General features: G+C 54.7%; 50 protein-coding genes and 3 tRNA genes (2 of these 53 running past the window's edge). 17 read left to right on the top strand and 36 right to left on the bottom strand.

From position 1 onward, the window contains the following. The 3 genes from serC to purU all read right to left on the bottom strand — a co-directional run. Positions 1-995 carry the 5' portion of a 3-phosphoserine/phosphohydroxythreonine transaminase gene (gene serC, locus DOQ08_RS14285; protein ID WP_114335664.1) on the bottom strand. The gene continues 88 nt to the left of window position 1, outside the view, so the window shows 995 of its 1,083 coding nt (coding positions 1-995); its start codon is at positions 993-995; its stop codon lies off the left edge, out of view. After that, the gene (gene gyrA, locus DOQ08_RS14290; RefSeq protein WP_114335665.1) at positions 992-3,613 is read right to left on the bottom strand and encodes a DNA gyrase subunit A; all 2,622 of its coding nucleotides are present in this window, start codon (positions 3,611-3,613) and stop codon (positions 992-994) included. The genes serC and gyrA overlap by 4 nt, the downstream gene beginning before the upstream one ends. A gap of 125 nt (positions 3,614-3,738) precedes the next feature. Further along, on the bottom strand, positions 3,739-4,593 hold the full coding sequence (gene purU / locus DOQ08_RS14295; RefSeq protein ID WP_114335666.1) for a formyltetrahydrofolate deformylase: 855 nt from the start codon (positions 4,591-4,593) through the stop codon (positions 3,739-3,741). A gap of 142 nt (positions 4,594-4,735) precedes the next feature. Between purU and ggt the strand changes: the two genes are divergently transcribed. After that, a complete protein-coding gene (gene ggt / locus DOQ08_RS14300; RefSeq protein WP_114335667.1) occupies positions 4,736-6,496 on the top strand; it encodes a gamma-glutamyltransferase in 1,761 nt (586 codons plus the stop codon). Positions 6,497-6,525: 29 nt separating this feature from the next. Here the strand turns inward: ggt and yghU are convergent, their stop codons facing one another. The 3 genes from yghU to DOQ08_RS14315 all read right to left on the bottom strand — a co-directional run bounded on the left by yghU (position 6,526) and on the right by DOQ08_RS14315 (position 8,328). Continuing rightward, on the bottom strand, positions 6,526-7,398 hold the full coding sequence (yghU, locus tag DOQ08_RS14305) for a glutathione-dependent disulfide-bond oxidoreductase (protein WP_114335668.1): 873 nt from the start codon (positions 7,396-7,398) through the stop codon (positions 6,526-6,528). Positions 7,399-7,468: 70 nt separating this feature from the next. Then, positions 7,469-7,921, bottom strand: coding sequence for a DUF302 domain-containing protein (locus DOQ08_RS14310; RefSeq protein WP_114335669.1), 453 nt, complete (start codon positions 7,919-7,921; stop codon positions 7,469-7,471). Positions 7,922-8,016: 95 nt separating this feature from the next. Further along, positions 8,017-8,328, bottom strand: a complete 312-nt coding sequence (locus tag DOQ08_RS14315) for a YkgJ family cysteine cluster protein (RefSeq protein ID WP_114335670.1) — start codon at positions 8,326-8,328, stop codon at positions 8,017-8,019. A gap of 147 nt (positions 8,329-8,475) precedes the next feature. Between DOQ08_RS14315 and DOQ08_RS14320 the strand changes: the two genes are divergently transcribed. Further along, positions 8,476-9,966 (top strand): helicase HerA-like domain-containing protein, encoded by a 1,491-nt coding sequence (locus DOQ08_RS14320; protein ID WP_114335671.1) that lies wholly within the window; start codon positions 8,476-8,478, stop codon positions 9,964-9,966. On the opposite strand, the gene DOQ08_RS14325 is transcribed toward DOQ08_RS14320, so the two are convergent. The 4 genes from DOQ08_RS14325 to DOQ08_RS14340 are packed head-to-tail and all read right to left on the bottom strand — an operon-like array spanning position 9,963 to position 12,521. After that, positions 9,963-10,295 carry an MliC family protein gene (locus DOQ08_RS14325; RefSeq protein ID WP_114335672.1) on the bottom strand — a complete coding sequence of 111 codons (333 nt, stop codon included), beginning with the start codon at positions 10,293-10,295 and terminating at the stop codon, positions 9,963-9,965. The two genes, DOQ08_RS14320 and DOQ08_RS14325, sit on opposite strands and share 4 nt — an antisense overlap. Before the next feature lie 46 nt (positions 10,296-10,341). Then, positions 10,342-11,340 (bottom strand): carbon-nitrogen hydrolase family protein, encoded by a 999-nt coding sequence (locus DOQ08_RS14330; RefSeq protein WP_114335673.1) that lies wholly within the window; start codon positions 11,338-11,340, stop codon positions 10,342-10,344. A gap of 40 nt (positions 11,341-11,380) precedes the next feature. Next, positions 11,381-11,635, bottom strand: coding sequence for a hypothetical protein (locus DOQ08_RS14335; RefSeq protein WP_114335674.1), 255 nt, complete (start codon positions 11,633-11,635; stop codon positions 11,381-11,383). Between the two features lie 16 nt (positions 11,636-11,651). Then, positions 11,652-12,521: a LysR family transcriptional regulator gene (locus tag DOQ08_RS14340; RefSeq protein WP_114335675.1), complete on the bottom strand. Its 870-nt coding sequence runs from the start codon at positions 12,519-12,521 to the stop codon at positions 11,652-11,654. 94 nt (positions 12,522-12,615) lie between these two features. Between DOQ08_RS14340 and DOQ08_RS14345 the strand changes: the two genes are divergently transcribed. Further along, positions 12,616-13,116 carry a lactoylglutathione lyase family protein gene (locus DOQ08_RS14345; RefSeq protein ID WP_114335676.1) on the top strand — a complete coding sequence of 167 codons (501 nt, stop codon included), beginning with the start codon at positions 12,616-12,618 and terminating at the stop codon, positions 13,114-13,116. Positions 13,117-13,205: 89 nt separating this feature from the next. Here the strand turns inward: DOQ08_RS14345 and DOQ08_RS14350 are convergent, their stop codons facing one another. The 4 genes from DOQ08_RS14350 to DOQ08_RS14365 all read right to left on the bottom strand — a co-directional run bounded on the left by DOQ08_RS14350 (position 13,206) and on the right by DOQ08_RS14365 (position 17,721). Continuing rightward, complete coding sequence (locus tag DOQ08_RS14350; protein WP_114335677.1) at positions 13,206-15,143, bottom strand: CocE/NonD family hydrolase; 1,938 nt, start codon at positions 15,141-15,143, stop codon at positions 13,206-13,208. Between the two features lie 107 nt (positions 15,144-15,250). Next, positions 15,251-15,592, bottom strand: a complete 342-nt coding sequence (locus DOQ08_RS14355; protein ID WP_114335678.1) for a 4a-hydroxytetrahydrobiopterin dehydratase — start codon at positions 15,590-15,592, stop codon at positions 15,251-15,253. A gap of 26 nt (positions 15,593-15,618) precedes the next feature. Then, positions 15,619-16,542, bottom strand: coding sequence for a M14 family metallopeptidase (locus tag DOQ08_RS14360; protein ID WP_114335679.1), 924 nt, complete (start codon positions 16,540-16,542; stop codon positions 15,619-15,621). Between the two features lie 39 nt (positions 16,543-16,581). Beyond that, the gene (locus DOQ08_RS14365) at positions 16,582-17,721 is read right to left on the bottom strand and encodes a PQQ-dependent sugar dehydrogenase (RefSeq protein WP_114335680.1); all 1,140 of its coding nucleotides are present in this window, start codon (positions 17,719-17,721) and stop codon (positions 16,582-16,584) included. A gap of 147 nt (positions 17,722-17,868) precedes the next feature. Here DOQ08_RS14365 and rlmF point away from each other — a divergent pair, with 147 nt between their 5' ends. Further along, positions 17,869-18,804 (top strand): 23S rRNA (adenine(1618)-N(6))-methyltransferase RlmF, encoded by a 936-nt coding sequence (rlmF, locus tag DOQ08_RS14370; RefSeq protein ID WP_206074874.1) that lies wholly within the window; start codon positions 17,869-17,871, stop codon positions 18,802-18,804. Between the two features lie 67 nt (positions 18,805-18,871). Here the strand turns inward: rlmF and DOQ08_RS14375 are convergent, their stop codons facing one another. Beyond that, positions 18,872-19,897 carry a lipid A deacylase LpxR family protein gene (locus DOQ08_RS14375; RefSeq protein ID WP_114335681.1) on the bottom strand — a complete coding sequence of 342 codons (1,026 nt, stop codon included), beginning with the start codon at positions 19,895-19,897 and terminating at the stop codon, positions 18,872-18,874. 316 nt (positions 19,898-20,213) lie between these two features. On the opposite strand from DOQ08_RS14375, the gene DOQ08_RS14380 reads away from it, so the two are divergent. The 4 genes from DOQ08_RS14380 to DOQ08_RS14395 all read left to right on the top strand — a co-directional run bounded on the left by DOQ08_RS14380 (position 20,214) and on the right by DOQ08_RS14395 (position 25,973). Beyond that, entirely contained in the window at positions 20,214-20,465 is a 252-nt protein-coding gene (locus tag DOQ08_RS14380; RefSeq protein WP_114335682.1) for a hypothetical protein, read from the top strand. Between the two features lie 279 nt (positions 20,466-20,744). Continuing rightward, positions 20,745-21,434 (top strand): translesion DNA synthesis-associated protein ImuA, encoded by a 690-nt coding sequence (gene imuA / locus DOQ08_RS14385; RefSeq protein ID WP_114335683.1) that lies wholly within the window; start codon positions 20,745-20,747, stop codon positions 21,432-21,434. A 4-nt stretch (positions 21,435-21,438) separates the two neighbouring features. Beyond that, a complete protein-coding gene (locus DOQ08_RS14390; protein WP_114335684.1) occupies positions 21,439-22,857 on the top strand; it encodes a Y-family DNA polymerase in 1,419 nt (472 codons plus the stop codon). After that, positions 22,830-25,973 carry an error-prone DNA polymerase gene (locus DOQ08_RS14395; protein WP_227537698.1) on the top strand — a complete coding sequence of 1,048 codons (3,144 nt, stop codon included), beginning with the start codon at positions 22,830-22,832 and terminating at the stop codon, positions 25,971-25,973. The genes DOQ08_RS14390 and DOQ08_RS14395 overlap by 28 nt, the downstream gene beginning before the upstream one ends. Positions 25,974-26,031: 58 nt before the next feature. On the opposite strand, the gene DOQ08_RS14400 is transcribed toward DOQ08_RS14395, so the two are convergent. The 4 genes from DOQ08_RS14400 to dbpA form a co-directional block, all read right to left on the bottom strand. Next, entirely contained in the window at positions 26,032-27,366 is a 1,335-nt protein-coding gene (locus DOQ08_RS14400; RefSeq protein ID WP_319921913.1) for a sodium ion-translocating decarboxylase subunit beta, read from the bottom strand. A gap of 14 nt (positions 27,367-27,380) precedes the next feature. Beyond that, positions 27,381-29,159, bottom strand: coding sequence for a sodium-extruding oxaloacetate decarboxylase subunit alpha (gene oadA / locus DOQ08_RS14405; RefSeq protein WP_114335686.1), 1,779 nt, complete (start codon positions 29,157-29,159; stop codon positions 27,381-27,383). A gap of 42 nt (positions 29,160-29,201) precedes the next feature. Then, positions 29,202-29,453 (bottom strand): OadG family protein, encoded by a 252-nt coding sequence (locus DOQ08_RS14410; RefSeq protein ID WP_114335687.1) that lies wholly within the window; start codon positions 29,451-29,453, stop codon positions 29,202-29,204. A gap of 216 nt (positions 29,454-29,669) precedes the next feature. After that, positions 29,670-31,043: an ATP-dependent RNA helicase DbpA gene (gene dbpA, locus DOQ08_RS14415; RefSeq protein WP_114335688.1), complete on the bottom strand. Its 1,374-nt coding sequence runs from the start codon at positions 31,041-31,043 to the stop codon at positions 29,670-29,672. A gap of 103 nt (positions 31,044-31,146) precedes the next feature. Here dbpA and DOQ08_RS14420 point away from each other — a divergent pair, with 103 nt between their 5' ends. Further along, positions 31,147-31,683, top strand: coding sequence for a DUF2058 domain-containing protein (locus DOQ08_RS14420; RefSeq protein ID WP_114335689.1), 537 nt, complete (start codon positions 31,147-31,149; stop codon positions 31,681-31,683). 125 nt (positions 31,684-31,808) lie between these two features. Here the strand turns inward: DOQ08_RS14420 and DOQ08_RS14425 are convergent. The 6 genes from DOQ08_RS14425 to alaS form a co-directional block, all read right to left on the bottom strand. Next, positions 31,809-31,885: transfer RNA gene (locus DOQ08_RS14425), tRNA-Arg, on the bottom strand. Positions 31,886-31,906: 21 nt separating this feature from the next. After that, positions 31,907-31,983: transfer RNA gene (locus DOQ08_RS14430), tRNA-Arg, on the bottom strand. A gap of 60 nt (positions 31,984-32,043) precedes the next feature. Beyond that, positions 32,044-32,133, bottom strand: a tRNA-Ser gene (locus tag DOQ08_RS14435). Between the two features lie 126 nt (positions 32,134-32,259). Further along, complete coding sequence (gene csrA, locus DOQ08_RS14440; RefSeq protein WP_114335690.1) at positions 32,260-32,457, bottom strand: carbon storage regulator CsrA; 198 nt, start codon at positions 32,455-32,457, stop codon at positions 32,260-32,262. Positions 32,458-32,627: 170 nt separating this feature from the next. Next, on the bottom strand, positions 32,628-33,866 hold the full coding sequence (locus DOQ08_RS14445) for an aspartate kinase (RefSeq protein ID WP_114335691.1): 1,239 nt from the start codon (positions 33,864-33,866) through the stop codon (positions 32,628-32,630). 105 nt (positions 33,867-33,971) lie between these two features. Continuing rightward, positions 33,972-36,602, bottom strand: coding sequence for an alanine--tRNA ligase (gene alaS / locus DOQ08_RS14450; protein ID WP_114335692.1), 2,631 nt, complete (start codon positions 36,600-36,602; stop codon positions 33,972-33,974). A gap of 141 nt (positions 36,603-36,743) precedes the next feature. Between alaS and DOQ08_RS14455 the strand changes: the two genes are divergently transcribed. Further along, the gene (locus DOQ08_RS14455; protein WP_114335693.1) at positions 36,744-37,280 is read left to right on the top strand and encodes an RDD family protein; all 537 of its coding nucleotides are present in this window, start codon (positions 36,744-36,746) and stop codon (positions 37,278-37,280) included. Between the two features lie 17 nt (positions 37,281-37,297). On the opposite strand, the gene lptG is transcribed toward DOQ08_RS14455, so the two are convergent. Both lptG and lptF read right to left on the bottom strand, forming a co-directional pair. After that, positions 37,298-38,359 carry an LPS export ABC transporter permease LptG gene (lptG, locus tag DOQ08_RS14460; protein ID WP_114335694.1) on the bottom strand — a complete coding sequence of 354 codons (1,062 nt, stop codon included), beginning with the start codon at positions 38,357-38,359 and terminating at the stop codon, positions 37,298-37,300. After that, positions 38,352-39,455: an LPS export ABC transporter permease LptF gene (gene lptF, locus DOQ08_RS14465; RefSeq protein WP_114335695.1), complete on the bottom strand. Its 1,104-nt coding sequence runs from the start codon at positions 39,453-39,455 to the stop codon at positions 38,352-38,354. Before lptF ends, lptG begins: the two co-directional genes overlap by 8 nt. A gap of 219 nt (positions 39,456-39,674) precedes the next feature. On the opposite strand from lptF, the gene DOQ08_RS14470 reads away from it, so the two are divergent. The 5 genes from DOQ08_RS14470 to DOQ08_RS14490 all read left to right on the top strand — a co-directional run bounded on the left by DOQ08_RS14470 (position 39,675) and on the right by DOQ08_RS14490 (position 46,339). Next, positions 39,675-41,165, top strand: a complete 1,491-nt coding sequence (locus DOQ08_RS14470) for a leucyl aminopeptidase (protein ID WP_114335696.1) — start codon at positions 39,675-39,677, stop codon at positions 41,163-41,165. Then, on the top strand, positions 41,155-41,667 hold the full coding sequence (locus DOQ08_RS14475; protein ID WP_114335697.1) for a DNA polymerase III subunit chi: 513 nt from the start codon (positions 41,155-41,157) through the stop codon (positions 41,665-41,667). Before DOQ08_RS14470 ends, DOQ08_RS14475 begins: the two co-directional genes overlap by 11 nt. 345 nt (positions 41,668-42,012) lie before the next feature. Then, entirely contained in the window at positions 42,013-44,865 is a 2,853-nt protein-coding gene (locus DOQ08_RS14480; RefSeq protein ID WP_114335698.1) for a valine--tRNA ligase, read from the top strand. 4 nt (positions 44,866-44,869) lie between these two features. Further along, a complete protein-coding gene (locus DOQ08_RS14485) occupies positions 44,870-45,763 on the top strand; it encodes a ketopantoate reductase family protein (RefSeq protein ID WP_114335699.1) in 894 nt (297 codons plus the stop codon). Between the two features lie 18 nt (positions 45,764-45,781). Then, positions 45,782-46,339 (top strand): cob(I)yrinic acid a,c-diamide adenosyltransferase, encoded by a 558-nt coding sequence (locus tag DOQ08_RS14490; RefSeq protein WP_114335700.1) that lies wholly within the window; start codon positions 45,782-45,784, stop codon positions 46,337-46,339. Between the two features lie 36 nt (positions 46,340-46,375). Here DOQ08_RS14490 and DOQ08_RS14495 read toward each other — a convergent pair whose 3' ends face one another. The 4 genes from DOQ08_RS14495 to DOQ08_RS14510 form a co-directional block, all read right to left on the bottom strand. Then, on the bottom strand, positions 46,376-48,400 hold the full coding sequence (locus DOQ08_RS14495) for a methyl-accepting chemotaxis protein (protein WP_114335763.1): 2,025 nt from the start codon (positions 48,398-48,400) through the stop codon (positions 46,376-46,378). Positions 48,401-48,499: 99 nt separating this feature from the next. Beyond that, positions 48,500-49,387: a histidine kinase gene (locus DOQ08_RS14500; RefSeq protein WP_114335701.1), complete on the bottom strand. Its 888-nt coding sequence runs from the start codon at positions 49,385-49,387 to the stop codon at positions 48,500-48,502. Positions 49,388-49,393: 6 nt separating this feature from the next. Then, on the bottom strand, positions 49,394-49,942 hold the full coding sequence (ampD, locus tag DOQ08_RS14505; protein ID WP_206074877.1) for a 1,6-anhydro-N-acetylmuramyl-L-alanine amidase AmpD: 549 nt from the start codon (positions 49,940-49,942) through the stop codon (positions 49,394-49,396). A 163-nt stretch (positions 49,943-50,105) separates the two neighbouring features. Beyond that, complete coding sequence (locus DOQ08_RS14510) at positions 50,106-52,394, bottom strand: DUF1631 domain-containing protein (RefSeq protein WP_114335702.1); 2,289 nt, start codon at positions 52,392-52,394, stop codon at positions 50,106-50,108. Between the two features lie 216 nt (positions 52,395-52,610). On the opposite strand from DOQ08_RS14510, the gene nadC reads away from it, so the two are divergent. Then, positions 52,611-53,450, top strand: coding sequence for a carboxylating nicotinate-nucleotide diphosphorylase (nadC, locus tag DOQ08_RS14515; protein WP_114335703.1), 840 nt, complete (start codon positions 52,611-52,613; stop codon positions 53,448-53,450). Between the two features lie 15 nt (positions 53,451-53,465). Here nadC and DOQ08_RS14520 read toward each other — a convergent pair whose 3' ends face one another. The 5 genes from DOQ08_RS14520 to DOQ08_RS14540 are packed head-to-tail and all read right to left on the bottom strand — an operon-like array spanning position 53,466 to position 57,173. Further along, positions 53,466-53,801, bottom strand: coding sequence for a YqcC family protein (locus DOQ08_RS14520; protein WP_114335765.1), 336 nt, complete (start codon positions 53,799-53,801; stop codon positions 53,466-53,468). A 14-nt stretch (positions 53,802-53,815) separates the two neighbouring features. Next, positions 53,816-54,613 carry a ParA family protein gene (locus tag DOQ08_RS14525; RefSeq protein WP_114335704.1) on the bottom strand — a complete coding sequence of 266 codons (798 nt, stop codon included), beginning with the start codon at positions 54,611-54,613 and terminating at the stop codon, positions 53,816-53,818. 50 nt (positions 54,614-54,663) lie between these two features. After that, a complete protein-coding gene (gene hda, locus DOQ08_RS14530) occupies positions 54,664-55,380 on the bottom strand; it encodes a DnaA regulatory inactivator Hda (RefSeq protein WP_165823674.1) in 717 nt (238 codons plus the stop codon). Beyond that, entirely contained in the window at positions 55,359-55,919 is a 561-nt protein-coding gene (locus DOQ08_RS14535) for a CDP-alcohol phosphatidyltransferase family protein (RefSeq protein WP_114335705.1), read from the bottom strand. Before DOQ08_RS14535 ends, hda begins: the two co-directional genes overlap by 22 nt. An 18-nt stretch (positions 55,920-55,937) precedes the next feature. Then, on the bottom strand, positions 55,938-57,173 hold the full coding sequence (locus DOQ08_RS14540) for a DUF2066 domain-containing protein (RefSeq protein WP_227537699.1): 1,236 nt from the start codon (positions 57,171-57,173) through the stop codon (positions 55,938-55,940). A gap of 248 nt (positions 57,174-57,421) precedes the next feature. Between DOQ08_RS14540 and purM the strand changes: the two genes are divergently transcribed. Beyond that, positions 57,422-57,671, top strand: partial view of a phosphoribosylformylglycinamidine cyclo-ligase gene (gene purM / locus DOQ08_RS14545; protein ID WP_114335707.1) — the beginning only. Its footprint extends 809 nt past the window's final position; 250 of the gene's 1,059 nt are visible here — the first part of the coding sequence; the start codon lies at positions 57,422-57,424; its stop codon lies beyond the right edge, outside the window.

A 57,671-nucleotide genomic window follows, 5' to 3' on the forward strand; every position in this document is an offset into this window, starting at 1 on the left:
ATGCCGCCGACAGAGCGATGGCCCGCCAGATTGAGCAATCCACGAGCATTTGCACCCTGCAGGAATTCACCATTGAGGGCATCATCGGCCAAGGTGAACGGTACGTTCATCCAAGAACGGAAACGCGGATCAATAGGGTTGGCGTAGAAATCGTTGTCATCAATGAAGCCATAGAGCTTGCTGGCTTTGCGAGCGTTCATCTCGCCCATCGCCTGCAGGCCGCCCTGCTCTTTCAACCACTTGAACACCAGGCCTGCCAGATACCATGAGTAAGTAGCAGGCGTGTTGTACATCGAGCCGTTATCCGCGATGACCTGATAATTCATCATCGTCGGCGTCTCTTTGCGGGCTTTGCCGAGCAGGTCCTTGCGAACGATCACGACAACCAGACCGGATGGACCGATGTTCTTTTGAGCACCCGCGTAAATCAGGCCGTACTTCGAAACATCCAACGGGCGGGACAGAATCGTTGATGACATATCCGCTACCAGCGGGACTGCCCCGCTCTCCGGCACGAAGTCGTACTCCAGGCCACCGATCGTTTCGTTCGGCGTGTAATGCAAGTAGGCCGCATCGGGGTTGGTTGCCCAGCTGGACTGATCCGGAATGGTGGTAAAGCCGCTGTCTTCCGAACTGGCCGCAACGTTCACATTGCCGAAACGCTTGGCTTCCGCAATGGCTTTCTTGGACCAGATACCCGTGCTCACATAATCGGCTTCAGCATTCTCGCCCAACAAGTTCAGCGGGATAGTGGCGAACTGACTGGACGCGCCACCCTGCATGAACAAGACGGCGTAATCATCTGAAATACCAGCCAGTTCCCGCAGATCTTTTTCTGCGGTTTCAGCGATAGAAACAAATTCGTCACTGCGGTGACTCATTTCCATCACCGACATACCGGTGCCGCGCCAATCTAACAGCTCTGTTTCTGCCTGTTTCAGCACGGCTTCCGGCAATGTAGCCGGGCCGGCACAGAAGTTAAACGCCCTACTCATTCTTCAGTTTCCTCGCCTGCGGCACCTTCATCAGCACCTGACTCTACATTCGCTTCAACGCCAGCGTCAGCGATCTCATCGTCGTCATCAGACTCTGCAATACGCTCCACACCGACCAGTCGTTCGTCTTCCTGAGCCAAACGAATCAGGCGCACGCCCTGGGTGTTACGGCTAAGAATGGAGACTTCATCTGTACGGGTGCGCACAAGCGTGCCCTTATCAGAGATCAGCATCATCTCGTCGCCTTCGAACAACTGAAGCGCCGTTACCAGGTTGCCGTTACGCTCAGAACACTGCATAGCGATAACACCTTGGCTGCCACGGCTGTACGCCGGGAACTCATCAATAGCGGTACGCTTACCGTAACCATGCTCACTGGCGGTCAACAGGACGCCGCCTTCCTGCGGAATAATCAGCGACACCACATGGTGCCCTTCCGGCATCTTGATACCGCGAACACCACGGGCGGTCCGGCTCATCGGGCGAACCTGCTCTTCTTTGAACCGCACTGCTTTACCAGCCGTTGAGAACAGCATCACTTCAGCATCGCCATTGGTGATGGCTGCGCCAATCAGGGTATCCCCTTCGTCCAGATTCAGTGCGATCAAGCCGCTGCTGCGCGGACGGGAGAAGTTCGGTAAAGGTGTCTTCTTGACAACACCTGCGGAGGTGGCCATCAACACGAACTGGTCTTCAGGGTAATCACGAACCGGCAGGAACGTGGTAATACGCTCATCTTCATCCAACGGCAAAATATTGACCATCGGACGGCCACGGGAGCCACGGCTACCACGGGGAATTTCAAACACACGCAGCCAATACACCTTGCCGCGGTTCGAGAAGCACAAAATGGTGTCGTGTGAGTTCGCCACCAACAGCTTCTCGATAAAGTCTTCGTCTTTCATCGCCGTCGCCGCTTTACCACGACCACCACGGCGCTGGGCCTGATAATCTTCAACGGCTTGAGTCTTGGCATAGCCGCTATGAGAAATGGTTACAACCAGATCTTCTTCGTCAATCAGATCGGCGATGGTCAGATCGCGCTGCGAACTGGTGATTTCGGTACGACGCTCGTCACCAAACTCGGAAACAACCGCTTCCAGCTCTTCACGGATAACCGACATCAGACGATCGGGATCGCCCAGAATGTCCAGCAGGTCTGCGATCTTTTCCAGAATCTCTTTGTACTCGTTCTGGAGCTTTTCAGTTTCCAGTCCGGTCAGACGGTGCAGGCGCATATCCAGAATCGCCTGAGTCTGCTCAGGAGACATGTAATACAGGCCGTCACGCAGACCGTAGATTTCTGGCAAATCATCCGGACGGCAAGCGTCTTCGCCGGCGCGCTCCAGCATGGCCAGAACATTACCGGGAGCCCAGCCACGGCTCATCAGCTTTTCTTTTGCCTCGACAGAGGTCGGAGAGGCCTTGATCAGCTCGATCATCTCGTCGATGTTGGCCAGAGCAACGGTCAAACCTTCCAAAATATGGCCACGCTCACGAGCTTTTCGCAGCTCGAAGATGGTCCGGCGGGTCACCACTTCACGGCGGTGGCGCACGAACGCATCCAGCATTTCTTTCAGGTTCAGTGTCTTTGGTTCGCCATTGATCAGCGCAACCATGTTGATGCCGAACACGGTCTGGAGCTGGGTCTGGGCGAACAGGTTGTTCACCACCACTTCGGGGTTCTCACCGCGACGAAGTTCAATAACAACCCGGATACCTTCCTTGTTAGACTCATCACGCAACTCGGTGATGCCCTCAAGGCGCTTCTCTTTCACCAGCTCTGCAATCTTCTCGATAAGACGCGACTTGTTCAGCTGATACGGCAACTCGGTGATGATGATGGCATCGCGCTTGGTCTTGGCGTCATGCTCAACTTCGTGACGGGCACGAATGTAAATCCGGCCACGACCTGTCCGGTAGGCTTCAACGATGCCCGCACGGCCATTAATAATGCCTTGTGTCGGGAAATCCGGGCCAGGGATGTGCTCCATCAATTCATCGACGGTCAGGTCCGGGTTTTCAATCAGGGCCAGACAACCGTTAACCACTTCGGTCAGGTTGTGCGGTGGAATGTTGGTTGCCATACCAACAGCAATACCAGACGAGCCATTCACCAACAGGTTCGGCACTCGGGTTGGCATAACTTCCGGAATACGCTCGGAACCGTCGTAGTTATCAACGAAATCAACGGTTTCTTTCTCAAGATCCGCCAGCAGCGAATGGGCCACCTTCTCCATGCGAATCTCGGTGTAACGCATGGCGGCCGCGTTATCGCCGTCGATGGAACCGAAGTTACCCTGACCATCAACCAGCGGGTATCGGAGTGAAAACGGCTGAGCCATACGAACGATGGTGTCGTAGACAGCAGAGTCACCGTGAGGGTGATACTTACCGATCACATCACCTACCACACGGGCAGATTTCTTGTACGCCTTGTTCCAGTCATTGCCCAGTTCGGACATGGCGAACAGCACCCTACGATGCACAGGCTTGAGGCCATCCCTTACATCCGGCAATGCTCGACCTACAATTACGCTCATCGCGTAATCGAGGTAGGACTGTTTCAACTCGTCTTCAATATTGACCGGCAGGATCTCTTTGGCTAATTCACCCATCGAGAAAGGTTCCTTTGCGTTATCTGGAAGTCGTCTCGGGGCCGTGTCCCGGCCCCGTCTTTATTCTTCAACAAGCCGCCCAGCATACCACAGTCGCAACAGACCCGGGGTAGCCGACCGACTTGTTAATCAAACACTACCGTCTTGTTTTCGTAGGTAATCACGCGATCTTCAATGTGCGAACGAAGCCCCCGCGCCAAAACGTTCTTTTCAACGTCTTTACCCAGACGGACCATGTCCTCAATCGAATCTCTGTGACTGATACGAATTACGTCCTGCTCAATGATCGGACCTTCATCCAAATCCTGAGTCACGTAATGGCACGTAGCGCCGATCAGTTTCACGCCGCGACTGTACGCCTGATGGTACGGGCGTGCTCCGGCAAACGACGGCAAGAAGCTGTGGTGAATATTGATAACCTTACCTGCATACTTCTCGCACAAGTCAGCCGGCAGTATTTGCATGTAGCGCGCAAGCACAATCACATCGGCTTCGTACTTGTCGAGCAGCTCTTCGATCTGACCGAAAGCCTCGGCCTTGTTTTCTTTGCTCACCGGGACGTGGTGATAAGGAATGTCGTGCCACTCCACCATACGCCGCAAGTCGTCGTGGTTGGAAATCACCGCCGCCATTTCAGCGTTCAGTTCTTTGCTGTGCCAGCGATGCAACAGATCCGCCAAACAGTGGGACTCCTTGCTACACATCAACACCACCCGCTTCGGCCGCGCCGAATCGGCAATGTGCCAGCGCATATTGAATTCTCGGGCAATCGGTTCAAACGCCGCACGAAACTGATCCAACCCAAACGGAATAGATTCCGCTTTAATCTGGTGCCGCATGAAGAACCAACCAGACTGAGTATCTGAGTGGTGACTCGCCTCGGTAATCCAGCCGTTGTAGGTGGACAGAAAATTACTCACCTTGGCAACAATTCCCACCCTGTCCGGACAGGAAATAACAAGACGATAGGTATGCTCCATTAAGCCATTCCTTAACTAGAATCCGGGGAAAGCGAATGCGTTAGAAAACCACCAGCGATGACGCACGAGGAACTATCAACACGCACCTATAAAAATGACCAGCTATGATAGCGTATATGACCGCCAGAAACGAGGATTCCCCATGAACGACACTTACCCCAGCCTCCAGCCCAAACTTCGCTCAAGGCTGCTGTGGAGCCTGACAGCATCAATTCTGTTCAGCTTGCTGTCATTTTCATCGTTCGCCAGCAATCAAGCGATACTGGAGGGCGAGCGATTTCACCCGGCGCAAGGCAAGCTCGGCATGGTCGCCACCAGCCACACTCTGGCGACCGACGTAGCGCTGAAGGTTCTGGAAAACGGCGGCAATGCCGTCGATGCGGCAGTCACCGCCGGCTTCGCCCTTGCCGTTACCCAACCAAGATCAGGCAACATTGGTGGAGGCGGCTTTTTGCTGTACTCGCCCGGCGACGGCAAGGCGCCAGAAGCCATTGATTACCGGGAAACCGCGCCTGCGGCCGCAACGGAAACCATGTTTCAGGACCGCGACGGCAATGTGGCGAAAGAGCGCAGCCGATTCAGCCATCTGGCAGCAGGTGTTCCGGGCACAGTCGCCGGCCTGGCCCTTGCTCTGGAACGACACGGCACGATTTCATTAAGCGAGGCCCTTGCTCCGGCCATTCGCTTGGCGAAAGACGGGTTCATCGTGCCTCACCGGTTCAGCATCGGCCTGGAGCGTGCCGCCAGCCGCTTGAAACGCTGGCCAGCCACCAACGCGACCTTTTACAAGGAAAATGGCTCAGCCCCTCAGCCCGGCGAACGGTTCAAGCAACCGGAACTGGCCGCTACGCTTCAACGCATTGCTGACAACGGAATCAAAGGGTTTTACGAAGGCGAAACCGCGCGCCTGATCGTTGAAGAGATGCAGCGCAACGACGGCCTGATCACCTTGGATGATCTGAAAAATTATCGCCCAGCCATCCGCCAGCCCGTGCATGGCACCTACCGCGGTTACGATATCTTTTCTATGTCACCGCCCTCTTCCGGCGGCACCCACATCGTGCAGATTCTGAACATACTGGAGGATTACCCGATCGGCGACATGGGCCACAATTCAGCCGCCACCCTCCATCACATGGCCGAAGCCATGAAACTGGCCTATGCAGACCGCGCCCAATACCTGGGTGATACAGACTTTGTTGAAGTCCCCCTCAAAGGGCTGACCAGCAAGGAATATGCGGCGAAGCTGAGAGAAACGATTTCATCCGACAAGGCCAGGCCTTCCAGCGACATCAAGCACGGCAAGCCCGCAGACTGGGAAAGCCCCGAAACCACCCACTTCTCGGTCGTAGATCGCTGGGGTAATGCGGTATCTAACACCTACACCATCAATTTCAGTTACGGCTCAGGCATTACGGTGGCGGGCGCCGGTTTTCTGCTGAACAATGAAATGGACGATTTCAGCGCCAAGCCGGGCGTGCCGAACGCTTACGGCCTGATTGGCGGCGAGGCCAATAAAGTGGAACCCGGAAAACGCATGCTCAGTTCCATGTCGCCCACCATCGTTCGCAAAGACAACAAAAATTTTCTGGTCACCGGCAGCCCGGGTGGCTCCCGCATCATCACCACAACCCTGCAAGTGCTGATGAACGTGATTGACCACAAGATGAACATCCAGACCGCAGTGAACGCCCCCCGCATTCACCACCAGTGGTTCCCGGATGAAATTCGCATCGAGCAAGGCATCAGCCCAGACACCATCAGCCTGCTTGAAGCGAAGGGCCACACCGTGACCACCAACACCGCCATGGGGGCCATCCAAAGCATTATGGTTGGCGAAGACGGCACGCTCTATGGCGGCGCTGATGCCCGGCGCAGCACGTCTTCAGCTAGGGGCTTTTAAACGAGCACGAAAGCGGCACGCCGCTTTCGTTATTCGCCGGACTCGAGCTTGTCTTGGGTCCGAAGCTCAAAATCGCTTGCGTCATGGCGCTCATGCAGCTGTGACGACAAATCACCCCAAGCCTTGTTGACCATTCGCCCCCGTCTTACCCCGGGGCGCTGTGCGACTTCTTCCGCCCAACGCACCACATTGGTGTAGGTGTGCGCCTCTAAAAACTCAGCCGCTTCGTACACCACGTTTTTCACCAGCGCGCCATACCACGGCCAGATCGCCATATCGGCAATGCTGTATTCATCGCCGGCAATGTAACGGTTATCCGCCAGCTGGCGATCAAGCACATCCAACTGCCGCTTCACTTCCATCGCGTAACGATTGATGGGGTACTCGTACTTTTCCGGGGCGTACGCATAAAAATGCCCGAAACCACCACCCAGGAACGGAGCGCTGCCCATCTGCCAGAACAGCCAGTTCATGGTTTCCGTGCGCTTGGCGGGATCTTTCGATAAAAACTGGCCGAATTTTTCCGCCAGATAAAGAAGAATGGAACCCGATTCAAACACCCGCACAGCAGGGTCTACACTGCGATCCATCAACGCGGGAATTTTTGAGTTAGGGTTCACGCCCACGAAGCCGCTACTGAACTGATCCCCTTCCATGATATTGATGATCCAGGCATCGTATTCTGCTTCTTTAATCCCTAGCTCAAGCAACTCCTCAAACATGATGGTCGCTTTCACGCCATTCGGGGTTGCCAGAGAATAAAGCTGGAAAGGGTGTTCGCCCACCGGCAATTCTTTATCATGAGTAGGGCCAGCAACCGGGCGGTTAATATTCGAAAATTTACTTTCACCTTCCTGATTCCACTTCCACACTTTTGGTGGAGTATAGGTAGGATCGCTCATCAACTGTCCCCTTAATCTGTAAACGATGACTCTTAATTAAATACGCCCTTGAAAGGCTCTCAACAACGACTCAACGGGCGACCGCGGCCTCAGTAATTCCAGACAGAGCTTTCTGCAGGTTTGGAACAACACCACACTCCGAAGCGCCGTGACGATCTGCAATGAAAGCGGGATCGTTGTAGCCAAGCCATACCTGAGACGACTCGTCTTCCCAAACCAGCGCCTTCAAAGGGAGATCAATCCCCACGGTCTGCGCACACGCCATAAACGGTGTACCCCCTTTGGGGTTACCAAACACCAACACCTCCGTAGGGCGCATCGACTTGCCAATTTTTTGAGCCCCGGCAGCGTGATCAATTCGCGCAAACACATTCAAACTACGCGCCTTAACTTCTGCCTCCAACCGATCCATAGTTTCCTCTGCACTATAAGGGCTTTTAAGTGCGATCAAACCGTCAGCCGCGAATGCGATCGGACTAACCAACATGACGGCGACTGCCGCAAGTGAGCGAAACGTTTTCATGGTGCTCTCCTTTGTGTCCAGGCCAAACGAAGCCCAACGTGTTACCTCACCCTAACAGCAACCGACAAAACCCTCTACAACCTGGCTTCTACGATCTAGGTGTCCGTCTGAGTTATTTCGATCAAACCAACCCTTTCCTCCCGACACTCGTATGAGCCCATCTCGAACTCTCGGCAGATCCATGGTCGGTTCTCGTAAATCGTGCACATGAACGTTTCCCGATCCAGAGCCGAGCACCATCCGTCTTCCAGGCGCAGCATGGTTTCCCCTCCCCACTCATCGTAGGCAATGTGCCTCTCGGGGACGCCTGTATCACTGATAATCATCACTTCAAGCCTGCAACAGCAGGCCTTGCAGTTTGAGCAGGACACTTCTGAAACAGGCCTATTTTTGACGGGAATGCTCATACATCTCTGCCATTTGAACCGGATTACGCATTGGGCGATTTATCGACCATACTGATTATGTCTCGCACAACCTGAAAAAAATACCGCTTAAACAGTCATCGCTCGTGACTGCACAGCCTTCCCTGATAATAAACAGAGGTGCGTTCCGTGTCTGAAGCTTCCGTTTTCATCGGCAAAGGCCGTCATGCCCAGAGGTTACTGCTGCGTCGTGCCAACCGTCATGGGCTTATCGCAGGCGCCACCGGCACGGGAAAAACCGTCACTCTGCAAATACTGGCCGAAGGCTTTTCCGCCCAAGGTGTGCCGGTATTTATGGCGGATGTGAAAGGCGACCTCTCCGGCATTTCACAGCCAGGCACCACCAAACCGTTTCTGACCAAACGCGCTGAACAGGTAGGGCTTGAGCCCTACGTGTTCGAAGGCTTTCCCACCGTATTCTGGGATGTACTGGGCAAGCAAGGCCACCCCATGCGGGCCACGATCTCCGATATGGGCCCTTTATTATTATCGCGGCTACTTGAACTTAACGACACTCAGGAAGGCGTCATCAACATTGCCTTTAAGTTGGCCGATGACCACGGCATGGCCTTGCTGGACCTGAAGGATCTTCGGGCGCTGATGACGTTTGTAGCGGAGCAATCCAAAGAACTCTCAGCGCTCTATGGTAACGTCAGCAAAGCCTCGGTTGGTGCGATACAACGACGCTTGTTGCAACTTGAACAACAAGGTGGCGATCAGTTTTTTGGCGAGCCAGCCCTTGAGCTTTCTGATCTCATGCGCTGTGATTCGGCTGGGCGCGGCCATATCAACTTGCTGGCCGCCAATCAACTCATCGAACGCCCGCGACTGTACGCCACCATTTTACTTTGGCTGTTAGCAGAACTGTTTGAAGAGCTACCCGAAGTGGGTGATCCCGACAAACCCAAACTCGTGTTCTTTTTCGACGAAGCCCACCTGTTATTTGATGACGCACCCAAAGCACTGCTGCAGAAAGTTGAGCAGGTGGTGCGTTTGATTCGCTCTAAGGGCGTTGGTGTTTATTTTGTTTCCCAAAACCCCACCGACATACCCGACAAAATACTGGGCCAACTCGGCAACCGAGTGCAGCACGCACTGAGAGCCTTTACCTCACGCGACCAAAAAGCCGTTCGAGCCGCCGCATCAACCTTCCGGCAAAACCCGGAACTGGATACCGAAAAAGTCATTACCGAACTTGGCGTAGGCGAAGCACTCGTCTCAACTCTTGACGATAAAGGCACGCCCTCGATCGTGGATCACACGCTGATCCGGCCGCCCTCTTCTCGCTTAGGGCCGGCGACGGCAAAAGAGCGAAAAACCATTCTCGCAGCCAGCGAGTTTGGCGCTCTGTACAATAAAATGATTGACCGGGAATCCGCCTTCGAAAAACTGCAAAAGCGCGCAGAAGACGCCGCCAAAGAAGCTGAACGGGCGGCCATGGCCAACGAACGCGTGTATGAAGCGCCCGCCAAGACAAACAGAAAACCCGCAACCACACGGCGATCATCCCGCCAGAGCGTGTTTGAAACTCTGGCGAAAAGCATTGCGCGCACCATGGGCCGGGAAATGACGCGCGGCTTTTTGAGAGGCTTGCTAGGTTCCCTGTTTAAGGGGCGTTAAAGCGCAGTGCAGCTCTCGATAATGTCGCCGGAGCTTCCACCTGCACGATGCTTCAGTAAGAGGCCTTCAGAGTCTGGCCCGGAGCCCTTCACCCACCACTCGATACCGCCGCCAATGTATCGTGCGCCACTTGCGGAAGCGGCTATTTCCATCTCGTAGCTAGAGCCCTTGTAGTGCACATTGGCGGAGTCAGGAGCCAGATAATTAACCGCAACCGTTTCGCCGCTCTCGCACTCATAGCTTTGCGCAAAGGCATCACCTTGCTGAAAGCTTGAACAGGCTGAGAGCAAAAACACCGATGACAACACAATAGGAACAGAAATTTTCATTCAGAACTCCATTTTCGATAGTTAAACCGCAGCGGCACAGCAACGGTTATTTATGGCCACGGCTCTGCTCATAACGTTGAGCGGCAAGCGTTCCAGCAGCTCTTCCGTGCCTTCGATAGTAGCTTTTCCCACAGAGATTCTGGTGGTGCCAGTAAGCTTTCATTAGCAAAGCATGATTAGGAAGCCAGAATCGATCCGTAATTTCCTCTGTTACAGGAACCGAACCAATATCCACTTCAGCCATTACAACGCCCGGCCCCTCACTGGTCCTTCGCTGTGCTAGGACTTGGCCCTGCCCATCAACAATCTGCGTGCATCCCACATAGTGCGTGTCATAAGGCACCGAAGCTGAAAACCCGGGAGAAAGCATGAAACCACCGGAAAACTCCCCACAGTGAGATGCTTGAACAACCGGGGCACCGATGCGCCTTGCCAGCTCGCTCGGGGCTTGCTCCGACAGGTATCGATTGTACTGCCCTAACGCCGCGAACCCACGGTTAACAAGCACGCTCCAATTTGATGGCAGGGTCCACCAGTGGGTTCCACTCACGACCAAGCCAACGCGGCCCTTCATACGCCGAGCCGTTTGATTTCGAATCAACTCCCAACAGACTGCCGCGCCTATGCCGCCTAGGCTCGTCTCAAAAACGCCATCATCCTTACCGGGACCATAAAATGCATTTTCCCACATGGTCGGTAAATCTTTGTCATGGGCATGAAGCTGCCCGTCAGGTTCGACAAAGTAATAGCGGTTGTAGACTTCCCCGCCCTCAGCAATCAACATGGAGCCGCCGATCCAACTGCCATACTGCTTTGCAAGCCGTACAAGCAAATCCACGGCTTCATTGCTTGGAGGCAGGACTGCGTCATGTACACGCTGATCAAACGCGATGCGTGAGGTGAAAAATTCAGGGAGAGCCACCACCTCTGCCCCAGCATCCAAGGCTTCCTTCGCAAGCCGCTCAACGCGCTCCAGATTAGCAGACACATCGCCCAACTCTGCTTTAAGCTGAACCGCCGCAATACGCCGTTTTGCGTTCGGCATTACTGTTTCCATGAAATTTTCACCAGACAGTGTGCGAGTTTTAATCCAATAATCCCGAAACTTTCTTCCCCGCCACAAACAACACGGCAAGCACAACCAAAACACTGAGAGCCGCAACAGGACATGCCAGACTTTCGGGAACCCCCACCGCCCACCCTAGCGTAAAAACCAACCCTTGGAATGCCTCAATGGGCCACTGATACACAGGAAGGTCAGAACTCGCCGTGAACAAACGTATCAGCCCGATCAAACCAAGAATGGACGAAAAAATACCGAAGAACATTGATCGTCTCATAGATAAGAACCTCCGCTTAGAGCCACCGCTTGGCTTCAGCGATGACCGTTTCCATTCTTTTTTGAAGCGGCCTGTGGCGAAGCGAGCAAAGGTAGAGGGTTTCTCTCACGGGATGGGCAAGTTTATGGACTTTGATGAGCTCGGGCTTGGGGAATGCCTCAACCGCATGGGCCGGCAATACGGTAAACCCTAACCCCATGCTGACCGGCTCAAGAATCAAACCAATCTGGTTTGAGAACCCTTTCCTCGGAAACAAATTACTGTGCTGGAACTCGCGATAGTTCTCTCCAAGGAGAAGGTTGGCGTGATGGCTCCCATCCGGGTGATCAATAAAACCCAGCGCCATGAGCGTATCCCAGTCAGCATCTTCTACCGTTGCCGGTGTGACCAGCAGCAGCGACTCCTCAGCAACGGACGTGCAACTTACGTCGGCCAAAGTGGATTTCGTCGTCATGAACCCGACATCAACGGTGGATTCAGCAATTGCGTGCTCCACATCGGTATTGGGTGCAAACCGGTAATCGATGGTGAGTTTGGGGTATCTTTGCTGCAGCGCCAATAACTGAGGGTAAAGCTTCAGCCCCACACTCCCTGGCGACATAACCCGCACCTCGCCTTCATAGGGAGGGTCCTCTACAACGGCCAGTTCCAGATTCGACAACGCAAGAAGAACATCCTGAGCTTCGGCGTATAGCCTTTCGCCGGCGCCCGATAGCGAGAATTGTTTGCCTTGCCGCACAAGCAGCTCGGTACCGAGCTGCTCCTCCAGCTTGCGCACATGCTGGCTTACCCCGGACTGGGTCATGTGGAGACGCTCAGCCGTGCGAGTGAAATGTCCTTCTTCAACGAGCGTGCAAAAGCTGCGCAACCAATTAACGTTCATCATCACCGTATATGATCAATCTCATGACAAATGATAATTTTACGTAATTTAAAACGCTGTGTAACCTGCTTTCAGTTTCATAAGCGGAGGACAAGTAATGAGCAACGTTTACCCAAGAAATTTTTCACACATCGGCATATCCGTTCCGGACCTCGAGGGAGCCGTTAAATTCTACACGGAGGTTCTGGGTTGGTATTTGATTATGAAACCCACCGAGATCGAAGAAGATGACAGCGCCATTGGTGAAATGTGCACAGAAGTGTTTGGGAAGGGCTGGGGAAGCTTCCGCATCGCTCACCTTTCAACGGGTGACCGAATTGGTGTAGAGCTGTTTCAGTTCAGAAACCAAACCAACCCTGAAGACAACTTTGAGTACTGGAAAACCGGCATCTTCCACTTCTGCGTACAAGATCCGAACGTAGAGGAACTCGCGGAGCGGATCGTGGCCGCTGGCGGCAAACGCCGTATGGAGAAACCGCGCTACTACTATCCGGGCGAAAAACCCTATCGCATGATTTACATGGAAGATCCATTCGGTAACATTCTGGAAATCTACAGCCACAGCTATGAGCTGATCTACAGCGAAGGCGCGTACTGAATCGCGCCCAACCTCGGCCAGGCGATCCTCCCAGCGGGTCGTCTGGCGCGGCCAAGGCTGAACACCTTGGCCGCGCCTGAGCGCACAAATTACGGCGTGTTGCTCAGGGCCCCCTCCAGTAGTGGCAACTGCACCGTACCCGACACGTTTACAAAGGGTACCAACGCATCCCGTGACCAGCTCGCCGGGTACTGCAGATGATATCCGTATACCAGCAACGCCAGCTCATCGCCGGGCGCCAAAGATTCCGCAACACCCACCATCTGAATGACCGCCTCATTTTTCAAGCCACGCACCGGCATTACCTGATCATCTATCAAATCCCAACGGCTTTCGCCTTCCGCCCGCTTGCCCAAGCCAACAAACACAATCGGGTCACAGCCCGGAGCAAATGGGTCCAGCGTGTTATCACACACCGAATTTCCCGACAGATCCGCCACCGTCAGCTTCATGGTTGGAATGCCTCCCAGAACGGCACCCTCTTCACCAACTTTACCCAGCATTATGGCAAGCGGAGGCTGAGTTACAGTAGCAACAGCCTCGTATCCAGATGCCACCGGCTGATCCGACACAAACGCCCGCTCAACTGCATAGCGGCCGGTAAGCACTTCGCTCTCGCTCGCAGGCGCAGGGAACTCATCCATGGGCACCATCACCGATTGATCGTCGGCCAGCGACAAGCACACATTGGATTCAGTACCCTCGAAGTAGCTCGGCAGCGGTTTGCCGAGAAGATGATGCTCCAACCAGCTCAGCGTGGCATCTGCAATTGAAATGCTACCGCAATGAAACTTGCCAGCCGCGCCCTGAAAACCCGGAATTTCCAGCAAGCCCGCCGCCGGGTCAATGTGAGTGCCCGGCTGCGCATCGTCCGGTGCTTTTGCTGGCAACACATGGCCGGTTTGGTGAGTCAGCAGCCGCACATCGCCGTCCGTTTGCGCCGACAAACATGAGAAGTTGCGCCACGCTTCGTTTAAGTTAAACAGCGTGTCTTTCATGCCCTGCGTCAGCAGCACATCGACGTTGTTAAACGGTGTCGGAGGCACATCGTAGGCTGGAGGGTTCGTCTGGTAGGAAACCAGGTCTGCATCCTCTGACACAGAGAGCGATGTACCCGCGCAGCGATAGGCCGGACTGTGGTAATAAATGAAATCCAGACCCGCCTCGGGGAACCGGTTCAAGGAGGCTCCCTGCGCAAGACTTTCCCTTAGGATCGGATCCAAGCCGCCATTACCCTTGCCCGTCGAACCACTTTCGCCGAAGCCAACCAGTAGCAGATCCCAGCCGGTTTTAATCACATTCCCCGGGTTCAGACTGTAACGCAGGTCGTTCCACGTCATATCCGGCACCAAGGCATCTAAACGTTGTTTCGGATCCAGGCCATGAAGAAGAAATTGGTAACCGCCCCCATAACTGCCCCCGATGGCACCGGCCACCAGGTTCGGGTTCAACGCCTCGGGAAGATCTGCCTCATCGCGAAACTGCAGGTAGTCCAGGTTGGCCTCTGCCCAATCAAGAATCTGAACCAGATCTTGGCCCTCGAATTCCGGATCCATCACCCGCACAGTACCTGTGCTTTGGCCAAAGCCGCGCTGGTCAATGGATATCACCGCAAAACCAGCGTCGCGATAGTTTTCGAAACCGTCGGTGCTGCGTGATCCACCGAAGCCATGACCTTGCAGAACAAGCGGGTGCCCCGCATCACAATCGATACCGCCCGTAGGTTCAAGCACCTGGAAAGTAATGGTCTCACCACTGGCGGAGTTAAGAGAAACGGCATAGCTTCGCCCGCCTTCACGGGGCGTGCCGTCAGCACAAGAAACCAGAACGGGGTCAGGCAATTCGCATTGTGGAGCCTGGCTGTTGCCGGGATTGTCGCAGGCCTGATCCGGCGAGTTTCGGCGTTCGGCCGCTCGATCAGACCGGTCGTTATCGGAACTTGAATCTATACACCCTGTAACAGAGAGCGCTAAGACGATGGGCGCCAGAGCAAAGCGAGCAGGAAAAAATGTGAGACGGAAGGGCATCGTTTGTTCTCCTTATTGTGTTTTGAAAACCCAATAGAGAGAACGTGCTACTCAAGAATACGTTCCGATGCCAAGCTGCAAAGGCCCAACATGACATCATGAACGCATTAAACAATAAACGCCTCGTCAGTCTTGGCCGCCATAATGAAATCGTTCCGATGCAGACCGCCGATAGCGTGGGTCCACCAGCTAACAGTCACCTTGCCGTATTCCAAAAGAACCGCGGGATGATGGTTTTCTGCCTCGGCCAGATCACCGACCCGGTTCGTGAAAGCCTGAGCGTGGGCAAAATTCTTAAACTTGAATACCTTCTGCAATTTTTCTTCGCCATCCGTATCCACCATTTTCCAGTCAGGAAGTTGCTCGAGCAGGAGCCTTCTCTCGTCACCGGTCACCCTGGGCGCGCCTTTGCGGCACGCCTCGCAGTGTTGCTTCGCCAATACTCCCATATCCACCCTCTCCGAATGTCGGTCTCTTACTGGTTCGCGAGCGCGTAATTAATTCCCGCACACACAGCGGCAACCTGCGCGGCATTACATTGCTCGGGTGTCGCACGCGGGCTGTCAGGATAAACCTCGGTTGTGGTTCTGTAGGGTGCGTTAGTGACGCTGGCGCACAGACCCAGCTGCTTGAGCGGATACTGAATAACACCACGGGAGGCCACGGGCGAGCCGAAGATCTCCCCTTTATCATCCGCTGGAGCAATATGAGTAACCTGCTCTACCGCATCTATGATTGCCTGCTGGAATTCAGGTTGCGGATTCTCACTGTCATCGACCAAGTAAAAGCCGTCAGGAATATCACCCGGCTCGAACGGCTTACCGTCTCGGGCAGCCAACGCGGGGCGAAACTCCGATTCGTCGGTATCGGTGGTCTCGTGCAGGTCCATATGCAGCAGAACATCATCGCGGACCGGATTCACCAGTTGCATAAGTGCCGCCGATTCCCCTGCGGGACTGTTTTCATGGAACGAGCGGTTCGGATCGATCGCATTCGCATTCCAGCGATGGATACGCTCGTATGCCCACGGGCTGACACAAGGTGCGACCAGCAGGTTGATGCGGCCCGCGTAATCCGCCGCATGCTGCTCAACAAATTGCAGAGCGCCGTGCACACCGCTGGTTTCATAGCCATGTACCCCGCCCGTGATCAGCACAACCGGCAAGTCGTCACGCCAGTCGCGACTGCGGATCGCCATCAGCGGATAACGCTCAGAGCCATAGTCCAACGCCCCATATTCTTCTACATCAAAATCCGGGCTCAAGCGCTTGATGACACTCAACACTTCGGATTCGTAGCTGCGCTGTCTGGACTGCTGTGACAACCAATCAGCACGTTCTGCCTCGCCCCAAGGCGTGCCGGGTGTACCGATAGGGTAAGGGTCAGGGGCTGTATTCATAGTAAATTTCTCCTTTAATGACCGATGCTTGCGAGTATTCTAGCATTTGCAAACAAGACGCAGCAGGCGACCTCCCGCTCCATCTTCCAGAACCCACAGCGCACCTTCAGGGCCAACCTCAACCTCTCGGATTCGTTCACCCATGGCGAAACGCTCTGCCTCTGAGGCTTCCTGACCGTCAATTCTGATTCGTAACAGGGATTCTGACCGAAGGCCGCCGATAAACGCCTGGCCCTGCCAGTCGGGAAACATCGAACCGTAATAAAACGCCATCCCGGAGGGGGCTACCGTTGGCACCCAGTAAATCGCCGGTGCTTGGAATTCAGGGCGCGTGTCGTGATCGGGAATGGGAAAACCAGAGTAATGATCACCCCAGGAGACAAGCGGCCAACCATAATTCTCGCCGGCAAGGGTCAGGTTAAACTCGTCACCGTGTCTGGGGCCCATTTCATGAGTCCACAGCTGCCCCTCTTTGTCGAAAGCTATACCCAGCAAATTACGATGCCCGAGCGACCAGAAGGTTTGTGCGAGCTCTCCCTTATCCTGAAACGGGTTGTCCTCTGGAGTGGAGCCGTCCGGATTAATCCGGATCACCTTACCCAAATTCTGATCCCAATGCTGAGCCGGCTCGAGCTTTTGCCGGTCACCCGAGGTAATAAACAAATGCCCTTCAGGTCCAAATGCCAGCCTATGAGAGTAATGCCCTGCACCGGAAACCTTCGGAGTTTGCCGCCAGATAACTTCGAGGTTTTCAAGTTCTGGCTGTTCGGCCTGAGTGTTCAGACGGGCCCGGGCAACAACAGCCCCACTTTTCATCCAGGAACCCCGCTCCGCGTATGACAAGTAAATCCAGCGGTTGTCCTTAAAATTCGGATGAAGAATCACATCCCCTAAACCGCCCTGCCCGCCATATGCCACCTCGGGCACACCTTGAACAGAAAGCTTGGTGCGGTCTTTCAGGCGAACCAAATACAAAGTACCTGACTTTTCAGTAACGAGGAGACGACCGTCCGGAAGAAAGGCCATGGCCCAAGGCTCATTGAACTCACCAAAGCTCTCGGCGAGGAGCCGGGAGCCGGCATTTCCGTTAATCACGTGATCAGCGGGCTCGCCGTAGGTGTTGGAGGAAACCAGAACCCAAACAAGAGATAGGTACGATATGAAACGTAATGGTTGCATCGTTCTCCTCACTTCAAAGCTGACTTTGAATCACGGAAAAACTGGCCACCTGACTATATTGATTCATATGACCAACACGTGCGTTAAGATTATACTTCTGCTCGAAGCTAGACCCTGTCTACGTTTAAACTCCAAGCCCCGGGCCCAATGACTGTGAGCACCCCTCGTCGAAGTAAAAACCACTCTAAGCCTGTCCGCAAGAACCTACACCCGCGGAATCTACACAACCAAGGCTACGACTTCCCCGCTCTGGTAAAAAGCCACCCGGCACTTGCGCGTTATGTAAAACCGAACGCTCACGGCAACCTGTCCATCGACTTCGCAGATCCGTTGGCCGTAAAAACTCTAAACGCCGCGTTACTCAACCGATACTACAACGTTGTGAACTGGGATATTCCAGAAGGTGCGCTTTGCCCGCCAATCCCTGGCAGAGCCGACTATATCCATTACGTTGCTGACTTGTTTGGACCCGAAAACCCCAAAATCAAGATGCTCGACATAGGAACGGGCGCGAATGGAATCTACCCGCTGCTGGCCTGCCAAATTTACGGCTGGCAGTGTGTCGGCAGTGACATCAACACTCAGTCATTGGAGAACGTGGCAGACATCATCGCCAATAACCCCGCACTTAAAGGCCGAATTACGCTGCGCACACAACAAGATAAAAACCGCATTTTTGAAGGAATCATTCAGGCTGGGGAGTTCTTTGATGTCAGCGTATGCAACCCACCCTTTCATTCCTCGCTCGACGAAGCCCTTAAAGGTAGCCAACTTAAGCTTAACAACCTTGCCCGTAGCCGCGGTGAACAAAAAACCAAAACCCAATCGCCCACTCTGAATTTTGGTGGCATGGGTGCAGAGCTTTGGTGTAAAGGCGGCGAACAGCTGTTTCTTAAAAAGCTGATCAAAGAAAGCCAAGTGTATTCAACTCAATGCCGCTGGTTTACCAGTTTGGTTTCAAAAGCCGACAACGTTAAACCTGCAAAGAAATTGATTCATAAACTCGGGGCTGTGGATGTCCGGGAAATAGAAATGAGACAGGGGAACAAGGTGACGAGAGTGTTAGCGTGGACATTCATCTAACGCCTTTTTTAACGCGGTGAAGGAAAAACACCTTCACCGCAATCACTGACAGCTTTTATGGCAAGCATTACAAACGCTTGCTGAACACCAAGCCGCCCCAGGCCAGAGTACGGTCGCCGGTACCGCGCTTGATTTCCGAGCTTTGCACTCGCAACACGTAGCTCAGTTCGGTGTCACCCAGAAAACTGTGGGTGTATCCCGCCCAGACTTCCGCCAGCAGCACATTGAGATCGCTGGCGCTCAGCTCATGTTCTGAGTCCCGAAACTGCCCTTGCAAAAAGGCGTTATAGGCACGGGCTTTGACAGATAAGCCACCCCAGAAGTAATTTTCCCGCCCCCCGGGAGCGGCCACGCCGGGGGCTCGTTCGCCATAAGCCATCAACTCCGGGTTGAATCGATTATCCGGCGACGAGATCAGACCATTTCGGAACACCAACGCGGCACCAAACTCCGTCAAATAACCCACTGAACCAAAATACGTCACCTTAAGCTGACTATCCGGCACGCTGGCATCCAGATACTGGTGGTAAGCCGCGGAATAGCGAAACGTGGGCTCACCGCCGTTTGAAATCTGATACCTCCAGCCGTTCGCCCGATCACTACCAATCGCTTTATGAATCGAATTCTGGGCAGACTTGAATACATCGAGTCCGAGCATTCCCACCGTGAGGGAGGTCGTCCAACCCGTGTTGCTGGCGGCTGCCTGATAGCTCTGGCTGGAAGACACATACACAAGGCTGCTGTACGGGCGATCATCCTCTTCAACGGCTGACGCTTTGATTTCCTCCGGCGTAAAGCCATAAGCACCGAACTCCAGCGCCTGACTCGATGGCTTGCCAGCCAGTGCATCACTACGAGGAAGAACGAATTTATCCAGGCTCTGGCTCACCCGAGCTGCCGGGTTATCGAGAAAATCCCGGGAATTCGACGCGTAAGTAACCGCCAGCCCAGCGGTGTAGTCTCTGTCAGTTTGGGTGGGCGCAAAAAGATCGTTATCGGTAGACACCGCCAACACAGAGTCAGCAGATTGTGCAGAAGCTGAGAACAAAAAAGCGGCCGAAGCCAGGATAGATGTGATGTGTTGAAAGCGCATAGCCAACTCCGAGAAGTAATGAACCCGAACCAAGTTGGCGTGTATTTTTATAGAGGTTTCCGCACACGACTAATCAAAGAGACGTATTGAAAACATCATCAAGAATTATAGGTAAGCATGTTTACGGACAGAAAAACCCATTCCTATAAACACAACCTCAAACAATCACCAAAAAACATCACTGTGAGTGATATAACCCATGCCGACTGACAATTATTCAGGCGTACTCCAGAGGCGCATACTTCCCTGCATCTGATCCGGATTCACCGGACGATTCAGAGAAAGATTCAAACCAACTTATTCTGGAGATACAAACATGCGTAAATTTGCTCTCGTTGCTTTCGCGTCCCTCTTTGCTATTGCCGCTCTGCCTGCAAATGCCAGCCTGGCGGATCGAAAATCAGATCAGACCAACCTTGAGCAGTCCCAGCCATCACCCTACAGCGGGCAAACGGTCATTCGGGGAGAGATCAGAGAGGGTTTTGCTGAACACAAAAACGCGGAACCGGCGCCTTACAGTGGCCAGATGGTCATTCGCGGTGAAGTACAAACCGAAGGGCATTGTTAATTGCTTTGAAGGGTATGAACGTAGCCTTTACTGAGAACACGGCTCTTGGGGTAGTTCATTACTCATGCAAATGAGTGAAGCCTCTACTGCCCCACGAGCCGGCCACAGAGCTTAAATAATCCGGCCCCCTTCCCCCCGCCCGCGGCAGCCCACGTCTTCATAAGCGCCCCCAACCGCCTTGAACCTGAAACGTTTTAGAACAAAACATTCTCTGTGCTCTGTTGAAATCCGCACCTCTTAAGAATACTGTATATATAAACAGTATTCAGAGAATTCCCTATGAGCGAACTACTGAGCAACCTGCTTCAGGATGCCCGGGTGTGGCAGGGCCACCAACACAAAAAGACAACCCAGCCCGCAGAACCCACCGGGTATCAGTCGCTGGACAACCAGCTGGGCGGACTGGGCTGGCCAAAGGGTGCCTTGAGCGAATGCCTGCTGGATACCGTCGGCATTGGTGAGCTACACCTTGTGCTGCCGCTCATGCAGCGGGTATCCAACGAAGGTAAAACCATCTTCTGGCTAAACCCGCCCCATACACCCTACGCGCCGGCTTTGGCCCGAGAGGACGTAAATCTCGATCATGTGGTCATGGTGACCACGAAAGATCAAAACGACTTTTTGTGGACTCTCGAAAACTGCCTGCGCTCACCGGTTACCGGACTGGTGCTTGCATGGCCCGGCACGCTGGCCAGACGAGATGTTCGCCGCTTGCAGTTGGCCTCGGAGGCCGGCGGCAATGTGTGTGTGCTTTTCCGCAGCCGCCGCCATGTCGAGCAAAACTCGCCGGCCGCTTTACGGCTGGAACTCGTTCCGGGTGAACACCAAGAGCTAAAGATCAATATCATTAAGCGCCGGGGCAGCTGGCCGGGGCAGCGCTGTTCGCTGGCAATGAGCCACCGTGTAAACCTTGCCAGCGAGGAGGCCACCCGTGTGATTCAGGGTCCGTGGACCGGGGCTGCGCGGTAATCTTATGCTCTGGCTATATCTGCACTTCCCACATCTATTGCTGGACCATATCCAACGGAATCAGGATTCCGGGAGTGCTCTTGTGATCGTGGATGGTGCTGGCCAAACCATCACGCAGGTCTGCGCCACCGCCCGGGAGCTGGGCGTAGAAGTAGGCATGCGTCTGAAAACCGCGCTCGGTTTAGCGCCCAACTTGCACATTATGCAAGCAGATCCGAAACAGGAAGCATGGCTTCTGGAAGATCAGGCGCGCTGGTTGTATCACTACGCCGCCCACATTACCCTGGCACCACCTGATGGTCTTTGGGCGGAAGTCAGTAGCCTGCAAAAGCTTTACGGCGGTCTGCCGGCTATCTGGCAAACCGTGGAACAGGCATTAACCGAACGTCAGATTACGGCCTGGATAGCCATAGGCCACACACCACTAGCCGCCCGTATATTAGCCCTCACCGGCAAAGGTGAATGCACGGCAGACCAAGGCCACATCCTCACAGCGCTTGGTGGTTTACCGCTGCAAGCTGCCGGATTTGACAAGAAGTCCTGCACTCGCCTGCAACATCTGGGGCTTAGCACTCTTTGTGATGTATTCTCCCTGCCCGCTCCGGAGTTGGCTCGGCGACTGTCACCAGAACTGCTGGGCATGGTGCAGAAGATTCAGGGCACCCGAGCAGACCCCAAAGCACCTTGGCAACCACCCCACATCTTCAGGCAACGGGCGGATTTCATTCAGGAAGTTGAGCATACCCAAGGGCTCCTGTTCTCGTTACAGCGAATTCTGTCAGAGCTGGAGGAAGACCTCTGCTGGCGCCAGCAAGATACCGACACCCTGCTGCTCACTTTGCTACACCGCCATCAGGAATCTACACGATTTCGAATCCGAACCACCGGACCGGAACATCGTGCAGATGTATTTTTAAAACTGATTCGCCTGAAGCTTGATCAGCAACCTTTAAGTGCACCGGTGATCGCGCTCACGTTCACGGTTAAACGGTTTACCAGCCGAGAGGCACCAACGGGGCAGGATCTGCTCGGTGAAACTCAAGATCTGAACGAAGCCTGGCACACACTAATCAGCCGACTTCAGGCCCGGCTTGGAGATCAGGCCTTGAAACAACTGACCCCTTCCGAAGACCATCGGCCTGAATGTGCCTGGTCTGCGAAGCAGGTTTGCAAACCTACAAAAAAAAACGAGGTGGCACCAGCCCCTCTTCCTCACAGGCCCTTGTGGCTACTGAAAGGCCCAAAGCCTTTAGATCAAACCCCAACACACTGGCATTCCGGCCCGGAACGCATCAGCAGTGGTTGGTGGGACGGCCAGCGGGTTCATCGGGATTATTACATCGCGCAGTTGCCAGGTGGTGAGATAGCCTGGGTGTTCCGTGACCATCAGGAGGGATGGTTCATTCATGGGTGGTTTGGCTGATGGCTACGGGCTATGCGGAGCTATTCTGCTTCAGCAACTTCACCTTTCTAACCGGAGCTTCGCATCCTCAAGAGCTCGCAGAACGGGCTTTGGAATTAGGTTATAGCGCCATCGCAATCACTGATGCCTGTTCTGTAGCCGGCATCCCCAGAGCTTGGGCTGCGCTCAAAGACAGCCCGGTGAAGCTCATTACCGGCAGTTGGTTTGAGCTCGATGATGCGCCAACCGGTTCGTCGATTCCTCGTTTTATCCTGCTGGCAAAAGACCGCCAAGGCTATGGCCAGCTGTGCAAACTGATCACCACGGGGCGGCGCCGGGCTGAAAAAGGCCAATACCAACTCTTTGCGCGGGACGTTGAAACTCACGAATTGGATCACTGCCTTTGCTTGTGGCTACCACCCACGCGGGAAAGCGCCACACTCTCTGAAGCCAGCACTTGCGGTGAATGGCTGCTACGGGTGTTCGACCAGCGGTTACGGGTTGCCGCCAGCCGCACTCTGGAGGTGGGCGAGGAACAGCAATTGGCACGAATTCGGGAATTGGCTGACCACTTACGCTGCCCGGTGGTCGCCACCGGAGAAGTGCACATGCACAGCCGGGATCGGCAGCCGCTACAAGACGTACTCACTGCCCTGCGCAACCACCGGACACTAGAGAGTGCCGGCCATTGCCTGTTCCAGAACGGTGAACGCTACCTCCGGCCACTCCCTGTTCTGCAAAAACTGTTTCCGGAAAACTGGTTACGGGAGACGGTCCAGGTCGCCAGCGCCTGCCAATTTCAACCCGGCAGCCTACGCTATGAATACCCCCCCGATTTAGTGCCAGCCAATGAAACCCCTGCAGGTCTTTTAAAGCGCCTGACCCAGGAAGGCGAACGCCGCCGCTACCCCAACGGCACGCCACTGAAAGTTCAGGCATTAATTCGTAAAGAGCTGGGCCTGATCTCGGAGATGAAATACGAGCACTACTTTCTGACCATCCACGACATAGTCGCGTTTGCCCGAAGCCAAGGTATTTTATGTCAGGGGCGAGGCTCCGCCGCCAACTCGGCGGTCTGTTACTGCCTGGGAATCACCGAGGTGAACCCGGCCAAGGTCGAGCTGCTGTTTGAACGTTTTATTTCGAAAGATCGGGATGAACCACCGGATATCGATGTGGATTTCGAGCACCAGCGGCGAGAAGAGGTTATCCAGTATATTTATCAACGCTACGGTCGCGAACGAGCTGCATTAGCCGCAACCGTAATTCGTTACCGGCCCCGAAGCGCTATTCGGGATGCTGGCAAGGCACTGGGATTCGATGCCGCCTTGGTGGAAAAACTGCTGGACGGTATCGACTGGCGCGACAAAGCCACCAACTGGCGTCAACAAATTCTGGATAAAGGCCTCACCCAAAACCCGCAAGTGGCCAACCAGTTTTTTACGCTGGTGAATACCTTGTTGGGCTTTCCCCGGCACTTGTCCCAACACGTCGGCGGTTTTGTCATCAGCGCGGGGCCACTGTCAGAACTTGTACCGGTGGAAAATGCCGCCATGCAAGACCGCACCGTCATCCAGTGGGACAAAGACGATCTGGAAAGCCTGGGCCTCATGAAGGTGGATGTTCTCGCACTTGGAATGCTGACGGCTATCCGCAAAGCCTTGGCGTTGATCAGCACAGCGAAAGGTGAGCCCTTTGCCATTCAGGATATTCCCCAAGAAGACCCCGACACTTACGCCATGCTGCAAAAAGGCGACAGTATTGGTGTATTTCAGGTGGAGTCCCGCGCCCAGATCAACATGCTACCCCGACTGAAACCCGAGACTTACTACGACCTGGTCATCGAAGTGGCCATCGTTCGCCCGGGCCCGATTCAGGGCGACATGGTGCACCCTTACCTGCGCCGAAAACACGGACTGGAGCCTGTAGAGTTCCCCAACGATGCAATTCGTCAGGTACTGGAGCGCACACTGGGGGTCCCCATTTTTCAGGAACAGGTGATCAAACTGGCCATGGTGGCAGCCGGTTTTAGCGCCGGTGAAGCCGACAAACTCCGTCGCGCCATGGCCGCCTGGAAATCCGACGGGGATCTCTCCCCTTTCCGGGACAAGCTGATCAATGGGATGCTCGAACGTGGTCACGACCCGGAATTCGCCGAGCGCCTGTACCAGCAAATATGTGGTTTTGGCGGTTACGGATTCCCCGAATCCCACGCGGCCAGTTTTGCATTATTGGTGTATGTCTCCGCCTGGATAAAGCGCCATCATCCGGCTGCGTTTTACTGCGCGTTACTCAACAGCCAACCTATGGGCTTCTACTCCCCAAGCCAATTGGTACAAGACGCCCGCCGCCATGCCGTAACCGTTCTGCCCCCGGATGTAAACTTCAGCAACTGGGAGCACACACTCGAAGGGCCGAACCAACACCTGCGTCTGGGCCTAAGAATTGTTCAAGGCCTGTCCCGCCACGGGGGCCAATCCGTTCACGAAAACCGCCCCACGCAAGGCTACCGCTCGGCCAGCGAACTGCGTACCACTGCCAAGCTCAATCAACGCGATATGGAGCTACTGGCCGGTGCCAACGCCATGGCCGGGTTCACCTCAGACCGCCATCAGGCTTATTGGCAACTGCTGGAATACGAAGAACCTTCCGCCCTCTTTGCCCAAGAGACCGAAGCCGATTACCAGCCCCAGCCCTGTAACCAGCTACCCACGCCCACGGAAGGCCAAAACGTACTAGCTGACTATCGCAGCCAAGGCCTAACGCTACAAAGACACCCCTTGGTTCTGCTTCGCGAACAAGGCCACCTCCAGCACTGCCTGACTGCAGAACAATTAAAATCCACCCGCCCCGGCATCCCGGTGCAAGTAGCTGGCTTGGTTACTGGCCGTCAGCGCCCGGGTTCTGCAGCTGGCGTCACCTTTGTCACTCTGGAAGACGAAACCGGCAACGTGAACATTGTTGTCTGGCTTGCAACTGCCCGCCAACAACGCAAACCGCTACTCACCGCTCGGCTATTGCACGTAAAAGGGGTTGTCGAAAAAGAGGGAGACATCGTGCACGTAATGGCGGGGAAACTCTCAGACCTGAGCCACCTGATTAACACGCTACCGGTCAGTTCGAGAGATTTTCAGTGACCACAAACAAGAAAACCCCGCCGAAGCGGGGTTTTCCTGGTACAGCATGAAGCGAAGATCAGCTCAAAAGCTTGATCATCACACCCGCTGCAACCGCCGAGCCGATAACACCAGCCACGTTCGGGCCCATTGCGTGCATCAGCAGGAAGTTCTGCGGGTTAGCCTCAAGACCAACCTTGTTGGATACCCGCGCTGCCATTGGCACCGCAGATACACCGGCAGAACCGATCAGCGGGTTGATGGGGTCTTTGCTGAACTTGTTCATCAGCTTAGCCATCAGAACACCTGACGCAGTACCCACACCGAACGCAACAACACCCAGTCCCAGGATACCCAGCGTCTGGCCATCCAGGAACTTATCTGCCATCAGCTTGGAGCCAACCGACAGCCCCAGGAAGATGGTTACGATGTTGATCAGCGCGTTCTGGGCAGTATCGCTCAAGCGCTCTACTACACCACACTCACGCATCAGGTTACCGAAGCAGAACATACCCAGCAGCGGTGCTGCATCTGGCAGGAACAGAACCACAGCAATCAGAACAACCAGAGGGAAAACAATCTTTTCCTTCTTGCTGACCGGACGCAGCTGGCTCATTTTAATAGCCCGCTCTTCCTTGTTGGTCAGTGCTTTCATGATTGGCGGCTGAATCATCGGAACCATTGCCATATAGGCGTATGCGGATACGGCAATTGCACCCAGAAGATGCGGAGCCAATACACTGGCTACGTAGATAGAGGTCGGGCCATCTGCGCCACCGATGATACCAATCGCAGCCGCTTCAAGGATGTTGAACTCCAGCACGCCAGTCCAATCCAACAGTGCGGCACCAATAACCGTACCAAAGATACCGAACTGAGCTGCGGCGCCCAGCAGCATGGTCTTCGGGTTCGCAAGCAGAGGACCGAAATCGGTCATCGCACCTACGCCCATGAAGATCAACAGCGGCCCAATGGTGCTGCCGATAACAACGGAGTAGAAGTTATACAGCATGCCATTGCCATAACCGAAGTCTTGGGCAAGGGAGTTCGCCATTGCCATTTCAGAATAGCTGGCCTCTTTCACCGCGACCTTGAAGGCTTCCTTCAGTTCAGGCGTTACCGCCTGCCCTGCCTGGTAAGCAACATCCAATGGAACAGCCAGTGCTGCCAGAATCTGGGTAGCATCGCTCTTCAGTGCAAAGTGAATCGCATTTTCCGCCGCAGTCAGGGCCAACCCTGCCTCCGGGATGTTCGCCAAGATACCGCCAAACCCGATTGGTACCAGCAGCAGTGGCTCAAAGCCCTTGCGAATCGCAAGGAACAGCAGCAGCAGGCCGATGGCGATCATCACCACCTGACCAAACTCTATGTTGAACAGGCCACTGCCTGTCCAGAGTGTCATTATCTTATCCATGGAATGCTGGCCCTTTATGCGATTGTCAGCATTTCATCATCAACAGAGACGGCATCACCGACTTTGATGAAGACTTCACCGATGGTTCCGGCCTTGGACGCGCGAATCTCGGTTTCCATTTTCATGGCTTCGAGAATAATCAGCACATCACCTTCTTCAACCGTGTCTCCTGGAGAAACCAAGATCTTCCAGATGTTGCCACTCAACGGCGCAACAACAGGCTCACCGTCGCCCGCAGCTACTGGTGCAGCAGCAGGTGCAGCACTGGAACCGCCCTGACCTTCGATCTGGCTGATCTCGCCGCCTTCGGTAACCGCCACAACGTACTTCTGGCCATTCACCTCAACGGTGTAGTTCTCAGGACCTGCAGACTTCTTGGCCGGAGCCACATCATCGGCGCTGGGTACTGGCTCGAATGCATCCGGGTTGCCACGGTTCTCGAGGAACTTCAGGCCGATCTGCGGGAACAAAGCGTAAGTCAGAACGTCATCGACTTCCTGCTCCGCCAGCTTGATGCCTTTCTCGTCGGCCAAGCCTTTCAGCTCTGCAGTCAACTTGTCCATTTCTGGCTCGATGTTGTCTGCCGGGCGGCAAGTGATCGCTTCAGCGCCATCCAGAACACGCTCTTGCAGTTCCTTGTTGAACGGAGCCGGTGCAGCACCGTATTCGCCCTTCAGGATTGCAGAGGTTTCTTTAGAGATAGACTTGTAGCGCTCACCGGTCAGTACGTTCAGAACGGCTTGCGTACCAACAATCTGAGAAGTCGGCGTTACCAGCGGGATGAATCCCAGGTCTTCGCGAACTTTAGGAATCTCGGCAAGAACCTGGTCAAACTTATCGGTAGCGTTCTGCTCGCGCAGCTGATTTTCCATGTTGGTCAACATGCCGCCCGGAACCTGAGCAATCAGAATGCGAGAGTCAGTACCGCGCAGGCTACCTTCGAACTTCGCGTACTTCTTACGTACTTCGCGGAAGTAGGAAGCAATTTCTTCAAGCAGGTTCAGGTCCAGACCGGTATCACGGTCAGTACCTTCCAAAATCGCTACCACAGCTTCGGTGGGCGAATGACCGTAAGTCATACTCATGGAAGAGATAGCGGTATCTACGTTGTCGATACCCGCTTCCGCAGCTTTGATCGCCGTAGCAGTAGACATGCCCGTGGTGGCGTGGCACTGCATGTGAATCGGGATATCCAATTCTTTCTTCAGGCGGCTGACCAGGTCGTAGGCAACGTAAGGCTTCAGAATACCCGCCATGTCTTTGATGGCGATGGAATCTGCACCCATGTCGGCGACTTCTTTCGCCAACTCAACCCACATATCAATAGTGTGCACAGGGCTAGTGGTGTAAGAAATAGTACCCTGAGCATGCTTACCTGTTTTACGAACTGCTTTAATCGCAGTCGCCAGGTTGCGAGGATCGTTCATCGCATCGAAGATACGGAACACATCAACGCCGTTTTCGGCAGCACGATCTACAAAACGCTCTACCACGTCATCCGCGTAATGACGGTAGCCCAGCAGGTTCTGGCCACGCAACAACATCTGCTGTGGCGTGTTAGGCATTACTTTTTTCAGTTCGCGGATACGCTCCCATGGGTCTTCGCCCAGGTAACGAATGCAGGAGTCAAAGGTAGCACCACCCCAAGATTCCAAAGACCAGAAGCCAACTTGGTCAAGCTTCTCGGCAATCGGCAGCATGTCGTCTAGGCGCATGCGGGTGGCAAGCAGGGACTGGTGGGCGTCACGTAGAATTACGTCCGTAATCCCCAGCGGTTTTTTTGTGTCAGTCATCGTGTCAGCCTTCTGTTAAAAGGTTCTAATTCCGTTCCCGGGTCACTTCTTGTGGCGTGACCGGTATTGTGCAATCGCCTTCTTGATGGCCTCGGCGGTGTCAGGGTCAACCGACGTTGGCGCCTTCGGCTTGGCACGTGGCGTTCTGGCCGGGGTTGCCGGCTCTGGCGGAGCAAGCCGCAGAATGATTTTCGACATCAGGCCCGTCGCGAACACCAGAATAACCAGAAACGCGAACACAAAGCCCATACCGGCGATCATCAAATCTACGGCGTTTGACATCAGCTCATTCATAGTGAACAGCTACCTGTATTGGTTTGTGATTTCCCCGCTCCTATCACGCGCGTTCAGACAAAGCCTTATGGCACGCAAAATCAAAACGGGAGGCAAAATCGTGCGTAATTTACCGGTTTCACTGTTCTTGAGCAACTAAAAGCACATTTTTCTATAGGGATTTCCCGAGCGCGCACCCAAAAAAAGGGTTCTAAGCACCCGGAAAAAGCATCCTATTCAGACATAACGCACCCGAATTTTCCGGCCCTTCACTTTCCCTTGCTCAAGCCGCGAAAGCGCCTTGCCGGCCCAAGCCACGTCGACCGCAACAAAACACTGGAAATCAAACAAATCAATCTTCCCGACCGCTGAACCCGGAATTCCAGCCTCACCGGTCAACGCACCCAACACATCCCCACGACGAACCTTCTCTTTACGCCCACCAGCCAGGCAGAGCGTTTTCATGGGCGGAACAACAGGTCTTACAGGTTCAGCAAGCAACTGTGCGGTATCACCCCACTCTGCCGTCATGCCACGAGCGCTTTCCAAGCGAGTAATCTTGTGCCCCTGCTTCGGTGTACACAAGGTGACCGCATGCCCCTGCTCGCCTGCACGCCCGGTACGACCAATCCGGTGCGTATAAACCTCGGGGTCCCGGGCGGGCTCCGCATTGATGACCAATGGCAAGCCTTTGATATCCAATCCACGGGCCGCCACATCCGTTGCAACCAAAACGGTGCAACTCTGGTTCGCAAACTGAACCAAAGTACTGTCACGCTCCCGCTGCTCCAGATCGCCGTGCAGCGCAGACGCGGCAAAACCCATCTGCCTGAGCGCCGCGGCAAGATCATCACAATCCCGTTTGGTTGTGCAAAAAACCAGGCTCGCCGTCGGCTGGAACCTCGACAATAGCCCCGCTACCGCCTCTACGTCTTGGCCGGGGGCAATTTCGTAAAACAACTCTTCAATCGTGGCTGTCGAGTCATTCACCTCGATCCGCACGTCTTCTGGGTTCACCTGGAAACGCTCACTCAAGGTACGGATGGGCATTGGCCAAGTTGCGGAGAACAACAACGTCTGCCGGGACGAAGGGGTTTGCGCAAGAATGCCCGCCACAACGTCCTCAAAACCCATATCAAGCATGCGATCCGCTTCGTCCAGAACCAACGTATTCAGATGCTCAAGAGACAAAGTCCCTTTGCGGAGATGATCATCCACCCGCCCCGGCGTACCCACAATAATATGCGCACCATGACTGAGCGAACCAATCTGAGGCCCGATGGAAACACCGCCGCACAACGTCAGCACCTTGACGTTGTCTTTGGCTCGAGCCAGCTCCCGCAGAGCTTTAGCGACCTGATCCGCCAACTCGCGAGTAGGGCAAAGCACTAACGCCTGAACCGCGAATCGTTTGGGCTGAAGCTTTTCGATCAAAGGGATACCGAAAGCAGCCGTTTTGCCACTTCCGGTTTGAGCCATGGCGATAACATCTTTGCCCGCCAAAGCCGGTGGCAACGCCTTTACCTGAATGCCGGTAGGCTGTGTGAAGCCCAGCTGCTCAAGGTTAGCCAGCATGGTCGAAGAAAGGCCAAGCTCTTTAAAAGAAGACATAGAAAAATCCGTGGGGTGAGTAATCGTGGGTGATTGAGTTCGCTCTGACGGCGTATACTAGAGAAAATTTGATTAAGTTTATCACGAATCTACGGAGTCACTGATGGCGTCTTTGCAGGACCAATTACTCAAGGCCGGGCTCGCCGACGAAAAAAAGGCCCGGACCATTCGCTCTGAGAAGCGTAAACAGCGCAAGCAACAGCCCAAGGGCGCAGCTCAGGTCAACGAAGTTGAAGAGCGTGCCCGTCAGGCGCGCCAAGAACAAGCCGAACGAGACAGGCAACTTAACCTTGAGCGCAAGAGGGAGGCCGACAAGAAAGCCATCCAGGCCCAAATTCGGCAATTGGTAGAGACCAACCGACTGGATCGCAGTCGAGGCGAAACGTCCTACCAGTTCGTGCACGAAAAAAAGATCAAAAAGATCTTTGTCGATAACCAGATGGTAGATCAACTATCGCGAGGCCGACTGGCCGTTGTGTTTGTGAACGGAGAGTATGAACTCGTTGCCGAAGGCGTAGCCCGAAAGATTATGGAGCGTGACGAATCGGCCGTAGTGGTTCTGCACGATCGCACAGCGGAAGATCAAGGCGATGACGATCCGTATGCCGGCTATGAAATACCGGACGATCTTATGTGGTAGTAGAAACAAAAAAACCGCTTCACAACGAAGCGGTTTTTTTTATTGAGCAACCGAAAAATTCGGGGCTGCAAATAGCAAAACGCCCCGGCCGTGGGTTACACAATCCGGGGCGTTCCACTTTAATATGGCGCGGCTGGGAGGATTCGAACCTCCGACCGCCTGGTTCGTAGCCAGGTACTCTATCCAGCTGAGCTACAGCCGCTAAAAACTTGTTTGCGAAAAATGGCGCGGCTGGGAGGATTCGAACCTCCGACCGCCTGGTTCGTAGCCAGGTACTCTATCCAGCTGAGCTACAGCCGCACATCTCGTCGCATGTGGTTGAAAGCAACTTCAACCTGTTCTCACTCTCCCGAAAGAAAATGGCGGAGAGGGAGGGATTCGAACCCTCGGTACGATTGCTCGTACGGTTCCTTAGCAGGGAACTGGTTTCAGCCACTCACCCACCTCTCCTTGAGAACGGTGCGTATACTACCACAACTTTTCTGTTTTCATAGGGTTGACACGATATTTTTCTAATCAATTTGCCCTAAAAGTAAAAAAGCCGCTCAAGTTACCCCTGAACGGCTTTTTATCTGATCAACTATTACCCGGCTCGGGCTCATCGGAGCCTTTCTCGGTCTGTATACGTTGATAGATTTCTTCACGGTGAACCGCTACGTCTTTCGGGGCATTTACCCCGATACGAACCTGATTCCCCTTCACTCCCAGAACGGTAACGGTTACTTCGTCACCGATCATCAGAGTTTCGCCAACTCGGCGGGTTAAAATAAGCATGCTCCATACTCCCTATTGCAAAGCTACCTGTTCCGACTGTCACTACTTTTTACTTATTGCTTTTATAATGGGATCACCTATCAAACTATAGACGCAATAACACTTATGCCAAAATAGTTCTTGATAGAAATTACTAATGACCCCGAGAAATACCTATCGGCATCCTGCCTTTAAGCGTTCTCGTCTACCCCGACGCTTTCCAGCCCGAACGTACTGTGCAGTGCACGAACGGCCAACTCGAGATACTTTTCATCGATCACCACCGAAACCTTGATTTCGGACGTGGAGATCATCTGAATATTAATACCTTCTTTAGATAACGCCTCAAACATTTGAGTAGCAACACCGGCGTGAGAGCGCATGCCAACACCAACGATGCTCACTTTGGCAATCTTGCTGTCACCAATGACTTCACCCGCACCAATTTCGTCTGAGATACGGCGCAAAATGTCTTGAGCTCGCTTCAAGTCAGGACGGTTCACGGTGAACGTGAAAGCGGTCTTATTATCCTGACCAACGTTCTGAACAATCATATCGACTTCGATGTTGGCATCACTGATTGGCTTCAGGATACTCAGCGCACTGCCCGGGGTATCCGGCACGCCGGAAATGGTCAGCTTGGCTTCATCACGATTAAAAGCAATGCCGGAAACAACCGGTTGTTCCATGGCTGTATCATCCTCAAAAGTGATCAGGGTTCCCTCGCCTTCTACGAAGCTGGAAAGCACCCTTAACGGAACGTTGTATTTACCTGCGAACTCGACGGCACGGATCTGGAGAACTTTGGACCCCAGACTCGCCATTTCGAGCATTTCTTCAAATGTAATACGATCCAAACGGCGCGCACTGTCAACAACTCGCGGATCGGTCGTATAAACACCGTCTACATCGGTGTAGATCTGGCACTCGTCTGCCTTCAACGCTGCAGCCAGTGCAACGGCAGTGGTGTCGGAACCGCCGCGGCCGAGCGTGGTGATGTTTCCGTGCTCGTCCACACCCTGGAACCCTGCCACCACGATCACGCGCCCAGCATCCAGATCTTCCTGCATGCGATGTGCATCGATGTCTCTGATTCGAGCTTTATTGTGGCTGTTGTCCGTCAAAATTCGAACCTGACCGCCCGTATAAGAACGAGCATCGCAGCCACGCTTTTGAAGTGCCATGGACAGCAGGGCAATCGTGACCTGCTCACCGGTAGAAACCAGCACATCCATTTCCCGCGGCGTAGGTTCTTCCATAATGTCATTGGCCAACGCAATCAGGCGATTCGTCTCGCCACTCATTGCCGATACCACGACCACGACATCATGCCCTTCACTACGGAACCGACAGACCTTGTCGGCTACCGCCTCAATCCGCTCGGTTGTCCCGACGGATGTACCACCAAATTTTTGAACCAACAGAGCCATGTTTTACCAAACTCCGAACCGGGGACCCAAAGCGAAGCCATCTGGCCCCGCCACCGTATTAAGCGGGCGGATTATAAACCCGAGCCCGCTTTGGAAAACAGCGAATTACTGGATATTTCCTTCAACCCAGGCAGGCACACCCGCCAGAGCATCCGCCAGTTTCGACGCATCATTACCACCGCCCTGAGCCATGTCCGGGCGACCACCGCCTTTGCCGTCAACCTGGGCGCACAAATGCTTCATCAAATCGCCGGCTTTAACCTTGCCTGTTGCCGATTTGGTAACGCCCGCAACCAACACCACTTTGCCACCTTCGATGGTAGCCAGCACAACCACACCTTCACCCAACTTGTTCTTAAGCTGGTCAGCGGTTTCCATCAGAGACTTGCGATCCGCACCATCCATCTGGGCCGCTACCACTTTAAGGTCACCCACCTGCACAGCCGAAGCCGCCAGGTCACTACCGGCCGAACTGGCCAGTTTCGCCTTCATAGCGGAGATTTCTTTTTCCAGCTGACGGTTGCGATCCAGTGTTTGCTGAACTTTGTCTACCACGGTTTCCCGAGTCGCCTTCACAAGCTTGGCGGTTTCGCGCAGGGTATTCACGGTTTCATCTACCCACGCCAATGCACCAAAACCAGTGACTGCCTCAATACGACGAACACCGGATGAGATGCCGCTTTCGGAAGTGATCCGCATCATGCCGATATCGCCCGTTCGAGACACGTGCGTACCGCCACAAAGTTCCACAGAATAGCGATCAGAACCCATGCTCAATACACGGACCACATCACCGTATTTCTCGCCAAACAGAGCCATAGCCCCTTTTTCCTGCGCCGTTTCCATGTCTGTGACATCTATTTCAACCGGCGTATTCTGAAGCACCTGTTCGTTCACCTGACGCTCAATCTCTTTGAGCTGCTCAGGGGTAACCGCTTCAAAATGGGAAAAGTCGAAACGCAGCTTGTCAGGATCAACCAGTGAACCCTTCTGGTTTACATGCTCACCCAAAACCTTGCGCAAAGCCGCGTGCAGCAAGTGCGTAGCAGAGTGGTTGCGCTTGGTGCGCTCACGACGTTCATGATCAATGCGGGCATCTACCTCTTGCCCAGCAGTTAGCTCGCCTTCGATCAGCGTGCCCACGTGCAAGTGGTTATCCCCGTCTTTACGGGTATCCGCCACTTCAAAGCGACCGCCATTCCAAGTCAGCAGTCCGGTATCACCCACCTGGCCGCCCGATTCGGCGTAAAACGGTGTACGCTCAAGTACGACCACACAATCGTCACCCGCCACAGCTTTACGCTCTTCGCCATTCACCAGCACCAAGCGGACGCGCTCTTTGCCGTCGATATGGTCGTAACCGGTGAACTCGGTTTCGCCCTCAATGCTTAGGCCTTCCGCGTTGTAATCAATGCCGAACTTACTGGCCGCCCGGGCGCGTTCGCGCTGAGCTTCCATCGCCTTTTCATATCCGGCGTAGTCCAGAGTCAAACCACGCTCACGAGCGATGTCGTTGGTCAGGTCTACCGGGAAACCGTAGGTGTCATACAGCGTGAATACGGTTTCACCAGGAATCTCATTGCCTTTCAGGTCGGCAATGTCCTGCTCAAGCAAACGCAGGCCTTTATCCAGCGTTTTGGCAAACTGTTCTTCTTCCTGCAACAGTACTTTTTCGATCTGCTTGAGACTGCTGACCAGTTGCGGGAAGGCTTCGCCCATCAAGTCCGCCAGAGGCTTGGCCAGCTTATGGAAGAAGGGCCCGTTCGCTCCCAACTTGTTGCCGTGGCGCGCAGCACGTCGAATGATCCGGCGCAGCACAAAACCTCGACCTTCATTGGACGGCATAACGCCATCTGCAATCAGGAACGAGCAGGAGCGAATGTGGTCCGCCACAACGCGCAGAGAGGCTTCGGTCGTTGCTGCACCGCCGAGAATTTCAGAGGCCGCTTTTAACAGATCCTGGAACAAATCAATTTCGTAGTTGCTGTGCACGCCCTGCAATACCGCCGCGATGCGCTCAAGGCCCATACCAGTATCCACGGAAGGCTTAGGCAGGTTCAGCATTTCACCATCAGCAGTACGGTTGTACTGCATGAACACCACGTTCCAGATTTCAATGTAACGGTCGCCGTCTTCTTCCGGGCTACCGGGAGGGCCACCGGCCACATCCGGCCCGTGATCAAAGAAGATTTCGGTACAAGGGCCGCAAGGACCGGTATCGCCCATCTGCCAGAAGTTATCCGACGCGTAGCGGCCACCCTTATTATCGCCAATACGAACAATACGCTCGCCAGGAACGCCCACTTCTTTGTTCCAGATATCGAAGGCTTCATCGTCTTCCGCGTAGACCGTCACCCACAACTTCTCGGTTGGCAGGTTCAGCCATTTCTCACCGGTCAGAAAGGTCCAGGCAAAATTGATGGCTTCACGCTTGAAGTAATCACCAAAACTGAAGTTGCCCAGCATTTCGAAAAAGGTGTGGTGACGCGCGGTATAGCCCACGTTTTCCAAGTCGTTGTGCTTGCCGCCGGCGCGCACACACTTCTGGGTAGAAGTCGCCCGAGTGTAGTCGCGCTCTTCCCGACCAAGGAAGGTATCCTTGAACTGGTTCATACCCGCGTTGGTAAACAGCAGTGTTGGATCATCCGCTGGAACCAGCGAACTGCTTGGAACAATGGCGTGACCTTGCTGTTTGAAATAATCGAGGAACGTCTGTCGCAACTCTGCGGTTTTCATAGCCCTTTGATACCTTTCCAGAAACCCGCCGATTAGCCGGCAGGTCCGCGATTGAAATACGAATACTTACATGCGTGTGCAAATCCGCTACTCTAGCACACGCCGAGAACATGAAAAACGTGAAACCTCATAGGAGACCCCATGCCCCGCCGCTTCCACGACGCCGAGGAACTACTACCGCCAGCCACAGCATTAAAGCGGGCATTGGCCATTATCTACGACGGCCTAATCAGCATTGCCGTGTTATTGGTAGCCACCTGGGTCTACACCATGGTTGCCGGTTGGATAACAGGCTGGGATACCTACGAACAAATGGCAGAAGCCGGCCAGCTCTCCGGAGACCCCGGGCTGACGTTTGTCCTGTTCCTTGTTCTATATCTGTTCTTTGCTTATTTCTGGACTCGCGCCGGCCAGACGCTGGGCATGCAGGTTTGGCGGGTACGCATCGAAAATCTTGACGGCACATCGGTGAGCTGGACCCAATCGCTACTCCGCTACGGAACCGCCTCCGCTGTGGTTTTTCTGGCGATGCTCGGCGGTCATTATCTCGGCGCAGTCACATTGCTACTCACCGTACCGGCCATCATCGCGCTGTTTTACCCGATCAACGGCCTGTCGGTCACCGACCGCGTTTCCAACAGCGTTGTTGTGGCACTGCCCAAACCCACGAAGAAATAACCGAGCTCAGGGCCGGCCTAGCCGGCCCTTCTCATTAACACCGCTCCCACCGCGGCATTGATAAGAATCGGTGCCAGCACCGCAATCATCGGGTTGAACCCGTAAACCATACTCATCGGCCCAAGCAGGTCCTGCATATACTTAAACAGCAGGCCCACCAACAAGCCCGTAAACACCCGGAACCCCATGGTGACAGAACGAAGCGGGCCAAATACAAACGAAATGGCCACAAGCACCATCACCGCAGTCCCCAGCGGCATCAACGCCTTTTTCCAGAACGCCAACCAGTATTGTGCGGCGGTCAGCCCCTGCTCACCCAAATAACGGGCGTAGGTGAACAAGCCTGTCATCGAAAGATTTTCTGGCTTCACAATCAGCACACTAAGCACTTCAGGTGACAGCCCGGTCTCCCAGCGCAGTGACGCTTGCTCATCACGCACAGTGCGCTCACCCTCCATACGAGTTGTGACCACATTTTCAAGAATCCAGTGATCGCCGTGGAAAGCTGCCTTCTCTGCGAAGCTCGATTGGGCCAACTGCCGGTCATCATCAAACTCGAACAGGGAAACCCCCACCACGACACCATCCGGCTGCACGGCATTGAGGTGCATAAAGGTGTTACCTTCACGATGCCAAACCCCGTGAGCTTCCGCCACATTCTTACCAGCACCCAGCGCTACAGCTTTATCACTTTGAGCGATACGCTCAGTGGTCGGAGCCACATATTCGCCAATGAACACACCCAACAGAACCACAATCAGTGCCGGTTTCATCGCCGACCATACGATGCGTTTCAATGACACACCTGCAGCACGTATAACCGTCAATTCTGACGAGCTGGCCATGGTTCCCAGCCCCACCAGGCACCCCATAAACGCCCCCAAAGGCAGGTAGTCATAAATGCGGCGAGGCAACGTCAGCGCTACGTACCAAAGCGCTTCCATGGTTTGGTAACCATTACGGGTATCTTCAAGCTCGGCGATGAACGCGAAAATCAAATCCAGTGACAACACCACAACCATCACAAGGAACATGGCGCCGCCCACAGTACTCATTACGTAATTGTCGATCTTACGCATGGGCATTCGCCTCCTTTTCAAGACGGCGGCGATTCAGCCAAGCAGGCCCGAATTGCAGCCACAAGCCCAGCGACAAGAAGATCGCATGAACCCACAGCATGCCTAGCCACTCAGGAACCTTGCCATCGGCCAGCGCATCCCGCGCAACGATCAGCAAACCAAGATAGGTGATGTACACCAGCATCGCAGGCAGCAAATGAAAGAACCGCCCCTGCCGCGGGTTAACCCGGCTCAGGCGCACCGCCAGCAGCGTGATAATGGGCACAATCAACGGCAGAGAAATGCGCCAGTGCAGCAGCGCCCGATCTTCGGGATCATCCGAGTACCAGAGATCGAGCGTTGAAATACCTTCTTCCAGCTCTTTCGTTCCAGCTTCACCACTCTGGATTTTCAAACCGTAGGCTTCAAAGAGCGTCACGTTGTGATCGAGCTGGCCTGGCACCCCTTGAAAGCGCCCGCCATCTTCAAGAATCAAAAACCGGCTACCGGTTTCCTCATCGATCAGCTGGGAGCCGGTCTCTGCCGTAATCAGCGTTATGCCCTCTCCATCGCGGCCGTATTCCGCAATAAACACGCCTTGCAGCTGACGCTTGTCGTCGCTCAGAGCTTCGGTATAAGTAACCCGGGTGCCCGAGGTGAAATCCTGAAACCGGCCAGGTGCCAGCATCTCAAATTCAGTGGCCTTACGCTGCTCATTGAAAATCTGCTCGACCTGCTTCATCCCCCAAGGCGATACGTAGAGACTCATTGCACCAACCACGATCATGACCGGCAAAGCGCCGAGCAGAGTTTTCGCCAGCAACTGGCGTTCGCTCACGCCACAGGCAAACAGCACCGTCATCTCGCTTTCCAGATACATGCGGCCGTAAGCCAGCAAAATGCCAATAAACAAACCCAACGGCAGAATCAGCTCAAGAAAGCCCGGAAACCGATAACCCATGATGGCAAACAAGACGCCCGCAGCGATTTCGCCCTCTGCGGCACTGCCTAAATACTTGATGAACCGGCCACTCATGAAAACCAGCAACAGAATGCCGGAAACGGCGAACATGCTCACCATGATCTGGCGAATGAGGTAACGGAAAATGATAGTCAAATCAGTCTCTCTGGTGGCGCCCGGTTAGAAGATGGTGGATACAGGAAACTGCGCGTATTCTATGTAACCTTGCGGCCGAATGACAGTAAAGCGCTTATACATTAAAGCCATCTAAGCAATATAGGCCGTCAGCTTGATTATTCGAGGCTTAGCCCCAATCCTTGTGAACATGCAGAGCCGGACTCGGCCTCACACTCGAATCACACAACAGGAGTTGTCATGAATTTCAGCCTGAGCAGTAAAGCCATCACGGCGACCAACACCGACTGCCTCGTTATCGGATTGCCCGAAAATGGTGAATGGCCGGAAACCACCAAAGCAGCAGACCAGGCATTGGGAGGGCTGATCAAACAACTGGAACAAGCCGGCGACCTGACCGGCAAAAACGCCTCCGTCGCCACCTTGCCCCTGACTGAACAACCTTGGCAGCGTGTGATTGTCGTCGGCACAGGCAAAGATGATGAACGCAATTTGGCCAACTACCGTAAAGCGCTCATTGCCGCCGTCGGCGCCCTCAAAGACGGCCCGTCCAACAGTGCCTTCATTTGCCTGACCGACACCAAGATTCAAGGCCCGGAAGCTAGCGCTTCAGAAGACGCGCGCTTGAACCTGCTTGGCCGCACCCTGGAAGAGCAGCTTTACACCTTCACCGGCTTCAAGAGCGAGCAGCCTCCTGCCCGCAAACTGAACAAAGTCATCGCCCAAGCGTCTGACGCGGACCAGTCTCAGAAAGACGCCTTCAACCTGGGCCTCGCCACCGGCCGCGGCATGAACTACACCCGCGACCTGGGCAACACCCCGCCAAACGTTTGCCACCCGATATGGCTGGCAGAACAGGCGCAAACCATGGCCAAAGAGCACGACTGCATCAAAACCGAAGTGCTGGATGAAAAGCAGATGGCCGACATGGGCATGAACACCATCCTGGCCGTAGGCAAAGGCTCCACACAGCCTCCGCGCCTGATCGTCATGGAATACCGCGGCGGCAAAGCTGACGAAAAACCTTACGTACTGGTCGGTAAAGGCATCACCTTCGACAGCGGCGGCATCAGCCTCAAGCCCGGCGCCGGCATGGACGAAATGAAATACGACATGGGCGGCTCCGCCAGCGTATTCGGCACCATGAAAGTCTTGGCCGAAACCAAGCCCAGCATCAACGTAGTTGCCGTGATCGCAGCCGCTGAAAACATGCCCGACGGCTCCGCAACACGCCCGGGCGACATCGTCACCACCCTGAGCGGCCAGACCGTTGAAATCCTCAACACCGACGCCGAAGGCCGATTGGTACTGTGCGACGCCCTCACCTACGTGAAAAAGTTCGACCCTGAAACCGTCATCGACCTGGCCACCCTGACCGGCGCCTGCATCATCGCGCTGGGCCATCAGGCAACCGGCATGCTCGCCAACGACGACGAACTGGCCAACGAACTGCTGGCCGCCGGCGAAAAAACCGGCGACCGAGCCTGGCGCCTGCCCCTGTGGGACGAATACCAAAGCCAGCTCGACAGCAATTTCGCTGACATCGCCAACATCGGCGGCCGCCCGGCAGGCACCATCACAGCCGCCTGCTTCCTGTCCCGATTCACCAAAGAATACCGCTGGGCCCACCTGGACATCGCCGGCACGGCTTGGGACTCCGGCAAAGCCAAAGGCGCAACCGGCCGTCCGGTTCCCCTACTGGTCGACTACCTGATGTCCCATGCAGGGTAACAACCCAAGCAATCCCCCGGAGCCCGGCAGCCCAGCTGCCGGCACCTCCGGCCAGGATGCCAAAAACCAGCGCTACTGGTTCCACATCCTCGCCCAAAACACCCCAGCCGCCCGCAACCTCCACGCCGCCAAACTCGTGGACAAAGCCTGGCAGCAAGGCGACCGCGTGTGCGTGCTCTGCGAAAACCAGCAACAAGCGCAAGAACTCGATGACCTGCTCTGGAACTTCACCCCGGACGCCTTCATCCCCCACAGCATCGCAACCGACCCAGGCACCCCGTGCTCAGACCCGGTCGGCATCCTGCTCTACCCGCCGACCGCTGCCGACTGGGACACCGTCATCATCCTGTCTTCCACCCTGCCTGAACAGGCTGACCAATACCGAAGGCTGGCACTGGTTGCCCAAAACGACCCGGCGGTACTCAACCAAGCTCGCGGCCACTACAAACAGCTGCGAAAGCTGGGCATAGAAGCGCGGGTACACGACATGCGAAAACGCTGACTAACACGTTTGCCCATCAAAAGGCATACGGTCGCTCACGAATTTGCACGAACGTAGAAACCAAGCAAACTTATGCGTAGAAGCGAACCACTCTCAGTTTGAACTGCGGAGTTGGGACAGGCTTTCCAAAAATTTCGGAGGCCATGGATGGCCGGAGAGAAGCGCACATGGATGTGCTCGAAGCGGTTTTTGGAAAGCCTGTCCCAACTCCGCTAACCCCCAAACGAGCAGGCTACGAATATACGAACACCGGAGCCGAACGTTCGCCCGAACCAAGCCGACCATGTATAATCGCCGGTTTCGAACTTTCCCTCGTGAATCAACCAACGGTCACTGCAGAAACCCATGGAAAAAATCTACCAGCCAGAAAACATCGAGCGCCAGTGGTACGAAAACTGGGAATCCAAAGGGTACTTCCGCCCCAGCGGAGAAGGCCAGTCCTACAGCATCGCTATCCCGCCACCTAACGTGACCGGCAGCCTGCACATGGGCCACGCCTTCCAGCACACCATCATGGACACCCTCACCCGCTACAAGCGCATGCAGGGCAACAACACCGTCTGGACTGTCGGCACAGACCACGCTGGCATCGCCACCCAAATGGTCGTTGAGCGCAAACTCGCCGCCGAAGAAGGCAAAACCCGCCACGACCTCGGCCGGGACGAATTCATCAAACGCATCTGGGACTGGAAAGAAGAATCCGGCGGAACCATCACCCGCCAGATGCGCCGCCTTGGCAACTCCGTAGACTGGAGCAACGAACGCTTCACCATGGACGAAGGCTTCTACAAAGCCGTACAGGAAGTGTTCATCCGCCTGTACGAAGACGGCTTGGTATACCGCGGCAAGCGACTGGTCAACTGGGACCCGAAACTGCACACCGCCATCTCCGATCTTGAAGTGGAAAACAAAGAAGAAAAAGGCTTCTTCTGGCATCTGCGTTACCCACTGGCTGACGGCGCAACCACCCAAGACGGCAAAGACTACGTCGTGGTCGCCACCACCCGTCCCGAAACCATGCTCGGCGACACCGCCGTCGCCGTACACCCGGACGACGAACGCTACCAGCACCTGATCGGCAAGCACGTCATGCTGCCGCTGGTAAACCGCAGAATCCCGATTGTCGCCGACCACCACGCCGACCCGGAAAAAGGCTCCGGCTGCGTAAAAATCACCCCGGCCCACGACTTCAACGACTACGCCGTCGGTAAACGCAACAACCTGCCGATGATCAACGTCCTGACCCAAGACGCCAACATTCGCGAAGTCGCCGAAGTCTTCAACAGCGACGGCACCGAAAACAGCGAGATCGACGGCAGCATGCCAGCAACCTACGCTGGCCTGACCCGTGAAGCGGCCCGTAAGCAAATCGTTGCCGACATGGAAACTGCCGGCCTGGTACAACAGGTTGAAGACCATGTACTCAGCGTACCGCGCGGTGATCGTTCCGGCCTGATCATCGAGCCAATGCTCACCGACCAGTGGTTTGCCGACGCCAAAACACTGGCCAAACCAGCCATTGAAGCCGTAGAAGACGGCCGCATCCAGTTTGTGCCCAAGCAGTACGAAAACATGTACTTCTCCTGGATGCGCGACATCCAAGACTGGTGCATCTCACGCCAGCTGTGGTGGGGCCACCGGATTCCGGCCTGGTACGATGCCGAAGGCAACATCTACGTTGGCCGTAACGAAGACGAAGTGCGCAAGAAGCACAGCCTCGCCGCCGATCTGGAGCTGAAACAAGACGACGACGTACTGGACACCTGGTTCAGCTCCGCCCTGTGGACCTTCGGTACCTTGGGTTGGCCGGAAATCACCGAGCGCCTGAAAACCTTCCACCCGACCGACGTGCTGGTGACTGGTTTTGACATCATCTTCTTCTGGGTTGCCCGGATGATCATGATGACCATGCACTTCATGAAGAACGAAGACGGCACACCACAAGTGCCGTTCAAAACCGTTTACGTGACCGGCCTGATCCGCGACGAGCACGGCGACAAGATGTCCAAATCCAAGGGCAACGTCATCGACCCGCTAGACATGATCGACGGCATTGGCCTGGACGAGCTACTTGAAAAGCGTACCGGTAACCTGATGCAGCCAAAACTGGCTGAAAAGATTGGCAAACGCACCCAGAAAGAATTCCCGGAAGGCATCGCCGCTCACGGCACCGACGCCCTGCGCTTCACCCTTGCAGCCATGGCCACCACTGGCCGTGACATCAACTGGGATATGAAGCGCCTGGAAGGCTACCGCAACTTCTGTAACAAGCTTTGGAACGCTGCACGCTACGTGCTGATGAACACCGAAGGCGAAGACTGCGGCGTGAATGACGAGCCGGTAGAACTGTCTCTAGCTGATCGCTGGATCATCAGCGAATTGCAGCACTGCGAACAGGAAGTAATTCGTCATCTCGAGCAGTACCGCTTTGATCTGGCCGCCTACGCGCTGTACGAATTCATCTGGAACGAGTATTGCGACTGGTATCTGGAACTCGCCAAGCCCTGCCTGAGCGACGACAGCGGCAGCGCTGAAGCCAAGCGCGGCACACGCCGTACACTGGTTCGTGTTCTGGAATCGATCCTGCGCCTGGCGCACCCGATGATGCCGTACATCACCGAAGAAATCTGGCAGCGTATCGCTCCACTGGCCGGCAAGAGCGGCGACAGCATCATGCTACAGCCGTTCCCGCAGCCTGAAGAGAGCAAACAGGATGCCACCGCCAAAGCCGATATCGAGTGGGTGAAAGGCGTTATCGTTGCTGTCCGGAACATCCGCGGTGAAATGAACATTTCCCCGGGTAAGCCGGTACCGGTATTCCTGAAAGGCGGTAACAGCGAAGACGAACACCGCCTGAACGCCAACCGCCAGTTCCTGATGTCTTTGGCAAAGCTTGAGAAGCTGGAATGGCTGGGTTCAGAAAAGGCCCCCATGAGCGCCACTCAACTGGTTGGCGAAATGGAAGTTCTGGTCCCAATGGCCGGCTTGATCGACAAAGATGCCGAACTCAAGCGCTTGGACAAAGAGCTGGATCGACTGCAGAAAGAAATCAGCCGTGTTGAAGGCAAGTTGAGCAATGAAAAGTTCACTGCCAAGGCTCCGGCTGAAGTTATCGAGAAAGAGAAAGGCAAACTGCGCGATGCGCAAGGCAGCCTGCAGCGGTTGAGCGCACAGCGAGCCGAAATCGAGGCCATGTAAGAGCATGATTGCGATACTGGGAGCCGGCTCACTGGGCCGGCTTTGGGCCGCCAAACTGCCTGCCGGGCAGGTGGCCTTCGTGCCCCGCCCAGAGCAGTCTGTTGAACCACTCGCATACCACTTCCGGCCCCTTCAAGGGCCGGAAGTATCTGTCCAAATCCCCTGGCTAACCGACGTTCAATCGCCTTCCTTACTGGTCGTGACCACCAAAGCCGGCGACACTCTAAACGCTCTGACCCCGTTGCTATCCCAACTACCTGAAAGCACCCCGATCGTCTTGTTTCAAAACGGCCTTGGCAGCCAACAGCGTGTCGCCGAAACCTGGCCCCACCGCCCTATTCTTGCAGCTACAACGACGGAAGGTGCAAACCGCCCCGGAGACGGGCTGACCGTACACGCCGGGCAAGGTGAAACCTGGATAGGCGCTTTAACACCGGCAGGCGAAGCCCAACTTTCGAAAACGGTTTTCACGCTCGCCAAAAGCGGCTTGAGCATTCAGGCTGAATCCGACATTCTCAACAGGCTTTGGCAAAAGCTGGTCATCAACGCTGGCATCAATGCGTTCACCGCCATCCTGAACTGCCCGAACGGCGAGATTCTGAACCATTCATTTTACCAACAATGGATTGACCCTCTGTGCCACGAGATCAGCGAGTTGCTGTCCGCCAGCAGCCAACCCCCAAGGGCTCCCACGGCGTTAAGAGAGGCCATTGAGGCCGTAGCGCGCAAAACCGCAGCCAATACGTCCTCCATGCGCGCAGACAGATTGGCCGGGCGCCCCACGGAGATCGATTTCATTAACGGTTATCTGGCGCGCCTCGGAGCCAAACACGGCATCGACACACCGGTGAACCAGATGCTCATCAATCAAGTAAAACAACTGGACAGACCCTCTTAGACTAGGAGTGCAACCTATATGGGCAACCGCCTATCCAAGATTTATACCCGAACTGGCGATGACGGCACCACCGGCTTGGCAGACGGCAATCGCGTGGTTAAGAATGCCCTGCGGGTTGAGGCCATGGGCACCGTTGACGAACTTAACTGCCACATAGGCATGCTTGTCGAGACGTTACCGGCTGACGATGCGTTGGGGGAGCTATTCCGCCGTATCCAGCACCACCTGTTCGACATTGGCGGTGAGTTTGCAATTCCCGGCAGTGTGATGATTGGCGAAAAACACATCAGCTGGCTGGAGCAAGTGCTGGATGAACACAACGAAGATCTGCCCCCTCTGAAGAACTTCATCCTGCCCGGTGGATCTCCTTCTGCCGCCCAGTGTCATTTGGCCCGTGCGGTATGCCGCCGCGCCGAACGTATTGTGGTTGGCCTAAGCCAGGAAGAAGAAATCAATGCTGGTGCTCGCCAGTACCTGAACCGGCTTTCCGATCTGTTGTTCGTAGTATCTCGGGTATTAGCCCGCAGAGAAGGCGCTAAAGAAATTCTTTGGGAACAAAAAAAATCCGGCCTATGAGGGCCGGATTTCAATAACCGCCAATTAGCGACTGCCTCAGACCTTGAACGTCTCAACCAGCTTTTGGAGTGATGCGGTCAGGTCTGACATTTGGCGAGAAGAGTCTAGCGTCTCCTGCGCGTTTTCTGCCGTGCTCTGTCCCAACTCACCGATGCTTTCAACGTTAGCATTCACGTTCTTCGCCACTGCGGACTGCTCTTCAGCCGCTTGGGCAATCTGGTGACTCATATCCACGATTTCTGAAATACCGTTCGCGATGCTATCCAGCGCTTGAGTCACTTCCGTAGACTTTTGAACGGTCAGCTCCGTTGCACCATGGCTGCTGGTCATGGCCGATACCGCTTCTTTCACACCGCCCTGCAAGCGGGAAATCATGTCTTCGATTTCCTCAGTGGACTTGTGTGTACGCTGCGACAACGAACGCACCTCGTCAGCGACGACCGCAAAACCGCGACCGTATTCGCCAGCACGCGCGGCCTCAATAGCAGCGTTAAGCGCAAGCAGGTTGGTTTGCTCCGCGATGGCTTTGATTTCAACCAGAACCTGACTGATATTATCGCTGTCTTTATTGACCCGGTTGATCACCTCCATCGCGCCCGCTATTTCACTAGCCAGCTTGTGAATGGTCTCAACCGTACCCGCAACCACCTGTCGGCCGGTTTCGGTATCGCGCTCAGCGCTACCGGCACTGTCAGCCACTCTATGGGCACTTTCAGTCACTTCATTGACCGCTTCCACCATCTGCCCCATGGCTTCGTTGATCTGACTACTCTCATCCATCTGGCGCGCTACAGCTTCACTGTTCGCAGCCGCCGTATCATTAACTCTGACAGCCTGCAGTCCGACATCGGCGGTGGTAGCGCTGACCGACCGAATCAATTCGGCAATCTTGTCCGTCATGTTGTTGAACTCGGAGGTCAGCTCGCCCAACTCATCGCGATTGGACAGTTCGATATGGGTGGTCATATCACCGGCAGCCACGCTTCTGGCGGCGGTGCTGAACCGATTAATGGCAACCCTAACCGACATAAAGAAGCCGATGTACAAATACACGACAACCAGCATCACCGCGATCAATGACACGACAATGGTGGCGCGCTGACGAGTTTCGCTCGCTAAACGGCGCTCTAAATTAGCCCCCACCGTTTCGAAGATTGTCTCGGTCAGGGCATCGAAATGTTCAATTTGGGCCGTAACGGTCGAATCGTACTGTTGCCAGGGTGTTTCCAGTCGCATTGGCGTAATCACTTTCGCGTCCAGTGCGTCCCTGACAACCAGCAGACTTCCGTCCACGCGCGGCAGAGCAGAAGATTCCGCAAGTTCAGAGGAGGTGTCTTTCGCAACAACCAAACTAGGGGAAAGCAGAGAGCTTCGATTGGTTAAACGATCGAAGATTTCGTTGAGATTCTCGCTCATCGCGTAGCCCACTTGGCCATCTACCAACGAGAAAATACCGTAAGAGCGGGCGCCGCCAATAGCGTTAAGAGCATCCGGGAACACATCCCGCACCAATCCCAGCAACAACTGATTTTCACGGGACGCATCCTGCCCCAAGCCCGACACTTCCATCGTCGCGGGCAACACCGCCAAGACTTTCTGCACAAATTCCTGATAAAACTTGTACTGCGTGTCCATACTGCCCTGATAGCTATTGCTCTTGAGAAGCGAACGCCAATCATTTTGTAACGCGAGAATTTGTTCCTGCCAGCTACCTGTTAGGTCGAAAGAACGGCGTGGCTCAGCCAAATCGGCAAGCAATTCGTCAATTCTCTCTACAGCACGATCGGCTTTTTCAGCCAGAGCGGGGTCTTCCTTGATAATAGCGGGAGCCTTGTAGTCACGAAAATCCATCGCCGCAGCCAACAGCCGATCAGCGGTCTGGAGTTCCACCAACCCGTCGATGCTCCGGTTCATGGTTTGTACGGATTGGTTGAGGCCAGAAATAACCAGCCAGGATAGCACCAGAATAGGGCCAAGAAAGAGAATGCTGATGAGGCTGAACTTATACACCATCGGCAGTCGGTTCATTAACGCAATCGCTGGATTAATTATGTAGTTCAAAGCGCCCTCGCCCAGATTCGAACATCGAACCATGAATGTTATTTTTTTGATTTTCACCTACAGCTGGAACCTTTTAATCGCTCCAAAGTGGTATTGGACTTAAACCACGCCTGCAATGACCAGCAATGCAATGACACAGATCCAAACCAACATACTGCGGTTCAACAAATCCCTGATGGCGATCAGACTGCGGCCACCGAAACGCGGCCAGTCTTCCGGATGCAAATCCGAGAATCGTTCAGGATCAAGTGCATAACCGGTTAACGACCCGTTGGCGGAAATCATTAGCACTTCTGTCGTCGTTTTTTGCAGGCCGGGCACAACTTGCCTGATTTTTCGGGACCACCCCGACAAATCCCCCGCCACCCCGAACGTGCAGGCCAGAAGTCTTGCCGGGAGCCAACCAATCCAGTCTGCCGTTTTGCGATACTTTGGCCGCGCACCGGCCTGAGGCCAATGCTCCGCCAACGCCAGTGCACCACGCGCCAGAACGGCCGCGCCTATGCCCCCAACGACATACCAGAACACCACCAGAAAAAAACGGTCAAAGACGGTGAGAATAAGGGCCTTCGAGACTGACAAGTGCATCGTTTCGGGAGATAAAGCCGCTCCCCTCTCGTCAGCGGGCAGCCGGTCTTTAACGTGATGCCATGCCCCTTGCATATCACCTCGACCCCAGGCTTCGGAATAGGCCCGAAGAGACGCCTGCCAACCCGGTACGCCCATCAGAATAACAAGCAGCACCATCTCCAGCGGATAGAGCGCAAGCCGAAACCCGAGTTGTTCTGCCAGTACCGTTAATACCACCAAGCAAGTTGCGGGCAATATCACCAGCAGATACCCCTTTACCAAAGAATGCTCGTGCCCTGCCTTGCTTGTTGCCCCTTGTTGAAACCAGAGGCGCCAAAAACCATCGCTACTCATCGCCTCTCGCCGGTCCAGCTTTCGGCGTATCACATACGCCAACAGAAAAATCACTAAAACCATTGAGTTTTACTCCGACTCACACACAAGGCTTTGAAAGTATGGCCATTGAAAAGCTGGCCCTGGATCAGTCTTTCGACCCGGAGCGATATCGCTGTGCCCGGTGATTCGGTCGGGGGATACAGCAGGCCAAGCAGCCATCGTCAAGCGAGCAAGGCGCGCCAGTGTTTGATATTGCTTCTCGGTGTATGGAATGTCATCAGCACCTTCCAGCTCGATCCCAATCGCGAAGTCATTACACTCTTCCTCATCGCCAAAGCAGGACCTGCCAGCGTGCCAGGCGCGATCAAGGCAGCTGACAAACTGCACAACCGATCCATCCCGTTTTACCAATGCGTGCGCTGACACCTGCATATCGGCGATTTCGGCAAAGTACGGGTGAGCCTGTCGGTCAAGACGGTTACAAAAAAAGTCTTCAATGTAGGGGCCGCCAAACTGCCCGGGAGGCAGGCTGATGTTATGCACTACCAGCAAAGTGATCTCGGCGTCGTCAGGCCGAGCACCAAAGTTGGGCGAAGGACACCAGCGGCTATCAGGGTAACGCCCGGTCGATCGCAAGACGTTGACCTGCCGAGAAAATTCAGCGGGGGAAATAGGCGGATCAATAAGATCAGATCGTGTGTTTGGCAAGGCTCATCCGTAGGTGCAATGAGTGATTCAAGTCGTTTGATTGAATCACAAAGCGCCCACAGATGCCACGAATTACCACGCTACAACCACGTCAATCCTTTCGGTTTTGCCGCAGGTTATCGATAATGGACTCGAGCGCGCGATCGAAGATCAGACCATCGTCCAACAAGGTAATCGACTTTTCCTGCATCGCGCGGGCAAGCTCGTCACGAAAGTATTCGGCTACCTTCGCACCGTTACGATTAACAAAGATGTACTTCCCGGTCGCTTTAATGAACGCAGCCAGCTTACAACGAACCCTTGCATCATCTTTATTCAATTCCAACCAAGAACCCACGCTTAGCTGATCGGCCGCATCAAACCACTGTTGAGCAACTGTTGCCGACTCCTCCGCCAGCACAACCTGATCAACGATCTCAACCGAACCGTCCGAGCCATCCTCGCTCTCGCCGGGGTCAGATTGCTGCGCCACTTCGAAGTGTTCTTCACTTGCTGGTGGCGGCGGATCAATATCGACACACACATCGAATTCGACCTCTGCAAACTCGTCAACGTCGTCCGCCAACTCTGTAGGCGCAACTGGCGCGGTCACCAAATTCTGTAGAACATCAACATGCACCAATTCCAAATCCCGGATCACCGAATCGGTCGCAAAGGGATCCCAGGAAATTTCCTGCAGCGCTGATCTAAGCCCCTCAACCACAACCGGGATAGTCCTCAACAGATCCGAACGCGTATCAGTGGACACCGGTCGAGGATCAACACTCCATATCAGACGGCCAGCCAACTCACTGGCGGCAGCCCATGACGAGCTGTCCTCTCCATGACGCAATGCCACCCACTGAAGGTAACGTGACAGCGGGTCATGGATAATCTGCAAAACCGGCTCAGGAAGTTCGTGCTCTTCGGTATACTGGCGTATCAAATCAGCCGCAGTTTGCTGAGCCCGTTCATGCTTGGCCCGCCCCTCTTCTGCATCCCGGAGCCGCTGTTCCACCAGTTCTCTGCGGCGGCGATCAAGATCCATGAAATGACCGAAGTCTTTCACAAGCTCTTCGAACAGCCCGACATTCTCGTTATACTCAGACAACACACGCTCAACGACTTCTTCAATCTTGTCACGCAGCGGATCCCGCATGCCCGGCCGTTTCTCACTCCACCCTATGGCAGCCAAAGCCAACTCATTGAGCAGCTTGCGGACCGGATGTCCGCCACGGTTGAAAAAGTTTCGATCACTCAAGGCCACTTTAAGCACGGGTATTTGAAGCCGACCAATAAGCGCCTTCATTACCGGGTGCAATTGACGGTCTTCAAGAATAAATTCAAATAACATCGATACCAGGTTGATGACATCATTATCAACCCGCCCTAGCGAAGTGCTCTCTCCGTCCGCGGGTCCCAGTACAGGCTTTAACTGGTCCCGTAAAGGCACCGTCTGTCCACTCTGAACGCTCTGAGCAGATGACTGAAGCTGGCTCAACTGCAAGATCAACTGCTCTGTGTCTAATACCTTTGCTCCGGCTTTTTCCACCGGTGCGTCCTGATGATCGGCTTGATGCAGCAATGCGCTCAACTCACTTAACGTCGGCGTCACTTCCGCCTGATTGTACTGAGGTTCATGACTCTCATCCCCTTCTTGCCGGGCACTCTGTGACGCCGGCACTGAACGAGGCACGTTAGCACCGGCTCGTGGCGTTGATTTCATATCAGCCAAGACACCCTGCGCTATCAAGGTTTGATTGCAGGCTTGATAGAACGCTCCGAGTTGCTCCGTCAGCATCCGTTCGAATAGTTTCAGCACCACCAGTTTGGCGCGAATATCAATATCCAGATCACGACAGGCTTCTGCTATCGCCCCGCACAACACCTCGGGGCTCAAAGGTATCTGGGCATCGGTCAACGACAGGTCTGAAACGGTGTGACGAACCCTGGCGGCCAACAGGCTCAGCACTTCCGAATATCGATTTCGCAACCGGTTGGTCAGGTTATCCAGTGCAACCTGCTGCTCGAGATCCGCGTGATCCAACAGACTCAGTGAGTCTCGATCAAACTCCTCTAACGACTCGCTAGTATGAACGGGATTAAAACGCCCGAGCTCATTAAAGGCCTGGCTAATGTACTGAAGGATGGAAACAGTCATGGCCTTGCGCCGCAAACGCAGTTCGCGCATGGCATCAAAGTAGGAGGTCTGATCTTGGTTCGAGCCCGCCCTGTCAGCCAACTCAAATAAACTGTCATCGGCCTTTTCGAAGAATCCGGCGAGGACTGTCTTCAGAGCTTGGCCCGATGTATCGCGAAGTCGCACTAACGCAACGGGTAGCGAAAACTTGCCTACCGATGCTTGGCCACCCAAGTGAACGACCTTATTGTGCTGCGCCATGGAGTTGCTCCGTCCCAAACCTGTTAAACAATGTAAAACACGGTGTCACTACATCATATAGGCATTGCCTGTCACCTTCTGTCAGAATTTGTCACCTTTTGTTTACGCCGGAACTTCATCACATTACGCCGAGTTGCGCAGGGCATTTTGATTAAGCTCTCTCGCACAGTAGAATTGCTGCCCATCAATCAACATTCACTTTTCCGGAACTTCACCATGATCACCCCTGAACTGCTTCGACAGGCCCGCATTGAATCCGTTGCCCTAAGCCTCCGGGAAGACATCGGCGACGGCGACATCACCGCCATGCTGATCCCTGCTGATAAGCACGCTGTTGGCCGGGTTATTACTCGGGAGCCCGCTCGTCTGGCAGGCAAAGAGTGGGTGAACGAAGTGTTCCGGCAGGTAGACCCTGAGGTTAAGCTGGAATGGTTACACGACGATGGCGACCAACTGCAGGCGAACGACGTTATCTTTCGAATGTCAGGAAAGGCCCGCTCACTTCTGACCGCCGAACGATCCGCTCTTAACTGGCTCCAAATGCTCTCAGGTGTGGCAACTCAGTGTGCCCAGTTTGCGGCCAAAGTATCCCACACCAAGGTTCAACTGCTGGATACCCGAAAAACATTGCCCGGGTTGCGGCTTGCACAGAAATACGCAGTAACCTGCGGAGATTGCAATAACCATCGCATCGGCCTGTGGGATGCATTCCTGATCAAGGAAAACCACATTGCCGCCTGCGGCTCCATCGCGGCAGCTGTTGCAGAGGCGCATCGCATTGCTCCGGGCAAGCCGGTAGAAGTAGAAACGGAATCACTGGATGAGCTAAAGCAAGCTCTGGATGCCGGCGCTGACATCATTATGCTGGATGAGTTCTCGATGGCGGATATGAAGCAAGCGGTGGAATATGTTGCCGGGCGCGCAAAACTGGAAGCATCGGGAGGCATCAACGAGCAAACGCTGGTTCCCATTGCAGAAACCGGCGTCGACTACATTTCGATTGGCGCGCTCACCAAAGACGTGAAGGCCATCGACCTGTCTATGCGTCTGGACTAATCCAGACGCCCTTGCTCACTCCCCTGAGAGTAAGTTGTCCATGTGCGCCAAAGCCTGAATCAGCTTGGCGCCACTTTCACTGCGCCCGCGGAAATACTCCTCCGCCATCGGGGCAATGCCCGACACCGACGGCAACGGCTGCCCGGCTTCAAGCAGCAACTTCATACGTTCGACGAATACAAACTGCAGCCACTGCGTGAAGTTCATAGTATCCAGACAAAACGGCTGGGTACTTTCGAAGGCTTCCGGCGGCAGAGGCTGCTCTTGCCATACGCCTATGCTTCTAAGCTCCACTTCGATCTGAAGTAAACTGTCGGCAACATGACTTGCGTGTGCCCTGTTTTCCTTCATCGTCAATCGCCCCATCAATCTGCCAGCGGTTCCAATTCGACCGCTTCACCGTAAAGCACCCTGTACAAATCTTCGAACTGCTGCGTCAGCGCATGCTTGGGTGCCATATGGATCAGCGGTTTTCTAGCCTGATGAGATTCTTTCATTTTCACGGAGCTGGTCAAACGCACTGGCAGCACGGGCAAACCTTCTTCAATTAACTCCCGAACCAACTGCTTTGGCAGACTGGCTCTGGGCTGGAACTGGTTCGCAACAATACCTTCAACCACCAACTCTTCGTTATGATCTTCCTGAAGCTCACGAATCTCATGCAGGATGTTGTACAGCGCCTGGCGGGAGAAATCATCACAGTCGAACGGGATCAAGCAACGCTGCGCTGCAATCAAGGCGGATCGAGTGTAAAAATTGAGGGCCGGTGCCGTATCGATAAATATCTCATCAAAACTATCGCCCAGCTTTTTCAGAAACTCTCTCAGCTTGTAGATCTTGTGCTTGGCTTCGAGCTTACGCTCCAGGAAATCCAGCTCCGGGCTGGACGGCAGCACGAACAGGTTGTCAAAAGGCGTGGCATGAACAAATTCATCCGGGCGACGGGTGAACATGCTGAATGCAACGGTCTGTTCCAGCAGGTCTGCCACAGTATCCTTTAGTTCGGACGAGGCCTTACCCAACAGGTAATGCGTGGAGTTCCCTTGGGGGTCCAGATCAACAACCAGAGTCCGCTTTCCCCGGGCAGCGCTGATGGCCGCAAGATTACAGGTAATGCTGGACTTGCCCACACCACCTTTTTGGTTGAATACAACCCGTCTCATGTCGTCTCTCCAATCGTCATTGTAGTTTTGAGTTCATTGTTATTGTGCCGCTACCAATCCATCACCGTTTTTACGAAAGGGATGGTCAAGCGCCGCTGAGCTTGCAACGAGTTTTCGTCCAGAGTGTCCAGAATAGCCAGCAGATCACCGAGCTTCCGTGGCGCACGCCGCATGATAAAGGTGGCCACGTCGTCGCTCACCACTAAACCACGCTGCTCGGCTCTGGCCATCAGTACGTGCATGCGGTCTTCATCCCGGTACCGGCCCAATTGAAGCAACAAACCGTGGGACAAACGTGACACCAGATCTGGCAAACCAAACGGTGTAGACGCGGGCACTTCCGACATGCTCACGAGCAGCAGTCCTCCGCGGTCCATCACCCGGTTGTAGAGGTGGAAAATCGCCTCTTCCCAATCGGCCTTGCCGGCGATCTTGTCGAGATCATCCAGACATAGCAACGGGTGTACATCGAGGCCATCCAGCGCATCCGGACCAAAAGGCAGCAGTTCGCCAATACTGATACACACACCGGCTCGGCCAAACTGGTCGGTTTTATTGCAGGCCGCCTGCAACAGATGGCTCTTGCCGGTATCGGAAGCACCGCAAATCACCACCACAGGAAGCCCCTGCGGCGCATCACAGATTGCTTCCAGACGGCGAGCAGCTTCGCGATTCCTGTCACCGTGGAAATTATCGAAACGAGCGTCATCCCTGAGTTTGACCCCGAGGATCATCTGAGACGGTATCACGACCGCTTTGCCCTCCATGCCCGCACACCCCAAACCAACACGTAATGGCCACCGCTAAATATTGCGGAAACAGCAACAACCCAGATACTGGCGGTTAGGATCCAGGGTTCCATCGACAATCCAGCCATAAGAATGATGATCAACAAGGCGGCCAGAATTTGGATAAAGGTATTCATCTTGCCCGGTATACTCGGCTCCATTTCGAAACGCCCTACGCCGTAATGGAACGCAAGCCCTCCGCACACAATAATCAAATCACGCCCCAGCACCAAGGCGAATAACCAAACGGGCAGCACGTTGGTAATCGTCAACATCAAATAGGTTGTGATCAGCAGCGCTTTGTCGGCAAGAGGATCTGCAATCGCACCAAGCCGGCTTTTCCAGTTAAACGAACGGGCCAGAAAGCCATCGATCGCATCCGTCAGCGCAGCTACCACAAAGATTACCAGCGCATGGCGGTACCCACCGTCAAGCAAGGCACCGGCGAACGGAATGATCAGTACGATCCGCAAAAACGTCAGTGCATTGGGTATCCAACGCCACTGCTGCGATCTCACGTATTAGTCTCCGTCAGTTTATGAGTTGCTGCCACCACGCCCCGGAGCGCTCTGCCAACGGTAGTAAAGCACTTCGTAGAGAGACTCGAAGGCATCAGCCGCGTCTTGTTCATCACCTTCCGGCAAAGACTGATAGGCAGGGCCGGAAGCATCTGAAGATTGCGCGCCACCTTCTTGCCCTTCCTGATCAGCGGGAGCGGTTGACTGCACCTCTTCCGCTGTTTCTACGATTGTCGCCTTATCATCAGCGGTCTGGACAATAAAACGCGGGTCCAGAGCGATGTATTCTCGCAACTGATTCAACTCACCCGAAAATGCTACCTCCAGCGTCAAACGTTCACCCCGGATGCGCGATGCGCCAACAGCGCGCACTGGCGTCATACTTTCAAGCGCCTTCACCACGTTGCCGTAATCTGCCAACGACGTCACACCATCCAACACCACGTCAACCGCCGGAGAATCGGCCACATTGCCAGCGGAAACCGCATAACGGCTGGCATAAAGCTCTGCCCACTGATCGACTACTTTGGTTGCCAGCTCTGCAGGCGTGCCCGCACTCGCTGAACGCTCACTGGCATCCAATCCCATACCTTGAAATACCCAGCCCGCACGCCACTGTCCGCCTGACCGGCTGATGCGCATCAAGGTGATCATATCGTATGCTTGCCCTTCCGATGCCTTTTCAATCCGGTCTACAAACTGGCCCCACAGATCGGATAAAAGCGCACGGTCGCCAGAGAACTGCTCGCCCGGAAAAACCATCGGCAACCCGCGCTCAGATGCGGCTGCGATAAAATGGTCGTGCCATTCACCAGCGCCGCCCGCTTGAGACGATTCGCTCTTTCCGGTGATCAACTGGCGCTGACCTCGATCTTCAACGGCAATCCAAGCCAGTGTCAGCGGACGATTCGCACCCCACACCGGTGCATTCAAAGCCGCAAGCGCACGGTTAACGCCTACCGCACCAAAACTCATCTGCATTCGGCTTTGGCTCTCGCTCTGCCCTACCTGGTACGACAATACCAACGATTCTGCGTTGGCCAAAAGCTCATCGACACCGTCAAGCGCCAGAACATCCCGGCTACCCGAGACACGAACCAGAACTTCACGCAGCCCGGCCTCGTATCCGGCCTTTACACTCGAGCTGCTGGTACCTGAAATTGGCACATCGGCATTATAAAGCCCGGTTATTGTGACTGCTGTCGCCGGCGCTGCTACAAACAAGGCGCACACCATTGTGATTGCTACGAGCACTGCCCGCTTCATTCTTGCTGAATACCCGTTGACTGAATTCGTCATGTAGATGTAGCACCCTGCCGTTCCCATGAATGGCGCACAGGATACACCATCGCCTGTCAGCTGAGTAGCAAGCCAGCCACCGCTCTACGTGATAACCGTAGATTAACTAACGAATAGTGGCCGTATCGAGGAATAGCAGTTGGACCCCCCGTGCGCACCTGTTAAAATCCGCGGCCAGACCCACAGTCCAATGGTTATTTTCCATGAGCGAACAGAAGCCCTCCCTCACCTACCGCGATGCGGGTGTTGATATTGATGCCGGCAACGAGCTGGTTAACCGAATTAAGAGCACCGCGGCCAAAACCCGCCGCCCCGAAGTCCTCGGCGGCCTAGGTGGTTTTGGTGCCATGGTGTCCATTCCAGCCGGCTATAAAGAGCCCGTACTGGTTTCAGGCACCGACGGCGTAGGCACCAAGCTTCGCCTCGCCATGCAGCTCGAAAAACACGACACCA

Source organism: Marinobacter litoralis (assembly GCF_003336705.1).
In the GTDB taxonomy this organism is placed as follows: Bacteria; Pseudomonadota; Gammaproteobacteria; order Pseudomonadales; family Oleiphilaceae; genus Marinobacter; species Marinobacter litoralis.

Bases quoted from the DNA above. Each gene is read 5' to 3' on its own strand.
- gyrA (WP_114335665.1), bottom strand. From the start codon at position 3,613: ATGGGTGAATTAGCCAAAGAGATCCTGCCGGTCAATATTGAAGACGAG.
- purU (WP_114335666.1), bottom strand. From the start codon at position 4,593: ATGGAGCATACCTATCGTCTTGTTATTTCCTGTCCGGACAGGGTGGGA.
- DOQ08_RS14340 (WP_114335675.1), bottom strand. From the start codon at position 12,521: ATGATGAACGTTAATTGGTTGCGCAGCTTTTGCACGCTCGTTGAAGAA.
- DOQ08_RS14335 (WP_114335674.1), bottom strand. From the start codon at position 11,635: ATGAGACGATCAATGTTCTTCGGTATTTTTTCGTCCATTCTTGGTTTG.
- DOQ08_RS14375 (WP_114335681.1), bottom strand. From the start codon at position 19,897: ATGCGCTTTCAACACATCACATCTATCCTGGCTTCGGCCGCTTTTTTG.
- DOQ08_RS14395 (WP_227537698.1), top strand. From the start codon at position 22,830: ATGGTTCATTCATGGGTGGTTTGGCTGATGGCTACGGGCTATGCGGAG.
- DOQ08_RS14410 (WP_114335687.1), bottom strand. From the start codon at position 29,453: ATGAATGAGCTGATGTCAAACGCCGTAGATTTGATGATCGCCGGTATG.
- DOQ08_RS14455 (WP_114335693.1), top strand. From the start codon at position 36,744: ATGCCCCGCCGCTTCCACGACGCCGAGGAACTACTACCGCCAGCCACA.
- DOQ08_RS14360 (WP_114335679.1), bottom strand. From the start codon at position 16,542: ATGAATACAGCCCCTGACCCTTACCCTATCGGTACACCCGGCACGCCT.
- ggt (WP_114335667.1), top strand. From the start codon at position 4,736: ATGAACGACACTTACCCCAGCCTCCAGCCCAAACTTCGCTCAAGGCTG.
- DOQ08_RS14525 (WP_114335704.1), bottom strand. From the start codon at position 54,613: ATGAGACGGGTTGTATTCAACCAAAAAGGTGGTGTGGGCAAGTCCAGC.
- DOQ08_RS14475 (WP_114335697.1), top strand. From the start codon at position 41,155: ATGCAGGGTAACAACCCAAGCAATCCCCCGGAGCCCGGCAGCCCAGCT.
- DOQ08_RS14485 (WP_114335699.1), top strand. From the start codon at position 44,870: ATGATTGCGATACTGGGAGCCGGCTCACTGGGCCGGCTTTGGGCCGCC.
- rlmF (WP_206074874.1), top strand. From the start codon at position 17,869: ATGACTGTGAGCACCCCTCGTCGAAGTAAAAACCACTCTAAGCCTGTC.
- lptG (WP_114335694.1), bottom strand. From the start codon at position 38,359: ATGCGTAAGATCGACAATTACGTAATGAGTACTGTGGGCGGCGCCATG.
- DOQ08_RS14480 (WP_114335698.1), top strand. From the start codon at position 42,013: ATGGAAAAAATCTACCAGCCAGAAAACATCGAGCGCCAGTGGTACGAA.
- DOQ08_RS14520 (WP_114335765.1), bottom strand. From the start codon at position 53,801: ATGAAGGAAAACAGGGCACACGCAAGTCATGTTGCCGACAGTTTACTT.
- DOQ08_RS14500 (WP_114335701.1), bottom strand. From the start codon at position 49,387: ATGGTTTTAGTGATTTTTCTGTTGGCGTATGTGATACGCCGAAAGCTG.
- alaS (WP_114335692.1), bottom strand. From the start codon at position 36,602: ATGAAAACCGCAGAGTTGCGACAGACGTTCCTCGATTATTTCAAACAG.
- DOQ08_RS14365 (WP_114335680.1), bottom strand. From the start codon at position 17,721: ATGCAACCATTACGTTTCATATCGTACCTATCTCTTGTTTGGGTTCTG.
- DOQ08_RS14400 (WP_319921913.1), bottom strand. From the start codon at position 27,366: ATGGATAAGATAATGACACTCTGGACAGGCAGTGGCCTGTTCAACATA.
- oadA (WP_114335686.1), bottom strand. From the start codon at position 29,159: ATGACTGACACAAAAAAACCGCTGGGGATTACGGACGTAATTCTACGT.
- DOQ08_RS14355 (WP_114335678.1), bottom strand. From the start codon at position 15,592: ATGGGAGTATTGGCGAAGCAACACTGCGAGGCGTGCCGCAAAGGCGCG.
- DOQ08_RS14390 (WP_114335684.1), top strand. From the start codon at position 21,439: ATGCTCTGGCTATATCTGCACTTCCCACATCTATTGCTGGACCATATC.
- csrA (WP_114335690.1), bottom strand. From the start codon at position 32,457: ATGCTTATTTTAACCCGCCGAGTTGGCGAAACTCTGATGATCGGTGAC.
- DOQ08_RS14490 (WP_114335700.1), top strand. From the start codon at position 45,782: ATGGGCAACCGCCTATCCAAGATTTATACCCGAACTGGCGATGACGGC.
- DOQ08_RS14310 (WP_114335669.1), bottom strand. From the start codon at position 7,921: ATGAAAACGTTTCGCTCACTTGCGGCAGTCGCCGTCATGTTGGTTAGT.
- DOQ08_RS14420 (WP_114335689.1), top strand. From the start codon at position 31,147: ATGGCGTCTTTGCAGGACCAATTACTCAAGGCCGGGCTCGCCGACGAA.
- DOQ08_RS14325 (WP_114335672.1), bottom strand. From the start codon at position 10,295: ATGAAAATTTCTGTTCCTATTGTGTTGTCATCGGTGTTTTTGCTCTCA.
- DOQ08_RS14470 (WP_114335696.1), top strand. From the start codon at position 39,675: ATGAATTTCAGCCTGAGCAGTAAAGCCATCACGGCGACCAACACCGAC.
- DOQ08_RS14445 (WP_114335691.1), bottom strand. From the start codon at position 33,866: ATGGCTCTGTTGGTTCAAAAATTTGGTGGTACATCCGTCGGGACAACC.
- yghU (WP_114335668.1), bottom strand. From the start codon at position 7,398: ATGAGCGATCCTACCTATACTCCACCAAAAGTGTGGAAGTGGAATCAG.
- DOQ08_RS14350 (WP_114335677.1), bottom strand. From the start codon at position 15,143: ATGCCCTTCCGTCTCACATTTTTTCCTGCTCGCTTTGCTCTGGCGCCC.
- DOQ08_RS14315 (WP_114335670.1), bottom strand. From the start codon at position 8,328: ATGAGCATTCCCGTCAAAAATAGGCCTGTTTCAGAAGTGTCCTGCTCA.
- DOQ08_RS14510 (WP_114335702.1), bottom strand. From the start codon at position 52,394: ATGGCGCAGCACAATAAGGTCGTTCACTTGGGTGGCCAAGCATCGGTA.
- nadC (WP_114335703.1), top strand. From the start codon at position 52,611: ATGATCACCCCTGAACTGCTTCGACAGGCCCGCATTGAATCCGTTGCC.
- dbpA (WP_114335688.1), bottom strand. From the start codon at position 31,043: ATGTCTTCTTTTAAAGAGCTTGGCCTTTCTTCGACCATGCTGGCTAAC.
- DOQ08_RS14380 (WP_114335682.1), top strand. From the start codon at position 20,214: ATGCGTAAATTTGCTCTCGTTGCTTTCGCGTCCCTCTTTGCTATTGCC.
- DOQ08_RS14330 (WP_114335673.1), bottom strand. From the start codon at position 11,340: ATGCCGAACGCAAAACGGCGTATTGCGGCGGTTCAGCTTAAAGCAGAG.
- hda (WP_165823674.1), bottom strand. From the start codon at position 55,380: ATGGAGGGCAAAGCGGTCGTGATACCGTCTCAGATGATCCTCGGGGTC.
- DOQ08_RS14345 (WP_114335676.1), top strand. From the start codon at position 12,616: ATGAGCAACGTTTACCCAAGAAATTTTTCACACATCGGCATATCCGTT.
- imuA (WP_114335683.1), top strand. From the start codon at position 20,745: ATGAGCGAACTACTGAGCAACCTGCTTCAGGATGCCCGGGTGTGGCAG.